The 57,671-nt window shown below is 36.6% G+C and carries 49 protein-coding genes and 3 pseudogenes (2 of these 52 only partly in view); 20 read left to right on the plus strand and 32 right to left on the minus strand.

All coding sequences use genetic code 11. From position 1 onward, the window contains the following. Positions 1–521, minus strand: partial view of a PucR family transcriptional regulator gene (locus ACYH0O_RS13185; protein WP_482629083.1) — the 5' end (the start) only. 1,189 nt of this gene lie to the left of the window's left edge; 521 of the gene's 1,710 nt are visible here — the first part of the coding sequence; it begins with the start codon at positions 519–521; its stop codon lies off the left edge, out of view. Positions 522–787: 266 nt separating this feature from the next. Continuing rightward, positions 788–1,792 carry a hydroxyectoine utilization dehydratase EutB gene (gene eutB / locus ACYH0O_RS13190; protein WP_482629084.1) on the minus strand — a complete coding sequence of 335 codons (1,005 nt, stop codon included), beginning with the start codon at positions 1,790–1,792 and terminating at the stop codon, positions 788–790. Positions 1,793–2,799: 1,007 nt separating this feature from the next. On the opposite strand from eutB, the gene ACYH0O_RS13195 reads away from it, so the two are divergent. Both ACYH0O_RS13195 and ACYH0O_RS13200 read left to right on the plus strand, forming a co-directional pair. Continuing rightward, on the plus strand, positions 2,800–4,302 hold the full coding sequence (locus ACYH0O_RS13195; RefSeq protein WP_482629085.1) for a peptidoglycan-binding protein: 1,503 nt from the start codon (positions 2,800–2,802) through the stop codon (positions 4,300–4,302). A 356-nt stretch (positions 4,303–4,658) separates the two neighbouring features. Next, entirely contained in the window at positions 4,659–5,018 is a 360-nt protein-coding gene (locus tag ACYH0O_RS13200) for a hypothetical protein (protein ID WP_482629086.1), read from the plus strand. Positions 5,019–5,215: 197 nt separating this feature from the next. On the opposite strand, the gene ACYH0O_RS13205 is transcribed toward ACYH0O_RS13200, so the two are convergent. The 5 genes from ACYH0O_RS13205 to ACYH0O_RS13225 form a co-directional block, all read right to left on the minus strand. Beyond that, positions 5,216–6,379 (minus strand): MFS transporter, encoded by a 1,164-nt coding sequence (locus ACYH0O_RS13205; protein WP_482632566.1) that lies wholly within the window; start codon positions 6,377–6,379, stop codon positions 5,216–5,218. A 796-nt stretch (positions 6,380–7,175) separates the two neighbouring features. Next, entirely contained in the window at positions 7,176–7,604 is a 429-nt protein-coding gene (locus ACYH0O_RS13210; RefSeq protein ID WP_482629087.1) for an organic hydroperoxide resistance protein, read from the minus strand. A 378-nt stretch (positions 7,605–7,982) separates the two neighbouring features. Then, complete coding sequence (locus ACYH0O_RS13215) at positions 7,983–8,546, minus strand: TetR/AcrR family transcriptional regulator (RefSeq protein ID WP_482629088.1); 564 nt, start codon at positions 8,544–8,546, stop codon at positions 7,983–7,985. A 66-nt stretch (positions 8,547–8,612) separates the two neighbouring features. Next, positions 8,613–9,524, minus strand: a complete 912-nt coding sequence (locus ACYH0O_RS13220; RefSeq protein WP_482629089.1) for a LysR family transcriptional regulator — start codon at positions 9,522–9,524, stop codon at positions 8,613–8,615. A 305-nt stretch (positions 9,525–9,829) separates the two neighbouring features. After that, positions 9,830–13,726, minus strand: a complete 3,897-nt coding sequence (locus ACYH0O_RS13225; protein ID WP_482629090.1) for a S8 family serine peptidase — start codon at positions 13,724–13,726, stop codon at positions 9,830–9,832. Positions 13,727–15,443: 1,717 nt separating this feature from the next. On the opposite strand from ACYH0O_RS13225, the gene ACYH0O_RS13230 reads away from it, so the two are divergent. Genes ACYH0O_RS13230 through ACYH0O_RS13240 form a run of 3 tightly spaced genes read left to right on the plus strand, consistent with a single transcriptional unit; the run spans position 15,444 to position 19,145 of the window. Further along, positions 15,444–16,958 carry a spore germination protein gene (locus ACYH0O_RS13230; protein ID WP_482629091.1) on the plus strand — a complete coding sequence of 505 codons (1,515 nt, stop codon included), beginning with the start codon at positions 15,444–15,446 and terminating at the stop codon, positions 16,956–16,958. Further along, on the plus strand, positions 16,948–18,018 hold the full coding sequence (locus tag ACYH0O_RS13235; RefSeq protein WP_482629092.1) for a Ger(x)C family spore germination protein: 1,071 nt from the start codon (positions 16,948–16,950) through the stop codon (positions 18,016–18,018). The genes ACYH0O_RS13230 and ACYH0O_RS13235 overlap by 11 nt, the downstream gene beginning before the upstream one ends. Beyond that, positions 18,018–19,145, plus strand: a complete 1,128-nt coding sequence (locus ACYH0O_RS13240) for a GerAB/ArcD/ProY family transporter (protein WP_482629093.1) — start codon at positions 18,018–18,020, stop codon at positions 19,143–19,145. Before ACYH0O_RS13235 ends, ACYH0O_RS13240 begins: the two co-directional genes overlap by 1 nt. A 190-nt stretch (positions 19,146–19,335) precedes the next feature. On the opposite strand, the gene ACYH0O_RS13245 is transcribed toward ACYH0O_RS13240, so the two are convergent. Both ACYH0O_RS13245 and ACYH0O_RS13250 read right to left on the minus strand, forming a co-directional pair. Next, positions 19,336–19,764, minus strand: a complete 429-nt coding sequence (locus tag ACYH0O_RS13245) for an organic hydroperoxide resistance protein (protein WP_149155907.1) — start codon at positions 19,762–19,764, stop codon at positions 19,336–19,338. 384 nt (positions 19,765–20,148) lie between these two features. Then, complete coding sequence (locus tag ACYH0O_RS13250) at positions 20,149–20,592, minus strand: carboxymuconolactone decarboxylase family protein (RefSeq protein ID WP_482629094.1); 444 nt, start codon at positions 20,590–20,592, stop codon at positions 20,149–20,151. 233 nt (positions 20,593–20,825) lie between these two features. Here ACYH0O_RS13250 and ACYH0O_RS13255 point away from each other — a divergent pair, with 233 nt between their 5' ends. Further along, complete coding sequence (locus ACYH0O_RS13255) at positions 20,826–21,320, plus strand: RrF2 family transcriptional regulator (RefSeq protein WP_482629095.1); 495 nt, start codon at positions 20,826–20,828, stop codon at positions 21,318–21,320. Positions 21,321–21,815: 495 nt separating this feature from the next. After that, positions 21,816–23,981, plus strand: a complete 2,166-nt coding sequence (locus ACYH0O_RS13260; RefSeq protein ID WP_482629096.1) for a YhgE/Pip domain-containing protein — start codon at positions 21,816–21,818, stop codon at positions 23,979–23,981. Positions 23,982–24,177: 196 nt separating this feature from the next. Here the strand turns inward: ACYH0O_RS13260 and ACYH0O_RS13265 are convergent, their stop codons facing one another. Both ACYH0O_RS13265 and ACYH0O_RS13270 read right to left on the minus strand, forming a co-directional pair. After that, on the minus strand, positions 24,178–24,423 hold the full coding sequence (locus ACYH0O_RS13265; protein ID WP_482629097.1) for a hypothetical protein: 246 nt from the start codon (positions 24,421–24,423) through the stop codon (positions 24,178–24,180). 6 nt (positions 24,424–24,429) lie between these two features. Continuing rightward, the gene (locus ACYH0O_RS13270; protein WP_482629098.1) at positions 24,430–24,567 is read right to left on the minus strand and encodes a hypothetical protein; all 138 of its coding nucleotides are present in this window, start codon (positions 24,565–24,567) and stop codon (positions 24,430–24,432) included. Here ACYH0O_RS13270 and ACYH0O_RS13275 point away from each other — a divergent pair. After that, positions 24,543–24,707 (plus strand): annotated as a pseudogene (locus ACYH0O_RS13275) (DNA-cytosine methyltransferase); the annotation flags it as partial. The gene ACYH0O_RS13270 and the pseudogene ACYH0O_RS13275 sit on opposite strands and share 25 nt — an antisense overlap. Before the next feature lie 587 nt (positions 24,708–25,294). Here ACYH0O_RS13275 and ACYH0O_RS13280 read toward each other — a convergent pair. Both ACYH0O_RS13280 and ACYH0O_RS13285 read right to left on the minus strand, forming a co-directional pair. After that, complete coding sequence (locus ACYH0O_RS13280; protein WP_482629099.1) at positions 25,295–25,942, minus strand: MOSC domain-containing protein; 648 nt, start codon at positions 25,940–25,942, stop codon at positions 25,295–25,297. Positions 25,943–26,783: 841 nt separating this feature from the next. After that, complete coding sequence (locus tag ACYH0O_RS13285) at positions 26,784–27,503, minus strand: DUF4386 domain-containing protein (RefSeq protein ID WP_482629100.1); 720 nt, start codon at positions 27,501–27,503, stop codon at positions 26,784–26,786. 271 nt (positions 27,504–27,774) lie between these two features. Here ACYH0O_RS13285 and ACYH0O_RS13290 point away from each other — a divergent pair, with 271 nt between their 5' ends. Next, positions 27,775–28,065, plus strand: a complete 291-nt coding sequence (locus ACYH0O_RS13290) for an NAD(P)-binding protein (protein WP_482629101.1) — start codon at positions 27,775–27,777, stop codon at positions 28,063–28,065. Between the two features lie 70 nt (positions 28,066–28,135). Here ACYH0O_RS13290 and ACYH0O_RS13295 read toward each other — a convergent pair whose 3' ends face one another. From ACYH0O_RS13295 to bioW, 5 genes and pseudogenes are all read right to left on the minus strand, one after another. Beyond that, the gene (locus tag ACYH0O_RS13295; protein ID WP_482629102.1) at positions 28,136–29,341 is read right to left on the minus strand and encodes a cytochrome P450; all 1,206 of its coding nucleotides are present in this window, start codon (positions 29,339–29,341) and stop codon (positions 28,136–28,138) included. Between the two features lie 150 nt (positions 29,342–29,491). Continuing rightward, entirely contained in the window at positions 29,492–29,695 is a 204-nt protein-coding gene (locus tag ACYH0O_RS13300; protein ID WP_482632567.1) for a hypothetical protein, read from the minus strand. A gap of 7 nt (positions 29,696–29,702) precedes the next feature. Beyond that, on the minus strand, positions 29,703–30,872 hold the full coding sequence (gene bioF, locus ACYH0O_RS13305; protein WP_482629103.1) for an 8-amino-7-oxononanoate synthase: 1,170 nt from the start codon (positions 30,870–30,872) through the stop codon (positions 29,703–29,705). A 10-nt stretch (positions 30,873–30,882) separates the two neighbouring features. After that, positions 30,883–31,131: pseudogene (locus ACYH0O_RS13310) on the minus strand (adenosylmethionine--8-amino-7-oxononanoate transaminase); the annotation flags it as partial. Then, positions 31,112–31,894: a 6-carboxyhexanoate--CoA ligase gene (bioW, locus tag ACYH0O_RS13315; protein WP_482629104.1), complete on the minus strand. Its 783-nt coding sequence runs from the start codon at positions 31,892–31,894 to the stop codon at positions 31,112–31,114. The gene bioW and the pseudogene ACYH0O_RS13310, both read right to left, overlap by 20 nt. A 357-nt stretch (positions 31,895–32,251) precedes the next feature. Here bioW and ACYH0O_RS13320 point away from each other — a divergent pair. After that, positions 32,252–32,595: pseudogene (locus tag ACYH0O_RS13320) on the plus strand (transposase); the annotation flags it as partial. A gap of 634 nt (positions 32,596–33,229) precedes the next feature. Here ACYH0O_RS13320 and ACYH0O_RS13325 read toward each other — a convergent pair. After that, positions 33,230–33,583, minus strand: coding sequence for a winged helix-turn-helix transcriptional regulator (locus ACYH0O_RS13325; RefSeq protein ID WP_482629105.1), 354 nt, complete (start codon positions 33,581–33,583; stop codon positions 33,230–33,232). Positions 33,584–33,697: 114 nt separating this feature from the next. Here ACYH0O_RS13325 and ACYH0O_RS13330 point away from each other — a divergent pair, with 114 nt between their 5' ends. Together ACYH0O_RS13330 and ACYH0O_RS13335 are read left to right on the plus strand one after the other, a co-directional pair. Then, complete coding sequence (locus tag ACYH0O_RS13330; RefSeq protein ID WP_482629106.1) at positions 33,698–34,492, plus strand: alpha/beta fold hydrolase; 795 nt, start codon at positions 33,698–33,700, stop codon at positions 34,490–34,492. A 53-nt stretch (positions 34,493–34,545) separates the two neighbouring features. Next, complete coding sequence (locus ACYH0O_RS13335) at positions 34,546–35,208, plus strand: NAD(P)H-dependent oxidoreductase (protein ID WP_482629107.1); 663 nt, start codon at positions 34,546–34,548, stop codon at positions 35,206–35,208. A 198-nt stretch (positions 35,209–35,406) separates the two neighbouring features. On the opposite strand, the gene ACYH0O_RS13340 is transcribed toward ACYH0O_RS13335, so the two are convergent. The 3 genes from ACYH0O_RS13340 to ACYH0O_RS13350 all read right to left on the minus strand — a co-directional run bounded on the left by ACYH0O_RS13340 (position 35,407) and on the right by ACYH0O_RS13350 (position 38,704). Continuing rightward, on the minus strand, positions 35,407–36,882 hold the full coding sequence (locus tag ACYH0O_RS13340) for an alkaline phosphatase family protein (RefSeq protein WP_482629108.1): 1,476 nt from the start codon (positions 36,880–36,882) through the stop codon (positions 35,407–35,409). Positions 36,883–37,481: 599 nt separating this feature from the next. Then, a complete protein-coding gene (locus ACYH0O_RS13345; RefSeq protein ID WP_482629109.1) occupies positions 37,482–37,919 on the minus strand; it encodes an SRPBCC domain-containing protein in 438 nt (145 codons plus the stop codon). Positions 37,920–38,296: 377 nt separating this feature from the next. Then, complete coding sequence (locus ACYH0O_RS13350) at positions 38,297–38,704, minus strand: GNAT family N-acetyltransferase (RefSeq protein ID WP_482629110.1); 408 nt, start codon at positions 38,702–38,704, stop codon at positions 38,297–38,299. A gap of 390 nt (positions 38,705–39,094) precedes the next feature. On the opposite strand from ACYH0O_RS13350, the gene ACYH0O_RS13355 reads away from it, so the two are divergent. The 4 genes from ACYH0O_RS13355 (at position 39,095) to ACYH0O_RS13370 (ending at position 42,170) form a co-directional block, all read left to right on the plus strand. Further along, positions 39,095–39,478, plus strand: coding sequence for a GntR family transcriptional regulator (locus ACYH0O_RS13355; RefSeq protein WP_482629111.1), 384 nt, complete (start codon positions 39,095–39,097; stop codon positions 39,476–39,478). Next, positions 39,468–40,343: an ATP-binding cassette domain-containing protein gene (locus ACYH0O_RS13360; RefSeq protein WP_482629112.1), complete on the plus strand. Its 876-nt coding sequence runs from the start codon at positions 39,468–39,470 to the stop codon at positions 40,341–40,343. The genes ACYH0O_RS13355 and ACYH0O_RS13360 overlap by 11 nt, the downstream gene beginning before the upstream one ends. Continuing rightward, a complete protein-coding gene (locus ACYH0O_RS13365; RefSeq protein WP_482629113.1) occupies positions 40,340–41,053 on the plus strand; it encodes a hypothetical protein in 714 nt (237 codons plus the stop codon). Before ACYH0O_RS13360 ends, ACYH0O_RS13365 begins: the two co-directional genes overlap by 4 nt. Positions 41,054–42,029: 976 nt before the next feature. Further along, positions 42,030–42,170, plus strand: a complete 141-nt coding sequence (locus ACYH0O_RS13370; RefSeq protein WP_482629114.1) for a hypothetical protein — start codon at positions 42,030–42,032, stop codon at positions 42,168–42,170. A 251-nt stretch (positions 42,171–42,421) separates the two neighbouring features. On the opposite strand, the gene ACYH0O_RS13375 is transcribed toward ACYH0O_RS13370, so the two are convergent. Then, positions 42,422–43,591, minus strand: coding sequence for a glycoside hydrolase family 18 protein (locus ACYH0O_RS13375; protein WP_482629115.1), 1,170 nt, complete (start codon positions 43,589–43,591; stop codon positions 42,422–42,424). Between the two features lie 180 nt (positions 43,592–43,771). Between ACYH0O_RS13375 and ACYH0O_RS13380 the strand changes: the two genes are divergently transcribed. From ACYH0O_RS13380 to ACYH0O_RS13390, 3 genes are all read left to right on the plus strand, one after another. Next, positions 43,772–44,092, plus strand: coding sequence for an antibiotic biosynthesis monooxygenase family protein (locus ACYH0O_RS13380; RefSeq protein WP_149155965.1), 321 nt, complete (start codon positions 43,772–43,774; stop codon positions 44,090–44,092). Between the two features lie 121 nt (positions 44,093–44,213). Continuing rightward, positions 44,214–44,363 (plus strand): hypothetical protein, encoded by a 150-nt coding sequence (locus ACYH0O_RS13385; RefSeq protein ID WP_482629116.1) that lies wholly within the window; start codon positions 44,214–44,216, stop codon positions 44,361–44,363. Positions 44,364–44,603: 240 nt separating this feature from the next. Beyond that, complete coding sequence (locus tag ACYH0O_RS13390; protein WP_482629117.1) at positions 44,604–45,353, plus strand: YqjF family protein; 750 nt, start codon at positions 44,604–44,606, stop codon at positions 45,351–45,353. Positions 45,354–45,387: 34 nt separating this feature from the next. Here ACYH0O_RS13390 and ACYH0O_RS13395 read toward each other — a convergent pair whose 3' ends face one another. From ACYH0O_RS13395 to ACYH0O_RS13410, 4 genes are all read right to left on the minus strand, one after another. Next, positions 45,388–46,776 carry an FMN-binding glutamate synthase family protein gene (locus ACYH0O_RS13395; RefSeq protein WP_482629118.1) on the minus strand — a complete coding sequence of 463 codons (1,389 nt, stop codon included), beginning with the start codon at positions 46,774–46,776 and terminating at the stop codon, positions 45,388–45,390. Positions 46,777–46,856: 80 nt separating this feature from the next. Continuing rightward, positions 46,857–48,026, minus strand: a complete 1,170-nt coding sequence (locus tag ACYH0O_RS13400; RefSeq protein WP_482629119.1) for a Ger(x)C family spore germination protein — start codon at positions 48,024–48,026, stop codon at positions 46,857–46,859. Between the two features lie 58 nt (positions 48,027–48,084). Then, positions 48,085–49,197, minus strand: a complete 1,113-nt coding sequence (locus tag ACYH0O_RS13405) for a GerAB/ArcD/ProY family transporter (RefSeq protein WP_482629120.1) — start codon at positions 49,195–49,197, stop codon at positions 48,085–48,087. A gap of 27 nt (positions 49,198–49,224) precedes the next feature. Next, complete coding sequence (locus ACYH0O_RS13410; protein ID WP_482629121.1) at positions 49,225–50,787, minus strand: spore germination protein; 1,563 nt, start codon at positions 50,785–50,787, stop codon at positions 49,225–49,227. 609 nt (positions 50,788–51,396) lie between these two features. Here ACYH0O_RS13410 and ACYH0O_RS13415 point away from each other — a divergent pair. Then, the gene (locus ACYH0O_RS13415) at positions 51,397–52,614 is read left to right on the plus strand and encodes an IS110 family RNA-guided transposase (RefSeq protein ID WP_482629122.1); all 1,218 of its coding nucleotides are present in this window, start codon (positions 51,397–51,399) and stop codon (positions 52,612–52,614) included. Between the two features lie 469 nt (positions 52,615–53,083). On the opposite strand, the gene menC is transcribed toward ACYH0O_RS13415, so the two are convergent. The 5 genes in view from menC to ACYH0O_RS13440 are tightly spaced (at most 24 nt apart) and all read right to left on the minus strand, a layout consistent with a single transcriptional unit that may run on beyond the window. Continuing rightward, complete coding sequence (gene menC, locus ACYH0O_RS13420; RefSeq protein WP_482629123.1) at positions 53,084–54,193, minus strand: o-succinylbenzoate synthase; 1,110 nt, start codon at positions 54,191–54,193, stop codon at positions 53,084–53,086. Then, the gene (locus ACYH0O_RS13425) at positions 54,168–55,004 is read right to left on the minus strand and encodes a GNAT family N-acetyltransferase (RefSeq protein WP_482629124.1); all 837 of its coding nucleotides are present in this window, start codon (positions 55,002–55,004) and stop codon (positions 54,168–54,170) included. The genes menC and ACYH0O_RS13425 overlap by 26 nt, the downstream gene beginning before the upstream one ends. A gap of 14 nt (positions 55,005–55,018) precedes the next feature. After that, on the minus strand, positions 55,019–56,137 hold the full coding sequence (locus ACYH0O_RS13430; RefSeq protein ID WP_482629125.1) for an amidohydrolase: 1,119 nt from the start codon (positions 56,135–56,137) through the stop codon (positions 55,019–55,021). Positions 56,138–56,154: 17 nt separating this feature from the next. After that, a complete protein-coding gene (locus ACYH0O_RS13435) occupies positions 56,155–57,534 on the minus strand; it encodes a YjiH family protein (protein ID WP_482629126.1) in 1,380 nt (459 codons plus the stop codon). 24 nt (positions 57,535–57,558) lie between these two features. After that, on the minus strand, positions 57,559–57,671 hold the end of the coding sequence (locus ACYH0O_RS13440) for a MurR/RpiR family transcriptional regulator (protein WP_482629127.1). The gene runs 745 nt beyond the window's last position; only the last 113 of its 858 coding nucleotides appear in the window; its start codon lies beyond the right edge, outside the window; it ends in the stop codon at positions 57,559–57,561.

Consider the following 57,671-nt stretch of genomic DNA (forward strand, 5'->3'; position numbering starts at 1 on the left):
CGGTCAGTAATAATGATTGAACAGCCAATATGTCGTTGAATAAATTTCGAGATATGGCTAAGGTCGGTTTCTTTTAAAATTAATTTCAAAAGCTCCTGCTGAACTTTCTCTGACTTCTCCCGTTCTTTGTACTGATTATCATTGATTTCCATCATTACTTCTTCAATAATACTTGCAAAACGTATTTCCCATGGGATAACAATAATCACGAAATCATGCTTTTTAGCTAATTCAACGACTTCACTTGGAATATCGAAAATATATCTTCCTAATGCGATCATAAGCGCTGCTGCTTCAGAGTCTATAATATCTTGTACAAACGTTTTTAATACTTCCACATCATTGTTGCATCCAATCGCTGTTGTTAATACAACCTCATCTTTACGAACAAAATTTTCTACCGGCATCTCCATCACGGATATCCATTGAACAAACCGTTCGTTCACAAGTTCTTTCCCTGTTATAATCTTAGCATTTTTCATAATCTCGTAATTTAAAATATCCTCTATTGTTAATACCATGTTGTCCCTCCCTGGCCTTAAAGAGTAAAGAATTTAAAAAAATAGCTTAATCCTATTATTTTCTCTCTTATAATATTAATTCTGATACTATAGAAACTACTGATTTAATATTACAAAATAGTTTGTTAGATCCATCTTTCAAAAAGAGAGGCCCCAGAACTCGTAATGTTTGAATTCCATAATATACTTCCCTCGGTACTTCCTTATATCCCAAGAAATCGATTTCAATCTTTACGTGATCAATACCGACGCCACTTGTCATAATGTCACTCTTTATGCTCAAAAGTATAGTTTTGTATTAATGAATGCAGTATAGAAAGATCCACATTGTGCCCGCTTATAATCACTGCAATATCACCATCTTGATGAGGGATTTTCTTCCCTAAAACGGCTGCAATTCCTGTTGCAGCTGCACCTTCCATTATGATTCGGTGTTTATCCATCATATATGCCATACTATATGCAATCTCTTCTTCTGGAATAAGTACTACATCATCCATATATTGTTGAACCATATTGAATGTGTATTGATTATCCAGTCCGATTCCACCTAGTAAACTATCCGCAAGGGTTTCGCTTTCCTCCAGCTTTACTGGTTTACCAGCTTTCAAACTTTCGTACATAACAGCAGAGTGTTCCATTGAAACGCCTGTTACTCTCAAATCCCGATCATTTGATTTCAATGCCAAGCCAATTCCAGAAAGGAGTCCTCCACCTGAAAGCGGAACGATAACATCTGTCAGATTGGGGAGATCTTCCAACAATTCCAAGCCAATCGTTCCTTGCCCCGCAATGACATGTGGATCATCGAATGGCTCAATTACTGTTATTCCCTTCTCCCTCTCCAACTCATAACAACGTACTCCTGCATCATCTTGACTATCACCAACGGTCTCAATTTGAGCTCCCAGCCTTTTTAATGAATCCACTTTTGCTTTTGGCACTCGATTCGAAATACAGACAACCGCATCAATTCCAAGCTTTTTGGCTACATAGGCGACAGCCATTCCATGGTTTCCTGTTGAATACGTTGCAACTCCTCGCCTTTTTTCCTCTTCACTCAAGCTCAGTATTTTATTTGCAGCCCCCCTTACCTTAAATGCTCCAACCTCATGAACATTCTCAAGCTTTAAATAAACATTACGACCGACCATTTCTGATAGAATGGAAGATTTGATCAATGGGGTTTTATATACAATAGAATCAATTCTTTTTCTAGCTTCCCAAATATTACGGATTGTCATGTCTTTTGTAAGGTTTGTAAATGTCATGTTCTCTCCTCCTTGGTCTTTGTATCCAAGATTATTTTAGTGAGCTTTGCAGGTTGGGGTTTTGTGCATGGAACAACTTCTGCCCGCTGTGCCAGGTAGAAATAAGTGTAACGTGACTGGCACAAACTAGAAAACCCAATCTGTATAAAATTATAAATATTATGAAAAAACGAATTCTTAAGATAATACTAATTCCTTCTTTAATATATATCAATTGTCAAAATTGCCTATAATGGAACATCCATTATAGGCAAACCATCCCAACAACCAATTAAAGCTAGTATGTTTAAACTATTTAGTTACTTTATCACTTTCTTTAGATGCAAATAGAATTCCTCTATGCTAATTGACTTGTGGTTGTTTGTTACTTTAAAACCAATTATTTCAAATTATTCACTTCTTTTTTCCAATACTGTATCCAGATGAAATTCCTAAGATGAAACTCTAAAGTAAAGTTGGGTCATAGTGTTTTGTGAAAATACTTATTAATAACCACGCTACAATTGAACCTAAAATTGCTAAAATGATCGATTTCAAAAACTTTACTCCCCTTTGCCTTATTCAAGAGAATTTCACCATTAAGTTTATACCGATTATTTCAAATGTATATTATTTAGGCAATCCCTTGTTACATTAAATGACCCTTTAATGGAACAACACATTGAATTACTATCTAGAGTTTATAGAGACCAACATTAAGTATAGAACAACAACATCTCGAATAAAGTGTTTAAGACTGTTTAAATTTAGAGACGCTCCATTATTCATAATATGGGGGTCGAGTAGTTGTGCTTGTTACTAATCTCCCCGATAAATCACACTTCTACGGCAAGGTAAATCTATTTGAAACTAACCTTCACTTAAGACAGCACTCATCCTACCCGTAAGTAAATAGAACTAACATAATTAGAGTCATAATTATTTATAGAATCATACTCGGTGATCAGACATATATTTTCATATGTCTATCTAATTTTGTAATTTGATTTAAAGGAGGGTCAGTAAGGATGGGTGTCGGTTATTTAACCGTTCATTCTCGTACGGCTGATGATGCGTTACCATTAGTAGGTGTACGAATTAGGATCAAGAGTCGAAACGGTATACTACTCTACCGAATGACTACGGATCAGAGTGGAGAAACCAAACAAGTAGCCTTAGAAGCAGTAGATAGAGAATTAACATTGGACCCAAACTATACAGGAAATCCATATTCTAATTATATTCTAGAGGCCAAAAAGGAAGGCTATAATTCCTTATATATTACTTACGTTCACATTTTTGACGGTGAGAAAGCTATTCAACCTGTAGTATTGATTCCGATGCAAGCTGGCCAAACCGTTCCTATTAAGCAGAAGCTTATTATTGGAAAGCATGCGGTCCAAATGACAGAACCCCGAAATCAAGTAGGACCAATCGTTGAACCTCGTGTACTTCGACAAGTCATAATTCCAAATCCAATTACTGTACACCTTGGTACCCCTAGCGAAGAAGCTTTGAACGTACAAGTACCCTTCATCGATTATGTTAAAAATGTTGCAAGTAGCGAAATTTATTCAACATGGCCATCAGCGTCACTAGAGGCAAATATTTATGCCATTATCACATTTGCGTTGAATAGGGTGTTTACACAATGGTACAGAAGCCGTGGATTTAATTTTGAAATCACAAACAGTACCTCCTATGACCAAAATTTTGTATATGGGCGTACCATTTATGAATCAATTAACCAAATTGTAGATAAAATATATAACCAATACGTTCGGAGACAGGACCAAATTGCGCCATTTTTCACGGCTTTTTGCAATGGTACGACCGTAACTTGCAAGGGACTATCCCAATGGGGTACGGTGTCATTGGCCGATCAAGGCATGTCAACAATGCAGATATTGCTTTATTTCTATCCAGATGATATTGAAATATCGCAAACCAATATCATTACCGGTATTGTTGAAGGATTTCCAGGCACTAATCTTCAATTAGGCAACACAGGACTAGGTGTGCAGGTCATACAAAACCATTTGAACAGGATTAGGCAAAACTACCCTGCTATTCCACGTATTACTGATGAAACTGGTATATTTGGAGATAGTACTAAGGCAGCGGTCATGAAATTCCAAAGTGTTTTTAATTTAACTTCAGATGGTATTGTTGGAAATGCAACCTGGTTTAAAATTTCTTATATTTACGTTGCCGTAGCAAAGCTTGCCAGTCTAGAAAGCGAAGGTACGAACTTGGGCATAGGAACGGTCCCACCCTGTTCAGTTCTTCAGATGGGCTCGATCGGTGTTGATGTTATCACACTACAATATATTTTAAGTACGATTAGTGGGTTTTACCCCACTGTTCCCGATATGGCACAGGACGGTCATTTTGAAAGCGAAACAGCTAATGCTGTAATAGCCTTTCAAAAGACGGTGGGATTGACAGCGAACGGGATTGTTAATGGAGCAACCTGGAATGCATTATATAATTCGTACTGGGGTATCAGAAATACTGTTCCGATAATATAAACCGTTCAGTCAGGGGATACACTGTAGTCCGTGTTACGGAAGTTTAATACCTCCGTTGATGCAATCAAGACGATGAATAACCTGAGGTAGTGATCTTTTTATGGTAGGCCAGACGTTGTTAATCAAGAAATAAGATACTCGGGTCAGACCCCAATCCGAAATAGAACGAGGACTTACTGAGGTCTCAAAGGAAACCATTCATTTATTAAGTGAACGATTAGGTATTGATATGGAAAAGGAACTAGAAAATTATAAGAGTCTTGATTCACTTCTGAAAAGAATGGCATGAATCAATCATTAAGAAGCTGGAGACCAAAGCAGATTCCATAAAGAATCGATTGGATGGGATTCATTTATTGCAAATCCAGGATTTCTATCGGACTTATACCCTGATTCTCGCTCGATATTATTTATTTTCAGGCGAAAATAAACTTACAAAACGACTAATTTCAGAGATGCTCATGTTGCTGCAACTTGAACAATCCGATGATTCCAATGTGAAAAACAAGGAATACCAAAGATTAATCAACATGGCAGAAGACTACGAACTAGAGCACCAACGAGCACTTATTCACCATAACTACGCATACCATCTGCTCAGACAAGGACAATTTAAATTTGCCAGCGATTTCTACAAAAAATCATACAACATCCGAAAACCCCATGACCCCAACTACCTGGGCTCACTTGAAGGCTACATAAACGCACTGACTTAAAGTTGAAGATACAAACGTTCCCATGTCACACTCGGCAAAGATGCAAAAGACGGTTATGTGCTAGCATTTACTATGGACATCTCAATTAACTTTCGTAGAAACTTGATTTGCATTACTCTCTACTGTTACCACAGTTCGAGCTTCTAAGCTTAATGATCAAGAAATAGAAGCCGCTGTTGGGTATTTGGAGCGAAGAATCATTCACTTCCCAAAAAAGTACGATTAAATTTGACGGAATAAATCAATACATAAACAACAATGAGTGCCGCAAACAAATTTAGCACGATGAGAGAAAGGTTCAAATTGAAAAATTGAGTAAGAGCTCCGACTCCAATAACCGGAACGATAAATCCAGAGTAAGCGCAAAAATAAAAAGCCGAAATGACTCGTGGCCGCGCTTCTGGTTTAGGTAACTGTCCGGCAAATCGTAACGCGATTTGAAAAGTCCATCCGCCGCCGATAGCCTGGATGACAATGCCTGTCCAGAGTAATGGCAAACTTGATGATAAACCAGAAGAAACAATAACCCATGACCCAATCGCAAGTAGCAGGATGCCGAATCTGATACGTGTAACTGGATGACTCGGCCAAGGTATGAGCTGAGCAAAAGCAGCACCACTTAGAAGCACGAAAATGATTAATCCAGAAACGGAGAGGTTAGTCGTTTGAATGACATTTTTGACGAAATTAGGGATAAGGGCAAATGCTATTCCTTGAATTGCGAAAACTGTGAAGATTGGCAAACCGACCATTGACCAGAATTGAGAGCGAATATTGCTTGGTACACCAAATGATACCTTAGCTTTTACTCGCTTTTGGTCAAATGAAACAACATCTTTAGGAATTGTTTCAAGTAAAATTAAAGAGATGATGAGCAATACGAGCAAAATCCAAAATGGCAAACGGAGTGGCTGAAGATGTATATATTGCAAGATTAAACCTGCGATAGCCGGTCCCAGACCAAAACCAACGAGAATCGTGACTCCTGATAACTTGAGAGCTGCGCTTACTTTATTTGGAGGAGTTTGCTTCATTAGAAAAGCAACAGCTGTACCTGTAAAGGCTCCGTACGCGATTCCTTCCAATAACCTCGCGACATAGAGCATCCAGGCATTTTGGCTTCCCAGGAAAAACAAGGTAGATGTGATGGATATCCATATGCTGATACGAACCACCCTTTTTAATCCCCAAGTGCTACCTTTGTCTCCAGTAATAAATAAAGTTGGTAAAAGGAAAGCAGCATAAATGGCAAACAGGATCGTGATTTGCAAACTGTTCAGTTGATAAGTCTCACTATACAAAGGAAATAATGGAGTTATAAAGGTAGCCCCACTTGACATCAATAGAGAAACCAATAGCATTCTTTTCACTACGACAACCCCAGCTTTCTATAATTAATTTTCCAAAAATATTTTATATAAGTGAATAGTAATACTAATAAATAGTAGTTAACATTTTAATTTCTATTAATAATTTAAACCAAGGTTATAGGCTAAGAATTCAATTCTTTATGCTCGCGATAAATCATCTAACACAAAACTAAACTTACTTACTAAAAGGTAATTTACGCTTAAAAAAACCGTTCTTATGGATTTTTTAAGAAACGGTTAAATTGCTTTAGTACTTCGGCTAATACATCGTCACCAAGAACACGTCTGTATAATAAATGCTCCCTTAACACTTGTTATTTCTTTCATTACCGTGAGTTCCAGTCTGCTGACTTCCTCAATCCTTTGTTACTCCAAGTTGTTTAGAGATGTCATCATAGCTAAAGGCCACATACTCTTTTTTGTTGTATCAATTTTATTTTGCTAAGTCTAGAATTTGTTTTTTCTATTTTCCATGTCCTTAAATTAACTTACTAATAGGTAAGTGTCGAGGTGAAAGGTCCTGAGGCGAAATTAAAATATCTCTCTTCAGAATTGTTGTACTATCAGCCACTAAATCGATTATTTATCATGACAAACACGACTGTGCTAACGATCCCGCCGGAGCAGCCAGGCAGAAGTTACAGCCCATGTATTCCCGACAAGCATGCCATAATCACAATCGTGTCATAATGTGTAAAGAGACTTTATCCTTCCCGCTTAATCAACTATTTTGCTTATTACTTCATCTTATTGGTAAGATACTGACGATACTCGAACTGTGTGCTGATTAACCAACAACGTTCGATATTACTTCGATATTGCCACGAGTTGCTTTAGCATAAGGGCAAACCTTATGAGCTTCTGCAACGATTTCCTCAGCCATGCTAGTTTCTACACCTTTAATAGTGATGTCCATTGTAATTGCTAGCACATAGCCGTCGTCCGCATCCTTGCCGAGCGTAACATGAGAAGCAATTGTTATGCCTTCTGCTTTGATATTCTTTTTTCTAAGAACCGTACCCATCGCTCCTTCGAAGCATGCGGCAAATCCTGCAGCGAACAACTGCTCCGGATTGGTTCCAGATCCGTTACCACCTAATTCCTTGGGATATCTCAAATCCACATTAAGATTCTCATCGCTGGAAACCGCTTTACCATCTCTTCCGCCTTGAACGTTTACAGTAGCTGTGTACAACTTCTTTTCAATTTTAATCATTTTTGGAACTCTCCTCCTTTTAATACTGGATTATTATATACTCTTTGTGCACTAATTAACCAATAACTTTCGATATTACTTCGATATTGCCACGAGTTGCTTTAGCATAAGGGCAAACCTTATGAGCTTCCGCAACGATTTCCTTGTTGCTACGCCATTAATATTGATGTCCATTGTAATTGCCAGTACTTATCCCTCGTCCACATCCTTTCCGAGCCTAACATGAGAAGCAATTCTCATCTTTATTTTTTAATCTTTCAATAAAATTTCATTTAATTCATTAGAGATACTGATAAGCACCTTAAAGGAGATCGTAAAAATTAAGTTCGAACTACTTACTTACTAGAAGGTAAGATTTTTTTTAAAAATAAACCGTTCTCATAATTTTCTTAAGAAACGGTTTAACTGGTTTAGTACATCGACTAATACATCCTCGCCTAGAACACGTCGATATAATAATGCTCCCTTAATGCTGGATAATATAGTTACAGCTAAAAACTGAAGGTTTTCAGAATCATTTTCGCTTTTTTCATTTTGCGCCTCTGCAACAATTTCTTTGAGAATTGATAGTTCTAATTTACTGACTTCCTTAATTTTATTTTGAACAATATATGGCAGAGATTCATAATCCGTCTGCAAAGATGAAATCGGGCATATTTCAGTAAACTCGAACCGTTCAGCCTGTTGTTGAATGAATTGTTTTAACTTCTCTTCTGCTGAAACCGAAGAATCTTTAATTGACAACAAAGAGTTTTGCAATCTATTTGTAATCCGTTCGGTAATGGCAACCCCTAAGTCCTCCTTTTTTTCAAAATGATAATGGATACTTGCCTTGGTCACGCCTAGTTGTTTAGATATGTCATCATAGCTAAATCCTACATACCCTTTTTGTTGTACTAACTTTATTGCTAAATCTATAATTTGTTTTTTTCTGTTTTCCATGTCCACATATTAACTTACTAATAGGTAAGTGTCAAGTTGAAAGTTCACAGGTATTACAATTTATCATTATTTAATACTTAATAATTCATTAAAGACACCCACATTGCTTCTATTCACATGTGAAATCAATAATTCAATAAAACCTTTTGCGGCTGTCCCAATGTATTTTTGTTTATGGTGCACAATGGTGACTTCCCTAATAATAGCTGGATTTTTAATCTTTATTGCCTTCAATACCCCTTCATTTTCCAGAGAAAAAAGTGTACTGGATATAATAGTAGCCCCTATCCCTTTCTTAACTAGATTCAATATTGACTTTGAATCAGTTGATTCAATAATTGGCTGGATTTGAATTCCTTCAGCACTGCACGCAGCATCAAGTGATTGCCTAAAACAGTGACCTTTAGGATTTAATATTAAGGGTATGCGCTGAATCTCTTTAAAATCTATGGCATTTCTATCTGACCAAACATGATCCTTTGGTACAGCTAAGAAAAATTCTTCTTCGTATAATGAAATATTTGTTAACCTTTCATCTTTTCCTGGCATAAGCGTCAAGGCTAAATTAATTTCATTCTGTATAACCTTTTCAACCACATCATCTAAAGAGAAAATCTGTATTTGTACATCTGGATATATGGAATGAAATTCTAACAATACTGTGGATGCAATATGATTTAAATCACCTGACAAGACTCCGATTACTAGTTTTCCTCTTTTGACATTTTGAAGCTCTTCTATTTGTTCTTTAGCACTTTCTAAATTAGCGAATATCTTTTTGCAGTGTTCAAGGAGAATTTTTCCGGCTTCTGTAATTGCTATTTTCTTCCCTAAACGATCAAATAAACGAACACCAAGTTCGTCTTCTAAGGCTTTCATTTGGTAGCTTAAAGTAGGTTGCCCAATTCTTAGTTTCTCAGCAGTCTTTGTAAATTGCATTTCTTCACAAAGAGCCATAAAATGTTCTAATTGTCTCAATTCCAATATTCCCCACACACCCCTTAGATATCTGTAAATCCATTTTAAAGTTAAACACATATAATATACTATTCGAAATATTTTATAAAATTTCTATTAAATTCTTTTTATTCCATATCAAGGATTTAATGAGCTTACGAACTTCATTGATAGTAAAGTAGATAATAGAAAAGTTCAAACAGTCTAAAACTAACAATCTGATTTCTAATTAAAGAGACAGTTCACCTATCCTTAAATATGTGAACTGTCCCAAATCAAACTATAACTTTCCCTTTGACTTAATAAACTTCAAACTGCACAACAATCTATTTGACTTGAACGTGAAGCTTTTTTCTCTCTGTGTTGCCTGCTCTATCAGTCGCAAGTACGATAATTGAATTGTCCCCTTTTTTCATTACAACTCGATGATGGAAAGCTCCTTTTGAATCCACTTCTGCTTCTTTTCCATTAATAAGCACGTTATCTAAGTAATCATCTTTTGCCAAGCCCCGAACGGTGACCTCATGATCTTTTTCTACCATACCTTTAATATCGTAGATAGTTATCTTAGGATTCTTCTGATCTAAAATTATGTTGACTGGAGAAGATGGATCTGTACTTCCTTCTTTCGTCATGGTTGTGGCGGTTAACGTATTCAATCCATTCTTCAATTTAATCGAGATGTTAAAGGTACCGTCCTGTTTGCTGGTGCCGGATCCTACATTTTTGCCATTACTTTGAATCGTAACAGTGCTTGCAGGGATCGCTGTCCCCTTTACTAGAACCTTATCTTGATTCGTATACGTATTATCCTGCGGTGTTTCAATGACAGGTGCTGAGATCGCATTGTTCATGACCGCGCGAATCATTACGTTTCCTTCTTCTGGTGTCGTAACATGCTCCCAGGTTCCATTAACCCGCAACCAAAGCCTGTCATGGATAGGGCTATTTTTATCACTATAGAGACTTGGTGATCTAGTAGAGTCATAGGGTTGTACATAGACCAAATAGAAATCTCCAGTGACAAAAATGTTTTTATCGGTTAAATCAACATGAGTCCACTCCCCATCAGTCCGCGCATCAGCTTCAAATGGACCCGCAATTCTTTTACCAGGAGCTCCGTTAAGACCTGTTGAATCATATACTGCTACTTGAAATCTAGTTGATCCCAGAGTAGGGAATTCAGTATTAACTTTAAAGAGTCCACCTGTCAGCCAAGATTTCGTGACTCCTTCTTCCAATGACATTCTAATCGCAAAGCCATTGTTAGCACCGTAAAAAAACCGTGACTCTTCTGATGTTCCATCATCATAAGCGATTTCTCCAGGAAACCCGATAAACCTTTCCAATTCGACATTCTGTTTGGTATTCTTTTTCGACCGGAGTGTAATCAAGTATTCTTTATAGTCATATTCTTTATTGAACACATGTAACGTATAGTTACCTTCATAGGCTGTGAGCGTAAATCTTCCTTTACTATCCGTTTTCACAGGTGTAACGGCGGCATCCTCTACTAAAGAAATGATCGCATCTGATATTGGTTTCCCTGTCGTTTGATCCTTGACTACCCCTTCTACTGTTCCTTTCCCTAAAGGTTTAAGATTAAAGTTTGCTTCGACGGTCCCGTCTTTTGGAATCGAAACAGCTTGGTCTTTGGAATGAAAACCATAGGCTTCAGCGCGAAGAGTAAATTCCCCTGCCTTATGTGTCATAGAGAATCTTCCATCAGCTGGATTAGCTGTAGCTGAGAATCCAGAATCTACTAGAGTTACCTGTGCACCGATCGGTAAGACGTTTGGCTGACTAGAAGTATCTTGAACGAATGTTGCAGTTGAAGCTAACTCACTGTTCTTAGACTTCTTTTTGATATGGATTTCATTTGTTGTATTTTTCTTAAAATTTTCTTGTTTCCTGTCTTCCGTAATAGGTTTATCAGTTAATACTATGTCATCCAAGTACCAGCCATCATAAATTTCAGTTTCTGATTCAAGGTTTGTTTTATATGCATACATATAGAAGCTGATATAAATCCGCTTTCCAGCGTAAGCAGAAAGGTCCACTTCCGCATCAACCCAATTATCTGTATAGTACTTTGAAGGTTGTCCGAACTCATCAAATTCAGTAGCTTCCGTTTTAGTAACTATTTCCCAGTTTTGGCGGTCGGTAGAGATTAGGACCGCACCGAAATCGGTTGAACCACCGAATCCATCTGGACTAAAGTCATACCACTGCTTATACTGCAGGTATGAATTACCGTTTTCAGGTATGTCGATAGGAGGCATATTGAGATAAGAAATCGTATCTGGGGCATGTGGACCCTCTAAATTGGTTCCATATACGTTTTGTCCTGAATAAGCTTGTCCAGGTCCCGCTGCTGGGCTGCCCCATTCCCAATCGTTATTCACCCCTTCTGAATACCAACCTTCAAGAGCGGTTTCTAAATCGTGGAAATAACCAATCGTGATTGCAGGCTTAACTTCTACATCATATGTGGAAGAAGTTACTTGATTTTGACCATAATCAACGAAATTCCATTTGTACATAAATGTACCTTTCCTTATATCCGACCCTGGAACTACAGCTTGATAGGTCCCGTTTCTAAAGTCTCCGGCAGTTCTAGTTGCTTTTACAGTCTTCCATTGTTGATCAACTAAATACTGAATTTCTACTTTATCTACACTGATGTTATCTTGTACTTCCACTGTTAATGGCAATACTTCCTGGTCGTATACAAAACCAATAGAGGTATGCTGGTAGGTGGGGTTGGTTGTGTCTTTCCCGTCATGGACAACAATACCTTTAACCATGCCATTTCCTTTATTTAATGTTTTTATAGCGTTATAAGCATTAACAAACCCATGCCCATAACCATAATTAGGTGAGGATGAAAATTCAGAGTCTGTCAATGGTATGGATGTACTTGTCAGAATTTCCTCTATTTGGTCTATCGTCAAGGATGCATTTGCTTGCTTTAACAACGCTACGACTCCTGTAATATGAGGTGATGCCATTGATGTACCACTCATCAGTTCATAATCATTCGTAGGTACGGCTGAGCGGATATCGACACCTGGTGCTGAAACATCTGGTTTCATTTCTTCATATGGCCCTGGTCCACGGGAAGAGAACCACGCTAAGGCATTGCGATCATCCGTTGCCGCAACCGCAAAAGATTCTGGATAGTTCGCTGGTGAGGAAACCCATCCTTCCCCATTAGAACCGGCATTGCCAGCTGCAAATACAGGGAAGATATTGGCAGCCCGCCAATTTTGAACCATAGGGCGATACCATTCATCTAGTCCAGGACCACCACCCCAGGAGTTGTTTACTACATCTGGAGCTAACTCGGGATGAGGATTACCTTCAGCATCTTTCGGAGCCAATATCCACTCTCCAGCTTCGAGCAAATCGACATCCTGACCACCCTTTTTATCGAATGCTTTAACCGCAATCCATTTTGCACCTGGTGCAACACCAATTTGGTTACTTCCATCAGGCTCTGAGCCAACCATGGTCCCAACCGTATGCGTACCATGTTTATTATCATCATACGGTGTTTCTTTTCCTCCGACGGCATCAAACCAGTTTAATTGATGATCTGCCTGATTTGGATTCGCTGGATTGTATCCACGGTATTTTTCCATTAAAGCAGGATGTTCCCACTGAACACCTGTATCAATACTTGCTACCACAATTCCTGCACCATCGATTCCCATATCCCATACTTGAGGGGCTCCGACTTTTTCAACTCCCCATTCAACCGTTGATGAATTTAGATTGGTCGTATTTACTTTAGGTTGGATCGGTGTGATTATTTGCCGCGTTTCATTCGGAAGAATTTTTGCTACCTCTGGAAATGCTGCCAAATTGTCCATCACATCTTTTGTTGCTGTCACCGCTATCGCATTCACAACATAGAAGGATTGAACGCTTTTCACTTCCCCTTTCTCCTTTGCTTTCTCAAGATAGTCCATTACTTCCGTTTGATTTTCCATCGCAGTATTTCGTAATGTTGAAACAACGGCAGAACGGACCTGTAGTTTTGTACTTGCAGCTGTTTGTTTCTGTTTCTTCGCTTTTTCTGTTGCTTCGATCGCTACCCGATAAGTATCAACTTGCTCTTGGAACTTTAATATGAATGTAACCTGATTTTGATCCTTAAATTGTTTGATTAGTTTAGAATCTACTTTATTGGTAACCAAAGTTTTCTTACCAATAGACACTGGCTTTCTCTCTTCGGGATTTCCTTGTGCTATTGTGTTAATTGGGACGAAAAGGTTGATTAAGAGAATGAAAGATATTAGTAAACTTAATGGAAAATGATAAACGCTATACTTATTGGCCAAGATGGTTTGAACTCCTCACAATTTTAAATTTGTTAAATCTACTAAATAGTTTATAACTTGATTAAAATCCCTCCTTTAAAATTTATAAACTACTAGACACAATAGTATTAGTATTCTGAATTGTTAACAATACAACTTTTTTGATCGTATCAATCAAGAATATAAATGGATAATAAAGGATGAGCGGTCCATAGAAGAAATTATCTTTTTACTATTACTAACGATTTGCCTTTCTTATCCCTTAACAGAGTTATTAAACAACTTTATTTGTAATGGAACATCTTATGTGATTCAACAGCAGCTGACATCAGACCTTCCACAATCAAAAGAGCAGTTCTCACTGCTCTTGTTTGCTGTTTATAATCTGTATTATGAAAACTAAATGATAAGTAATAGTTGAACAACTGAGGGCAGAGATAGAGCAAAATCGATAGGTAAACACACGGTTCGTCCTTCACAACCGAGAAGGAATATAGAAGAAGCCTTACGACTATACAAAAGTAGAAACACGAATGGATGAAATGTGAAAGACATTGTGACACCCTAAATTGTGATTGTGCCCGATTGTTGAAGATTGGGAAATGCGAAAAGCTGTAAAAATAGGCACTTTTTCTAAAGGACCCCATAGTTTGAGTCAGATAAAAAAGAGCTGCCCTCAGCAGCTCTCGCATAGATCTTTTTGAAGTTCATTATAGTAAAAAGATAGTTGAGTCATTCATGATGTGCAACAATTATTCTAGGTTGTTTGTGCACGTTTCTTTCTAATTTCCACATATAAAGTAGCTTTAGGCACACTAGTGACGAATCACTAACTTCCCGAAAAATCGCGATTAAATCTGACGGATTACATCAACACATAAACAACAATGAGTGCCGCAAAAAAGTTTAGCACGATCAGCGAAAAGATCAAATTTGAAAAATTGAGTAAGCGCAAAAATAAAAAGCCGAAATGACTCGTGGCCGCGCTTCTGGTTCAGATAACTGTCCGGCAAATCGTAACGCAATTTGAAAAGTCCATCCGCCGCCCATAGCCTGGATGACAATGGCAGTCCAGAGTAATGACAAACTTGATGTAAAACCAGAAGAAACAATAACCCATGACCCGATCCCAAGAAGCAGGGTGCCCAATCGGATACGTGTAACTTTTTGACTCGGCCAAGGTATGAACTGAGCTAAAGCCGCTCCACTGAGAAGCAAGAAATGATCAATCCAGAAACAGAGAGATAAGACGTTGAAAACAGTGAAGAAAGGCAATCCTACCATTGACCAAAAATGAGAAGGAACAGCCAATGAAATTGTTTTTTTGCATCAAATGAGAAACACAAATATGCTTGGCGAGGCTGAGCTTAATAATTATACTCTTACACCCCCTACAAGCTGTCCAAAATCCCAATGTCTCAAACAAGTAGAATGAAACTTAAATATCCCCTTCCCACTTTTTAAACCATCTATCGTTTACTTCTCTAATCCACATGATGCTGACAATACTACTTTGTCAACATCAATAATAAAAACGATAAAGTGAATACAATTTTAGATAGTAATAATAATAAGCATTAAGACATTAAGTCCATATTAGGGAGTCCATTTGTTTATGATAAAGAAAAAAAATGATCAGAATTCTACAGAAAGTCAAACACCTACTGAAATAGTGAATAGAGCTAAAAAATCATCTGATTTTAAAGAGATTAAAAAAAATGTTTCAGGAGTCCAGATATACATTCTATACTTCACTACACTTATTGATCACAAGACGATGGAACGAGTATTTCTTCCATATATTAATGATTGTGAAAAAAAGATAGACCCATCTCTAGATATTATTCATTTTAAAAACAGCCTTCCTCTCGAAGATGTAATTAGAACTCAGGATGCAAAAGAAATCGAAGAAAAAATTTATCAAGGATACGTACTAATTAAATTTGAAAATACCTCTGAAGATTGTCTTTTAGTGAACATAAGCAATTTATCTAAAGGGATTAGAGAATCTAATGAAACTGAGAATGAGTTTAATGTAATCGGACCAAAATTAGGCTTTGTTGAAAGCCTTGATACCAATATTCTTTTACTTCGAACTAAGATAAAATCTCCTTTATTAACTACTGAAGAATTGGTACTTGGCACAATGTCAAAAACAAGAGTTACCATTGTTTATTTAGATGGGATAACAAATGAAAAACATATAGAAACAGTAAAAAACAGACTCTCTAAAATAGATTTTGATATTATTTGGGATACTTCTGTAATAGACCAAATAATTAAAGATAATTCTCGTACCCCTTTTCCACTTTACATGACTACGGAGAGGCTAGATAGACTTACTTATACACTCACTTCGGGCCAAGTAGTTATATTTAGTGATGGTTCACCATACGCAATATCTGGTCCTGCTACCCTACTCGATTTTTTTCTATCCTCGGAAGATTATTATTATAACTGGATTATTGGGTCATTCTTTCGTTTCACACGAATATTTGCGATCATCTTTTCAATCTTTTCTTCCTCTATTTATGTTGCGATTGTGACGTTTCACTATGAGGTTATTCCCGCAGATTTACTAGGTCCGCTAATAGAGTCCAGAGCAAATGTTCCATTTCCACCGTTATTGGAAGTTCTTTTTTTAGAAATGACAATTGAATTATTAAGAGAGGCAGGAGCTCGATTGCCTACTAAGGTAGGACAAACGTTGGGTATTGTTGGAGGTATTGTTATTGGACAGGCCGCAGTTATGGCAGCACTGACGAGTAATATATTATTAATTATTGTCGCTTTATCAGCCTTAGCTTCTTTCACTACACCAACTATGGTTATGTCCAACACAATTAGAATATTAAGATTTCCCTTTATCATTATGTCATCCTTACTAGGCGGGTTAGGTATTATGATTGGTTTTGCTGTGTTACTTTGTCATTTGTTTAGATTAAAATCGTTTGAAACTCCTTATATGGTTCCTTTGCATCCGTTTCGTGGTAATAGTCTTGCGGATAGTATTATAAGGTCCCCTTATAATAAATTAAACAAAAGGCCCGATTATTTGAGACCTATAGAAAAAATTAAATATTCACCAATAAAGGGAAACAAAAAGAAGGAAGATATTAATGACGAATAACGCATTTGTTAAAATTATTATTGTTGCTTTATCTCTAAACCTGGCTGGATGTGTACCTCACAATATTATAAATGAAGTCTCTTTGATGCATAATGTAGGATATGATAAAGAAGAAGATATGTTAAAAGCAAGTGTTGTCTATCCAAATTATGCCGAGAATAAAAATCCTGCTTTAATCACTGCAGTTGCTAAAAATCCATCTAGCCTACAGGAAGAACTTGGCCATCAGTCTCAATTCCCCTTTGAAATAGGTCAAGTAAGGTTAATGATATTTGGGGATAAACTAAGCAGAGATGGTTTAGCAGACGTATTAGACACCATCTGCAAAGATCCAAAAATTGGTGTTATAAGAATTGTTACTACAAATGGGTCTCCAGATCTAATACTAAGTAAAACCCTGAATAAGAGTCCGCTATTCTTAATGAATTTAATTGATAAAAGTATTGAAAATGAAGGAATTCCCGAATCTGATCTCCATGTGATGTATGACCAGTATTTCGGAAGTGGAATTGATATGTCTTTACCTAATCTTATAGTTGATTCTAAAGGAAATATTAAAGTAGATGGAATGGGAATCTTTAAAGGTGATAAATTAGTACTAAGAATTTCAGATAAAGAAACATTCCTATTAAAATTAATGACGGATAGAAATAAAAGGGGGGTATACAGTTTTAACCTTAATATGAATGGCCATAAAGCTAATATTGGGGTCAGAACTACCAATGGAAAACATAAGGTCAAGGTGAATCTCAGGGAACAAGTAAAAGTGAGCCTAAATTTAGATATAGAACTCGATGCTATGCCTGAGTGGATCAACTTGGAAAAGGAAAAGGATCTTAAATTTTTTAAAAACGCATTACAAAAATCAATATCAAATGACGTTGAGATACTTCTTAAAGATTTTCAATCAAAGGGGGTAGATCCTTTAGGTATAGGAAGAATGTATAAAGTCAATCACAGAAATTTTTCTAAGCAGAGTTTTTACGATAGGATTTATCCTAACATGACCTATGATGTAAGTACTAAAATTGTAATCAGACAAACTGGGGTGGGAAAATAGTGAACGTAGAAGTAAAAAAAAATTTTCAAGTTTCGGCTTTTTTCACTTTTTTTCTCATCCACTCTTCACAAACCGGCATTGGCATTTTAAATTTTCAAAGTCAAGTAATTAAAGGTGCTGAACAGGATGCTTGGATTTCTGTAATAATAACTGGTGTAACAACCCATATAATACTCTTTATCATTTTTAAGCTACTAGGTGGGGGGACCAATGATTTAGTAGCTGTTCATCACTATTGCTTTGGACAAACGATGGGTAACATTTTGTCTCTCTTAGCATTGGTTTATTTTTGGTTGGCATCATTGACGGTTCTTCGCGCCTATATTGAGGTAATACAGATTTGGGTGTACCCTACAATAAATACATGGCAACTTTGTTTAGTATTCGGACTTACGTTTTATTATGTAATATCAAGTGGATTCCGTACTTTAACTGGCTTTAGTTTTTGGGGAGTTATTTTACCTTCTTTTCTCTTCTTTTTAATATATTTCCCAATGAAACATACGAATATTATTTATTTACTCCCAGCCTTCAGCCATTCCCTCAGTGAGCTATTTGTATCTTCTAAAGCTTATTCCCTGCTTTTTCTTGGTTTCGAATGGATACTGATGTATTTTCCTTTCATTAGGGGATCAAATAATAAAACGATTTCTAAATGGGCGTATCTGGGGAATCTGTATACAATCATTGTATATCTAATAATAACTTTAATTTCATTCTTGTACTTCAATCAAGACGTATTAAGACATTTACCTTGGCCAACTCTTATGATGGTGAAAATTGTTAAATTTTCCTTCTTGGAAAGATTCGAATATGTATTCATATTTATATGGTTGTTAGTGGTAATATCCCCTATATGTATTTCTATGTGGGCATGTACAAGAATCGTAAAAAGATCTTTTTCAATTCCTCCAAAAGTGACTTTAATACTCTTACTTATTGCAGAGATGATTGCTTCCATAAGCTTTAAAGATTTTAAAAGTATTGATCATCTTACCAATTTTACTGCTAATGTAGGAATTGGTTTTGTTTATGTGTATCTGCCACTCCTTCTTATAATAAAAATGCTTAAGAATAATTTTATAAAAAAAGGTCAAACAAAATCTAGTGAGATTCACAAGCATTGATTTCGAAAAATTCCCATAGATAATGATATAAATGTTTTACTAAAATAGAGCGCATAACTTGTTAAAGATATGCGCCCGTTCCTAATATAAAGTTAGCCAAGATTCTCTTTGCCCTTTTACTTTTTGGTCTTATGATAGCGAATTCAAAGGTAGAACGTAATCACCCGTAATGTGATGTTCTGTGACCTGATTAACCAACTACGTTCGCAATTACTTCGATATTCCCACGAGTTGCTTTCGCATAAGGGCAAACCTTATGAGCTTCTGCAACGATTTCTTCAGCCACGCTAGTTTCTAAGCCTCTAATAGTAATATCCATAGTAATTGCCAGTACATAGCCGTCGTTCCCATCCTTGCCGAGCGTAACATGAGAATCAATTGTTATACCTTCTGCTTTAATATTTTTCTTTCTAAGAATAGTGCCCATCGCACCTTGGAAGCATGCGGCAAATCCTGCAGCGAACAGTTGCTCTGGATTTGTTCCAGCTCCGTTGCCTCCTAATTCCTTGGGATATCTCAAGTCCACATTAAGATTCTCATCGCTGGAAACAGCTTTTCCATCTCTTCCACCTTGAACGTTTACAGTAGCCGTGTACAATTTCTTTTCCATTTTAATCATTTTTGGAACTCCCCTATTCATATTGGATTATTATTTTACACTCTAGCCGTACTGGTGACTGCTTTTGCTTACCGAATGGGCGTTGAACGTTCGTTCAGGAATAAATAATAAATGATTAACCATCATAACCCTTTTACTGCTGATACACGAAATATTTTTAAGAGCAAATTGAATTAGATTTATTTAAAGATATTTGCAAAGAAATAATATTAAATTTTAGTAATCCCCCCTTTCGAAAATATAATTACTAAAATTCGAATCATGTTTTGAAATTCTAAAAGTATATTTACTTACTAATAGGTAAGTTAAATTCTAAAAAAAATTCCTGAGATAAGTTATTGGGATTGCCGGTTGCTATATCAACGCCCCAAAACTCAGGAATAATTATTTTTCAGTTGCTATATTCCCCATCGCAATAGAAATTCTATTCCAGCTGTTGATTTGATTAATTATTAGAACAAGGTCAATATATTGCCTCTCGTCATAATGTTTCCGTACTCGTTGATAAAGCTCATCCGGCACACGCTTTGTCGGGATCAAAGTCACGTACTCTGTTAACTCAAGAGCTATTTTTTCTGATTCAGTGTAAAATGTGCACTCTCTCCAAGCACTAATACAATACAGTCGTTGTTCCGTTTCTCCCATTTTTCTAGCATCAGTTGTATGCATGTTAATGCAATACGCACAACCATTTATTTGAGAAGCCCTAATTTTTATAAGTTCACGAAGTTTACGGTCTATACCTGTAGTTTTCGTATACTTCTCCATTTCCATCATTATTTTAATTGCTTCTGGTGCCAGCTTGTAATAATCAATTCTTTGGTCCAATATTAATTCCTCCTTTAAAAACTTATTCTATACATATTTGAACCTTAGGTAGAACTAAAGTGACAATTACGGATAGAACCAATCGTCGATTGATATTATCCATAATAAGGTTTATAGTTTATTATGTCAAACCTCTTTTAATGTTAATTAATACCAAATGCATATGTTTGACACGGTAATAAAAAATTTCTAAGATTAACTATAAAATCTCATTTATGAAGAAGGTGTTTTTAATGCAGTATAGTATTGGAGTTGAGTATGCACTTCACTGCCTTGTCTATTTAATTGATAATCCAGAGGATTCACCCATTGGCATAAAGGATCTTTCCCATTTTCAAGGGATCTCTGAAACATACCTATCAAAGATATTTAGTAAATTATCTAAGGACGGAATTGTAACTTCAGTGCCTGGAGTTAAGGGTGGTTATAAACTTGCTAAATCTCCAGAAGAGATTTCCTTTTGGGATGTAATTGAAGCAGTTGAAGGTACTAAGCCAATTTTTCAATGTAAAAACATTAAAGATAATGGTTATCTGTATAGAGATAAAATCTGCTCTTCAGGCACCTCCTCTTGCACTATCAATTTAGTTATGCTCTCTGCGGAAGAAACTATGCGTGAGTTCTTGCGTGGCAAAACACTTTCATGGTTAAAAGATGAGCTGGAGCGTGTCTTACCTAAACAAATACGTGAAGAAACTCGGAATTATTTTTCGAAGAGAAAATTATAAGGGATTGTTAAAGACGATGGAGAAAAGTGGAGAAATAAATGCAGATTTGTTAATTTGTTAAATATAAGTGAAAAAACATACCGATCTCACCTTAAGAAATGGGATGTAAGTGCAATTAAATCGATTGATAATATTAACCAAACCTCTGCCATTGTGTAGTGTTTGTCCAATGAATGAATAACCATTTAAACATCTCTGGTCATCTATATTTTTAAGACTATGTATCTCTATATCTTCATGTACCTCTCTACTCTACTCTTACGATTTCCCAAATTTCTTTCATCACAGTAAACTAACTTCCAAATGCGTTTGTCTCAATGGGATCCCCAATGGCGCTTAAATTCAACCCCTTTTGTCACATAACATCTTCTAAATCTATCTTTTCACAGTAAAATCTTCCTTTAAATATTTCCTGTTGTTTTTGGACAGTGCTATACTTATATCTTGATTTCAAAAAATCAAAAATTAAAACTAGAAGTTTAGGATGAATAATATATGTGGAATATTTTTAAAAAGGATATTAAAAACATTTTCACCAATTGGGTTGCTGCTATATTAATTGGAGGCTTGACGTTATTACCCTCTTTATATGCCTGGTTTAACATTGAAGCGTCTTGGGACCCCTATAGTCAAACGGATCAGCTTCCAGTCGGGATTGTGAATGAAGATACAGGGGCTACGATTCGTGATAAGGAAATTCATATCGGGGATGATATTGTCAAAGAACTGAAGAAGAATGATGATATGGATTGGCAATTTGTTGAGCGTAAAGAAGCAATGGAAAAGGTGGAATATGGAGATTATTTTGCCGTCATCGTAATTCCAGAAAAATTCTCTAAGAAGTTAGGAACCGTTATTAAAGATCACCCTGAAAAGGCGGAAGTTGAGTATTATGTGAATGAAAAAATCAATGCTATAGCGCCTAAAATCACAGAATCTGGTGCAGGCGGGATTGTCGATAAAATTACGAGTAACTTTATCTCAACTGTAAACGGTACTATTTTTAATAAGTTTAATGAATTAGGCCTAGAGATTGAAAAGGATCTTCCTGATATCAAGCGATTTGAAGAATATGTATTTCAAATGGAAGAAAAGCTACCTGAGATTCATGCCTTATTAAATGAATCTTTGTCAGATGCGGAAAATGCCAGAAGAATTATTGATAAGGCACAAGGACTTGTTCCCAATGCAAAACGTGTAACTAACGATGGATTGCAAACGATAGATGAATCCAGCGAGATTTTGATGAAGGCTGAGAATCAACTAAATGCAATTGCTCCTCAGGTTCGAAAGGATCTAGAGAAAGTACATAGTATGACGACAAAAGTGAACGATTTTATCAGTACTGTGCAATCTTCTGATATTAACCTGAACCAAGGAAAGCAAATAAGTGATCAGATCAATGAGCAGATAGCTAATTCAGTTAAGAATATAGCAGTAGTAGAGGCATCACTAAAGCAACTTCAAGAGCAGAACAATAATAATGATCAAGGTACAAGTCAGAATCGAGAACAAATCAATCAGGCTCTTGAACAATTAGCTTTTTTGAAGAAGGAACTACAGACAATCCAAGAAAGCGGCCAAAAGATCAATACATTTCTTTCTGACAAACAACAAGAAGTGGATGGTTTGATCGCTCAACTTCAGGAAAGATCAGCTACTACGGCAAATGAAATTGATGCATTTGTTAAAGAATATATTGAAAACATCGAACCAACTGTCATACAGGAAGTTGCCAATGCTAAGAAAACGTTGAAGGATGCCAGGGAGATCATAATTGAAATCCAATCTACACTGCCAGAAATAGAAAAAATCCTCGCAAATACAGAAGGAAACTTGGGTGAAGGAGAAGAAACGCTTAAGAATATAGTAGGGGAATATCCATATATCAACGATAAGGTAAAACAATTAGCAGATCGGATCCGAGAAATCCAAGGGGAAACAGACATTAATGAAATCATTGAGTTACTGCAAAATGATCCTGTAGCAGAGAAGGGATTCTTTGAGGAACCTGTTCAACTCTATAAAAACAGCTTATTTCCAATCGCAAACTATGGAACAGGCATGACTCCCTTTTATACCGTGCTTGCGATATGGGTAGGTGCCCTATTGTTAATTTCCCTATTAGCTACAGGTGTCCATAATTCAGATGAATTTACCGAAAAACAAATCTATTTTGGTAAACTTTTCACTTTTATAAGCATCGGTTTTGTTCAAACACTTGTAGTGACATCAGGAGATATTTTCATTATGGGAGTGGATATCGCAGAGCCAGTGTGGTTTATCCTATTTGGATTGGTGTGTAGTTTAGTATTTATCCTAGTGGTCTATACATTAGTTTCGGTATTTGGGGATATTGGTAAGGCAATGGCTATTGTGCTACTTGTGCTGCAAATTGCTGGTGCAGGAGGAACGTACCCTGTAGCATTACTCCCTGAATTCTTTCAAACCATTCACCCGTTCTTACCATTCTCATATGCGATTGATTTGATGAGAGAAGCCGTTGGAGGCATTGTTTGGGAGAGAGTTTATAGAGATCTAATGTCTCTAACGCTATTTGGGTTCATTGCTTTGTTAATTGGAACCTTCCTTAAAGGTCCGTTAAGTAAGAAGACAAAAGCCTTGATGAAGAAATCGAAAGAGTCCGGGTTATTTCATTAGAGCATAAGTAAAGGGGCCTTGTAGAGAAATCTCTACAGGGCTTTTTTAAATTTTCAAAACGCTGATAAAGGTAGAAAAATCATTTATTTCTTCTACCTTTATCCCCATTACTTTAACAAGGAATCTTCAATTGATGACTACCCCTCCGATCAGGCTTCCTAAACTAACCCCAAATACTGTGATTACGGGAGGAAGGCTATGCCGAAAAGCGTGCAACTACATTTAAAGTCGTTAATACAGGATCTCCAGGAGCCAGCCGGCGGACATTTACATCCTGCAAGCTTTTACGCTCCATATTCATCGTCAAAGATTGAAATGAGGTGTTACCTTGTACATACATGTTGGAGAAGATGTCATGGTACGTACAGATGAAATCATCGCTATTATTGATCGAGACACCGTTCAATCTTGCAAAGGGTTCATATAAATCTCTTGTAATCACGTCTAATCAGTTGTATCTTTCACCACTTGCATCAAGTGGACTGACCTTGGCCATTCCACAGTCTGCCAGGATACCCGCTAAAGCCAGCTGGTTCACCTGACCAGGGTTCATGCCTAACTGATCGCATACTTGCAGAAATCTCACCGACGCCTAAACCTGGAATCCAGCGTTACAAAGGTCTTGGAGAGATGAACCCTGAGCAACTTTGGGAAACAACAATGGATCCGGAATCAAGAACCCTGCTGCAAGTAAGTCTCCAAGATGCGATCGAGGCAGACGAAACAATTAATTCCATCTTCCCCACTCCAACTCACAGCAAGCTAAGGTGCAATTGTTATGTTTTCTTCGTCTAATTTCACTAACGTTTCTGTAACCCCTGCTCTTAAAGGAACATAACTTGAATCAACATGTGGATCAAAGTGAGTTAGTAGAGAAGTTATATAGAGAAAATTGACATGCTTACTTCTTCTTTATCACTCTTTATATTCTCTGTGCACGCTGTTATAAAGACAGCAATAACCAATAAGACAACTCCCCTTTTCACATGCTTCGTTAGCACGTTCTAAAGGAAAAGTTTCAATCATTGGTCGTATATCAGTGAGAGCACGAACTTAACGGCATCTTGGATTTCCTTTGTTTGTCCAGTAAATGACCTCTAACCGTATGTGGTCCTGTTAAGAAGTCCATTGCTGATAAATCCAATTGCTCACCAGAACCAGCTTCAATAATTAGTTCACTGTCTGAATCAAGCCCATTAATCAGAGAAGAAATAGCTTTGGCATTCGGAGCGGTAGATTAATATAAACTCAATTAATAGTAAATATATTCGAAAAATAAACGAGCCCGCTTCATGAATAAATTACTATATATTTTAATTTGTATGAACTTGATTATAAAGCTTCATCATGCGATTTTTCCATTCAAGAGAAAGTTCATCGATAGAGAGTATCTTTTCGATTTCCGAAAGATCTTTATAATGAAAGTACGTATGGTGAATGTCCGCTATCGACATCCGTTTAGGATGCTTTTCTAGAAGTTTTATTTCAGATTGAATAGTGATTGTTCCTTCTTCTAAAACACGAAAGAAATACCCAGTGTATCCCGTTTCCACAACATTCTTTAATAAAGTGTTGATGGATGTATGTTTATTGATGGTTGAGCAGGGAAAGCGTCCCTGTGAAACCTGTAAAATGGTATTTCCTATTTTATAAATATCACCAATACATACATTAGTTTCTGGCATACCTGTAACAGTTAGATTTTCACCGAACGCAGCTTTTGGAAGTGTTGTACTATAGATTTTTTCAAAATATGTATAGTGTTCATAAGGGTATACACAAATGACTCTTTCAGATCCACCATGAAACTCATGATTTTCAATATCATCATCTAACACACGTTCGAAAGTTACCTTTAACCTTTCAACCTGGTCTTTAGAAATCCCAGAACGATATTCTCCTCCTCTATGTAAGAGTGTTTTTGGTTTTCCTTTGCTTAGCCAAATAATTTGTGCGGTCATCCGTTTTTCACAACCTTTTTAAATTATGATACCAATGTTCACAGGTTCTTTTAAACTTTACATCATATTCATTAAAGATGTTCTATATGCTCTGAATTTGTCAATCAAGTTGATATATATTCTTAGGCAATAACCTTATCTTATAGAAATCAATAACTTCATTACATTTCCACATTATGTAAAACAACTATATGATTTTATTCAAATAATAAATTTATTTCTTCGGTCAGCTCACAGGTCAAGTACCATCTTTATCAACAGTTCACTTTTTTAAAGAATTATGATTGAATTCAAATAGAACAATTAATCAGAGGGGTACCGTTATGTTACATCTATTCATTTTGAGTATACAAGTATAGACTAACAATGCATTTACAATCGATAGATGGATTGGCTTATGATGAAAGCATAAGGAGATATCTCAACTGTTTATATCTAAGTTACTCTCAATTTAGCAATCGGTCATTCATTATTATCGAGTTTTTTTTACATTGTCAAAGTCTCAGAAGTTTTGTCATACATCTTTCAAATAACTCTAAACTCAATCATAATGATTCATGAGGTGATAATTTGATAGATGATTTTGAACTTTTTCTATTTATAAAACATTTATGTGAATTATTTGAAGAATATATTTCATTTGAATCACCTATCTTAAGAGAAGTCATCCTAAATGAAATTCAATTATTTGTTGAAATTATTAATACTTGAATCTGTTTTATCTCCCAAAAATAGGAATAAGATATTTATTCACACTATGGGTCAAAAGAGACCTATTGTCATTCAACAATCCAGCCTTATCGTATATAAGGTAGCTGAAGACAGTTAATTACGTTTTGGCTTACCTTTCTTCCTGATAAGCCCCAATTGTTAAAGAATTCAGTACCGTTGTGTTGAATCCTTTAACGATTAGCCATATAGCCAAAACCAATTGTTGAAAAGCTATCGGAATGTTCAACATCATATAGGTTGTATCTAGACCGATGAAGTGAATCATAAATAATAAGCTTGCAAATATGGACAATGTTGATCCGATAATCCCCCAGACTGACAACAAACGTGGTACTAGTTTTGTTTGGTAAAATATGCAGTTAAACAAGAGCATTGCCAAAACAAATGCCAGTGTCGTTGCCACATGGTTCACCAAATCACGTCCTGTCTGTAACAATCCACCTAAGGACTGAAAATAAGATACATCAACCGTTCCGACTTTTGTAAATTCTTGACTTAGTGTCAATAGCAACAGCAGAATGATTACACCAATAATAATGAACACACCCGCAATAATTCCGAAAGCAACAGATCCAAGAGCTAAACCTTTATTATGCCTACTTAAAATCGGATACATCAAAATAGGAATACCCACATATGCAACAACCATTAACAACTGGAAAAAAGCTCCTATTAGTACCTGGTTTTCATATGTAAAAGCCTTGGCTATGTAGTCTGCTCCATCTATAACAGGAACAACACTAAATATACCTGCAACCATCCCAGCTAATAATAACACCCCAGTAATTACTGCAGACCTTTTACCTGAATTTGTACTCTTCCTCAACATATCCCCTCCTAGAATACCTACCTTTTATAAATATAAAATCGAAAAAGGTAAGATAAAGCAGATACTTTAGTATGATTAGGCCACTGTCCAGAAAGTCGACACTATCATAAATATTATGGACCTTCCTTAAAATTTCTTATGATTTTCCTTATGAATTGTTATGCTCTATGTTTCGGACTTATTCCAGAATCTTGTACTTTAACTTAAACCAATTTTTTTCAAAACCCTTTATCGTCTTGATTTGTTAATGAATAATGAGGGGGTTATGTCGATGACTCCAAAATGGGATGTTGTCATTGTTGGTGGTGGATTAGCTGGTTACTTTACAGCAAATTTTATAGTTAAAACTAATTTGAAAGTATTAATATTAGAAAAAGCAAATAAGGTTGGAGGACGGATACTACTAGGCGTACCTATCCCCTTGGCTCTCCCGGAGAACTTGAACTCGCAAAAGATGTGGCGTGGAATTTCTAGAGCTATGCAAACATGGCGGATTCGCAGAGAATTTCCATGCAGGATTAAGAGATTTTGCTCATACATGGACGTCTATCTAGTGTGTTGATCTACCTAGCTGGGAAACTGAGTTAGATAAGACTCAATAGAGGTAAGATGGTTTCCGCATAATGATTTGATTAATATTTTGATTGATCATCAAAATGTACGTGCATTTCTTTCATAGCTCTAAAGCCTACCAGTTTTCTCCATTCGACCTCTTTGGTTTCTAGATGGATGTTTACTTCGTTTTGTAAAAGCGTCTGTATCGCAATTTGAGCTTCTAACCTCGCTAAAGCAGAACCTAAACAGAAATGAATACCTGACCCAAATGCAAGGTGAGGGTTTGGGTTTCTTGTTATATCAAAGACATCCGCGTTTGAGAATTGTTTAGTATCTCGATTAGCTGCTCCAATAAGGACGTACACATGATCACCTTTTCTAATCTGAACCTTGTTAAGTTCAACATCCTCTGATGCGATCCTAGCCATCATTTGAGTAGGACTTTCATATCGTAAGCATTCCTCTATTGCTGATTCAATAAGAAGAGGATTTTCAATCAACTTATGGCATTCTTTTGAGTATTTTAATAAACAATAGAGTGAATTACTTATTAAATTGACGGTTGTTTCATGTCCAGCAATCACAAGTAACACAGAAGTTGCTAAAAGTTCTTCTTCCGTTAGTTTCCTATCTTTTTCTTGTTGTAATAATTCGCTAATTAGATCATCCTGAGGAGATTTCCTCCTTTCTTTAATCAGATCTTTAAAAAATGATAGCATCTCCAATGTTGTATTGTTTCCGTCAACAATGGATCGTCTTGAACGTGTAAAGTCGATTGATTGAATCAAATTCAATGCCCATTCACGAAAAATATCTTTATCATCATCTGGTATCCCTATTATTTTTGCAATCACAAGACTGGCAAAAGGAAATGCAAAATCGGAAATCACATCTATTTTCTTCTTATTCTTTAGGCTATTCCATAAATTTATTGCTATTTTTTCTATAAATGGACGACACTTTTCAATTTTAGCAGGAGTAAATTTGTGGCTGACAAGCATACGTAATCTTCCATGATCAGGTGGACTTTTAAAAAGCATCATATGGCTTTGGATATTTTTTAAGGCTTCATACTTTTTCGTTGTCTCGGGAAGTGGAATTCGAGTTTGAAAACGGTTATCTTTAAGGATGGTTAATGCTTCTTGATATCCAGTTACGTACCATCCAGGATATTTTAAAAAACTCCCTTTATACACCGGATGTATTGAGCGAATTTCCTCATAAAAAGAATACGGGCTTTTAGTTATTTCAAATGTAAATCTATTCGTACTTTGATTAATCATGTTCTACCTCCTAAACTTACTTTGTATTGAGTTAGAAAAACTTGGCTTATCACCATGTCCTAATGGCGAAAGCCTTAGGTTTTTCTTATACTTTAATCCTTTAAAAGGTTTAACCTTAAAGTAAAAAAAGGATGGGCTTTTCTTCATCTGTTATTTTCCTGTAGCTATTTTCGCCTTCATTTCTTCAACACTATCAACCTCAATCCCTAAGTCTAATAGCATCTCATGGACTTCCGCCCGCAGTGATTTACAGGAATCAAATCTGCATCTAACCTTTTTAACCTTAAGTACAGCGGCAATTCCACTTGTTATAACTGTTTTTCCTACATCTGTGTCTGTACCAGTGATAAAAATTCCTTCATTAAATAATCTTCAACTCTCTTCCAATATCTTTAAATGATGTAAGCAAATGCTCAACTTGTGAATCATTATGAGTAGCAGTAACAGTTAGTCGGATACGACTTTCTCCTTTAGGAACAGTTGGAGGTCGAATCGCAGGTGCATAGATTCCATGTTCCTGGAGCTTTTTTGAAAATATAACCGACTTTTCTGTATCACCAATAATCACAGGGATGATTGGTGTATTCTGTCCATATACTGTGAACCCCATTGCTTCTAGTGTTCTTTTTATTATTTTTATCTGTCTAAGTAACCTTTCCCTTAATTCCTTGCTTTTCTCTATGATATCTAATGCGGTGTAGGCTGCTCCACAACTTACCGGAGGGAGAGATGTTTGAAAAATAAAAGTTCTAGTATGATTTATCAAGAAATCAATCAAAACTCTAGAACCCGTTACAAAACCTCCTTCAACTCCTACTGCTTTACTTAAAGTTCCAACGACTACATCCGGAGAAACTCCAAAAAGTTCACTTGTTCCTCTTCCTCTTTCTCCTAAAACACCTGTAGCATGTGCATCATCTACAATGACATAAGCATCATATCGTTTAGATAGTTTCATAATTTCATCTAATGGAGCAATAGTTCCGTCCATACTAAAAACACCATCTGTGACAATAAATCTACGAGTATAAGTTTGTGTTTCTTTTAATTTTTTCTCTAGATTACCCATGTCAGAATGCTTGTAAATTACAGTTTCAGCTTTTGATAGTCGGCAACCATCGATGATACTTGCATGATTAAGTTGGTCGCTTAACAACACATCCCCTTTTTCCGGCAAGGATGAAAGAACACCAATGTTAGCTAAATACCCACTTGAGAATAAAAGAGCAGCCTCCATCCTTTTAAAACTGGCAATCCTTTGCTCTAGCTTTTCATGCCATTCCGTATTTCCAGTTGTTAACCTAGATCCGCTGCTCCCAATTCCAAATTCCTGTAACGTTTTTAATGCCTCTTCAATTAGAATTGGATCATTCGCTAAGCCTAAATAGTTATTTGATGAAAAAACAATCTTTTGTGTACCATTAACTAACATTTTTGGCTGGGGTGCAGTGCTCATTGTCCTTAATTCTCGATATAAGCCAGCCTGTTTGGTCTTTTCTATTCTTTGGCTTAACCATTGATTAATGCTCACTACACGTAACCAATAATTTAGAGTGGGCGACTTTCTCAAATTGCTTTTTGTTGATCGCATCATCTAATTCCATTTTCCTGTGCCCATGGGCATTAAGCCATACAGACGAAAATTCATCGGAATACTCCTTGCCATTAAGGTCTTTCACTTTTATACCTTCACCGCTTTCAATGACTAAAGGATTTTCATCATAATCCTTCATTTGTGTAAAGGGTAACCATAAATATTTTCTGCTATTTTCAATCAACCTTTGTATCATGAACTCCCTCCCATTGAACTATAATTGGTTGCTCTTCTAAATAAGACATGTATGTATTGATATTAGATAACCTATCAACAAAAAAGATGCGGCATCCTCTCTCATCACCATAGTGTTTAAGTTGCGTTATACGTTGATAACCTATGTTTTTACTAGCTACATATCCTGTAATGTAATTTGGGTCATCTGACCAACATAATTCTGCAATGGTTAATTTGTGATTACACACTTTAGTAGCAAGTGCAAGCGCTTCCTTTAACCTCGGGTTAGTAGGAACTGCTTTTGATTTAGCCCACTTTTCAAAATTTTCCGTTTGCCAATCCATTTTAGAGACACGAACACCTTTATCTGTTCTCCCATCTATCCGCTCCCCCGTTTGAATATCAATTAGGATTGCTCCTCTAACTGCATATTCAGGGATTTGCTTATAGGCTTTTTCAATAATGTCTTTAGAGACACCAGTTTTCTTAAGAAGATATCTAGCTAGCTCTTGCCCTTCTTTAACTGTAGTTACTTCATTTGTTTGGACTGTCAAAGGATTCACTAGTTTAATAGGTTGATTTACAATTTCACATTGAATTTGAAAAAAATCTGGTTTTCCTCTTGGGTGATTTAATGCTTTTTCCAGTAATGTGTTTACTGACATCCGTAAATCATTATAGTTAGAGAGTAGTTCACCACCGGAAATATGCTTCCCTCCATTTTCATGTGATTCCATTTCTGAAGCTCGCATCCTTACACTATATATTCTACCCTGATCCATACATCTCTCTCCTAAATTTAGTTATAACTAGAAAAATTTTAATTCATGATTGCATTCACAAAGTGTGTGTGGTCAAATTATTGTAAACTAAATACAAATTTTAGTTTACAATAAATTAACTAAATTGTTAACCTTAATTTAAAAATAGTTAACATATACATTCGTCGTGCTTGTCATGTTTTATGGATTGGTCAAGCAGCTTGGAAATGAATATGACTTCCAAATGAATCATTGGACAGCGAATGAAAAGGATAAATCAAAGGTAGGCTAAGGAAATTACCTGTCCCATATAAGGGGTTCCATTTTTGGAGAGAAAACCTTAAATCACACCTTGTATTCAGTGGTGTCATTACTGACGAGGAATATCCTTATTCAGAGGATATTTTAAAGGCTGACGAGGAAGAGCTTTCTGGGAAGATAGCTGAGTTTTGTAAGTCTCGATCTAAAGCATAGGCGAAGGAAAAAGTAATTGAATCGAAAGAGGAGTCAGTACGTAATCCAATTCAAGAAACACTTTATCATAGCCATATCTTGAGCATGAATATGTATATTCATATGCTTCTTCAGTATAAAGAGCATCTATCATAGTTGGCAGCCGATGTAGTCACCCTAAAAAGCTAGTAGCCTTCGCAGGAATTGATCCAAGTGTCTTTGAATCTGGCAAATTCAGAGCCACAATCAATCGCATAACCTAAAGAGGTTAAAGCCGTCTTCTCCAGGCATTATTTATGGCGGTTAAGTGTGCAATGCGTGACTTGGTATTCCTAAATTTAGAGTAACATGATTATTTTGATTTTTTCATTGAAAAATGTTGACAAACTATTAGCTGGTTTAATTGAATAAAGGCCAGTGTTTAACATCCTTAGCTTTCAGACAGCTAGAATGTCATCCGTTTTGTCGTTAATGGGAATTTTCTGGGTAACGTGCGATATAATGAAAAAATGCCAAGGTTCCTTTTATAACAAGAGTCCTTGGCGTTACGTTTTTCATATTATTTAGTTAGTTGCGTTAATTTGTATTTCACGCAGACCTTCCATTCTCCCGAAAATTACTATTTATCTTTAGTTAATTTTTTATCGCTATCCTCTTTAATGCTTTTTCTACTTTTCCTTATTCCAATTTAGGTATGTACAATTGTCAGTTTTTTTGCATCAGAATATTCGATAATGAAAGTGGCAATGGCTGGACCTATCACGCGGCAGGACATTCATATTATTTGCTCTCTTTGAAAATTGTTTTCTGTATTTATGGCAATGGCATCGTTGGAATGAACTTCATTTTCGTCTTCATGAACAAGATATTTCTATTACATTTCTTCTTATTTGCCGGTCTCTATCATTCTTCTGTCGTATTGGATCCGAAGTTCATGCCCCATTCCTGCAAGTATTGGACAACTGGTCTCAAACCTTCACCAAGATCAGTTAACTCGTATTCAACTTTGGGTGGTATAACGGGATAAACCTCTCTGTGGACAATTCCTGCTTCCTCCAGTTCCCGCAATTGTTCTGCGAGCATTTTATGGGTAACCCCGACGATGTTTCTATGAAGCTCCCCATATCGCTTTTTTCCTTCGAGAAGTTGGCAAATAATTGTGGTTTTCCATTTCCCTGAAAATATAGAGACCGAAAGTTCTATGGGGCATTGAAATTGTTTTCCGTTTATTTCATACATTTCCTGATATACCGTCATAACCATTACTTCCTTTCTAGTAAGTATTAAACGAAAAAGTGCGTACTTACTTTTAACTAGTTTATTAGGTAACATTTGGTTTGTAAAATAAAAAAACGTTTCAAGGAGGTATATATGGATAAATTTGTTAGGTTAGGTAATGTGGAAGTAGCCTACTCCGTTGATGGAAACGGACCAGGATTGCTGTTGGTCCATGGGACAGGTGGCACATATGAGAATACTTGGGGAGATATGATCAAGGCCCTATCTGAAAATTATAAAGTTATTTCTCCCAATTACAAGGGTTCCAGTGACACAATGGATCAAACGGGAAAATTGCAAATGGATGATTTGATTGAACAGCAGATACAAGCGGTTCAGCAAGAAGGTATCGGGCAATTCCATGTAGTTGGATATTCTCTTGGGGCAGAGATTGCTGCAGGAATAGCTGCTAAATATCCGGACAGGGTGAAATCAGTCACACTGATAGCCGGATGGGTAGAGAGCAATTTATCATCCACCTTTCAATTTGACCTATGGCAAAAACTATATCTTTTGGATCGTGCGCTGTTTGCTCAATTTTTGATTCATACCGGATTTAGTCCGGATTTTTATCATCGATTCAGCAGTATCGAGGAATTGCATCAAATGGCACACCAATTTGGAGGGATTCTGTCCACGGGAACAGAAAACCACTCAGAACTTGATAAACGGATAAATATTCGTCCCCTGCTTACCAGTATTACTGCACCGGTCTTAGTAATTGGTTTAACATACGATCGCATGGTCCCTGTTGAAAAAACGAAAGAACTTGCCTCGTTAATAAAGGGAGCTCATTATAGGGAAATTGCCTCAGGGCATTTGGTTCCTTGGGAGAAAGGTGAAGCTCTTATTAAAGAAGTATCGAGTTTTCTTTATTCAAGCTCCTGATATTATGGGTATCTCAATTCAATCAAAATTAGAACATAAGGAGTGAAGATAAAATGCATAAGGAAGTCGTATTGAATGCATTTAACTATAGACACGCATGCAAGGAATTTGAAGCTACCCAAAAGATTGCTAAGGAAGACTTTGACTTTATTCTCGAAACTGCAAGATTAACTCCGAGTTCATTTGGTTTCGAACCGTGGAAATTTATCCTGTTACAAAATTCACATATACGAGAAAAGTTGAGTCCGGTCACCTGGGGAGGGCAAAAACAGCTCAAAACAGCAAGCCATTTCGTCATCATACTGGCACGGACAAAAAATGATATGTCTGCTGACTCAGATTATATAATAGACATCATGCGTCATACGCACAAATTACCTGAAAATATTATCAAACAAAGAAGTTCTGCTTATGAGAAATTTCTTCATACTGATTTTAATATATTTAATAATGAAAGAGCTATGTTTGAATGGTCATGCAGACAAACATATCTTGCAGCAGGTAATATGATGACTTCAGCCGCATTAATCGGTATCGATTCCTGTCCTATAGAAGGTTTCAATAAAGTTGAGGCAGAGAATATCCTCGTAAACGAAGGCCTTTTGGATAAGGATCACTTTGGTATAGCTTGTATGGTTGCTTTTGGTTTTCGCTTAAATCGGCCTCGAGAAAAAACAAGACAAACAATTGAAGAAATTGTTCAGTGGGTACAATAATACTGAATGCTAATTTACCTAATATAAAAGTCTAGTTTCACATACAATAGGATTTTTTATCAAACGTTTTTACAATGATTAAACTTTTTTATAAAACTTATTAATGATTCAATGGATTAAAAAAATTATTCCAAAAGGAAAAAATAATGGTGCCTTTCCCAACTCGTAACTGGGCTTGGCACCAAAATTAAATAAAGTCTATGATGTAAGCAGTTCAAGAATCCAATCTTTCATTTCTAAAATCCGCATATGCCTTGGTGTTGTTTCCGTTCCATTCACAATCATTGATACGTAAGAATCTTGCTTATGTAATCCACCGTGACTCGCACCACCAATATGTGTTGGAGAGCCTTCCCCTTTAAATTCATGACCCGGTTTAGCACAAACAATTAAGTATTCTCCATCATGTGAGAAAAAGGAAGAATAAAGCCTTGATAAAGCATCGGGATAGTCCCCATATTTGATTGCATTATTTGTTATTGTAAGATCTAATATGCCAGTATTCCCTTCAATAAACCATGTTTGATTATACTCATCTACATGTTTTCCATTAGGATGAAAGTGAAGCTGTCCACTATGTACACCGGATGTTACGATTACGGTATTGTCTTTTATGATGGCAATTACATCAATTCGATTATCTTTTTGGAGGATGCTTGCAATTTCCTCTAAAGGAGCTTTTTGATTATTTAGCGTATAAATAAAAGACATTCTTTCATTCACACAAAGAACAATTTCGTCATGCTCCGTTACGCCCTTTCTTAATTTCACAATTTGATACGAGTTTAATACTTTTCTAAGATCAATTAATGCAGCTTTTCGATTTTGATCAATCCATGCTTGTCCATTATCACCAAGAACAATCCAAATTGTGTCCTTTAATGCGTCATCCCAGGAAGGGTATTCATCTAAAATATTGCAAAGTTGCTGATCTACTTTCTCAATCCCTTTAATATCCGTTCTCCCATGTTTATGAACACTTTGGTCTAAATCCGGAAAATAAACAATCGTAAAATCAGGTAATTCATTTCGTTTTATTAGATACCTTAATTCATTTGCTGAAAATTTATCGTTAAATCCATATCTTTGCCAAAAGAATGAGTTCTCTTTTAAGGCGCTAAGTTTATGCATTGAACCATATGAGAAAGTATTCGGTGCATACGAATCAAGCTGTCTTTTTAACCCCGTTATAAATGAAATTAAAAACGGAATTTTTATTTGAGTAGGGTAATCCCCCCTATATAATAGTGCATTTATAGATGCACTTTGCATTCCCTTCTCTTTTAAAATTTCATGAATCGTTTTGTGCTGTTTACTTAAGTGTTGATGATTTAAACCATAAAAAATGTCGACCATCGCTTGCTTTATTCCTAGTTTAAAAAGCTCATGAACATGACCACCATAGTCAATGATTCTTTTTTCTTGTTGACTGTACCAAAGCAAACCAGGAACTTTATGTTCATCACTATAAACGCCTGTTAATAATGTACTGTCAACATTGACAGACATCGTTGGAAATGGACTAACCAGATTCGAAAAATATCGACCATTGTTTATAAAAAAGTTTAAGGCAGAAGCTTTCCCACTTTTAATTGCAGCTTGAATAGACGGGTCCATTAAAGAATCAATCACAAGCATAATCACTCTTTTTTTCTGAGGTTGATCTGATGTCATAACGTATCTCCTCTCAAAACATACTTTATTCTATTATGGAATGTTTTCCCTATAATTATTTATATAACTACAGAATAAAGTGACCTTTTTGGTAGAAGCCTTTGTATTATCACGTTTTAACGGTTTAACAACTTCATCTTTATTAAGTTGACCTATAGTTATTCTGAATTTTTGCTATACACCATTATTAATTATTGGAAAGATCTAATACTGCAATTTTAAATTCTTCCTTTTTTATCTATTAAATAGACTTTTCACAAAGTTTAAAATATAGCTTTCATCCAAAATCCTGCTTCCATTATTTCAATATGAAAAAGGGCAATCCGCAGAATTGCCCCCGTTAGACTAGGATCGCTCATTCTTAAAGAATCCGTCCTTCCCACCATAAGGAAGTACTAACTACTCACTTTCCCGCTCCTACATCAATTTTAAGTTTATTTTTTCAGAAATTATTGTAGACCCTTATTCGACAATCCAGCCTCTTTAACTCAATACCAATTTTTTCAAAAATCCTCTAATTTAGAAAATCCCTCCAATAAAAAAAGGAGCATTTCTTCTTATAGAAATGCGCCCTTATCTTGAATAAATTAACTCAATAGTTACAGACTTTCTGCAAGTTCCTTAATCGTTGTTTTTGCATTATCGGCAAATTCTATTGATGCATCGTAATACATTTGGCCATCTTTAATTAGAGAGAAATCACCAATATATATTTGTAATAAGGTCTTGTCCCCTTTAGCTTGGAGATTGAAATAATAGGCAACGTCTCCTTCATTAGGTTTGGTTTCCCATCCGGTACCGTAGAGCGCAATTACTAATTCTTTCTCTTCATCAGCTTTAATCAATGTTGTTATGGACTGCTCTCCATTTGGAAGATCCCATACCACTTTACTTCCGGCTGTCATCCGCTCTTGGGGGTAATCCTCAGGGAGTTCATCCCACTTAGCTACGTACTTAGGATTAACAAGAATCTCCCATACATTAGCAGTTGGCGCATCAATTAAAATTTCGGTACGGACTGTAAGTTCTTTAGTCAATTTTAAAACCTCCATTATCAATGTAATGTTTTTAGACATCCCTACAAATCATAACACAAAACCGAACGTATGTACTAGTTGTGGCCTATACAGTCAAAAGAAACTGTTTCTAACAAATATAGTCTTCAATTTAAATGCATCGGTAATTTAAACGTTCATGAATTCCTTTGCAAATCACTGCTGCTTTCTTCAACAATCTGGCCCAATACACGAAAAACGCATAATTCGAAAAACGCATCTGATTGCTGAAGATCGATATTAATAGAATAATTACTAAAATTATTTAAGGATTTTCCGATTGTAACCTCCATAATATTCTAAAAATGTCAAATAGCAATTTAGAGTAACAACTTCTATATAAGTGAAGCCCAAGGTATTTATCGTTTTAAATTTCTTGACATTCCAATTGAAAATTTCTTAAATCCTAAAGATTCATAATAGGACCCCAAATTTTCTTCACACATAAGTTGAGGAATAATTCGATTTTGCTCACAATGTTGAATTATTCGATTCAATATTTCTTTGCCGATACCCTTAGATTGATATTTAGGCAGCACACCGACTCCACAAATAATTCCAGTAACTACCCCATCCGATATAATACGTCCCATACCCACTAATTCTTGTTTATCAAAAGCATATATTGCATACCAACTTTGATTGCACATTTGTTTTAAATCATTAACTGTTAATCCAAGTGAATTCCATCCTAATGACTCGTATAAGGTCAATAATTGCTTAAATTTTTCTGGGGGCTCAATTGTATAACATATAGTGTTTTCCATATATAGCACTTCCTTTATGTTTTTACCCATATATCTATATTCTACATACCTTCGTCTACAATCCTGCATCTTAATTGAAGAAAGATAAAACTGAAAATCACCTGACTGATCATCAGCTTTTGCGCTCAATACAAAAGAAAACCTCAATCTTTATCTGATATGTATTTTTAAGTTTTAATAGGTAGTCCCTCAAATGCCCGTTTTTTGAGTGTTTCTTTTTAATTCTTAGTTTGTACAATAACCTCTGGTACTTTTGTGATAATTGAGGTCCTATTAATCTTCATTGATATTTTCAAGTGGATTTTCGATCTAATGGACATTTGCTCTTGCAATTATACGGTTATATAGTCTACTATATAACCATATAACAAATGATAAGGTGTTGATGAAATGACTCAACATTTCCAATCTGAAAAACCAATTTTTATACAGATTCGAGAAAAGGTAGAAGATCAAATAGTTCGAGGTTCTCTAAAAGAAGGAGACCAAGCTCCTTCCACAACTCAACTGGTGAATTTCTATAAAGTGAACCACGTTACTGTTGCCAAAGGTATGAATCAATTAGTCGAAGCAGAAATCCTTTATAAGAAACGGGGAATTGGCATGTTTGTCGCAGAAGGAGCACAACAGAAGTTGCTCCAAAATAGAAAGGAAAATTTTGCTTCTGTTTACTTAAAATCGATGATATTAGAAGCTGAAAAACTGAAATTTTCAGAGGCGGAATTAATTGATTTAATCAAGAAAACCAAGGAGGAGCTTCATATTGAGGAATAAACTTGAAATCAAAAATATCTCTTTAATGCTTGGAAAGCAACACACAGTTAGAAATGTCACTACTGTATTGGAATCCGGAAAAATCTACGGCCTAATTGGAAGGAATGGGGCCGGAAAAACATCATTGTTATCCATGATCGCTTCTTACCGCCTTCCTACATCTGGAACCATTACTTATGATGGTGAAGAGCTATTTGAACATCCTGATCACACGAAAAATATTCACTTTGGTTATGACCGTGTTTATAAAGATGAAGTAGTTGAAAAAGCAAATAAATATCTTAAATTGGTTAAATTACATCGCCCTCACTTTGATGCATGCTATGCTGATGAACTTGTAAAAAAATTCAAAATCGATTTAAACAAACCACTAAGTAAATATTCGAAGGGAATGGTTGCCGCCTTCCACATCATGCTTGGTCTGGCAAATCGCACACCAATTACAATTTTTGATGAAGTTTATTTAGGGCTCGATGCACCAACAAGAGAAATGTTTTATCAGGAACTATTAGAAGATCACAATAGAAATGACAGAATGTTTATTCTTTCCACACATTTAGTCTCTGAAATGGAACATCTTTTTGACCATGTTCTCATTCTTAATCAAGGTAAACTAATTGTTGATGAAGACTTTGAAACATTCACACGTCGAGGAGTCAAACTTATTGGAGATTGCAATACAGTCAATGAATTCACTGCAAACAAGCACATTTTGCATGAAGAAAGGCTCGGTGGAACAAAGGCAATAACAATCTATGGGGAATTCACTGAGGAAGACTGGACACGTGCTATATCGAAAGATCTTGAAGTTGGTTCCATCTCCCTTCAACATTTATTCACATATCTTACGAAGGAGGAAGCATGATGCGTCAACATTTTAATAAAACCGTTATTAGGGAGCTCTATAAAGAATGGATGAAATGGTCCATATGGTTTTTTGCCGTAGTAATCACCATTCGTATAATACATTGGTTTGTGGAATATCTTGGTGAAGAAGGACCAGTTATAGATCACTTTATTTATTTTATGAATGATTCTAGTCGTATTTTTATGCTCGTTGTTGGGATCATGACAGTATTCACTTTTCTTTGCTATTATACAGAACATGGGCTAACACGCAGAACTTATTTTTTAGGAGGAACTATCTCTTCTTTTCTTATCACTTTAACAATTGGGCTCATTAGTTTCCTTCTTCCTTTACTAGAAAGAGTTGTGCTGTCACTATTAAATATAAATTTTCCAGAATCTATACAATCCCAAAGTTTCGGATATTGGATTAGCTTCTTTCTATTATTTATGATTACTTCCTGGCTTTATTATATTATTGGTTGGTTTATCGGTCATGTTTTCTACCGATATAACTGGTGGAAAGGAATCATTGCTAGTGGATTCGCCTTTATTCTAGTGATGAGTGCAAACATTTTGACTGGCGAAACAGTGACAGTGTATGGTATTACTCTAGAAGGTCATTCACTTCCAATTTTCACTACTATTGCCGTCTTGCTCCTGCTAAGTGTAGGAATGTTAGTGGTAAACCATCGATTAGTAAAAGATATTCAAGTAAAATTGAAATAACTGAAAAATCTGGGTCGGTTCTCATGATTATTTCTTTATATGATCCTTGCTCTGAATTAAGAAAGTGAAATAAAATGTCTTTCCTTACAGCAAATTTATTTGGATTAGTGACCAACACTCTAGTCAGATGTCACTTTCCTAAACAAAAAAAGACTACTCCCTTTATAATGGGCAGTTGTCTTTTTTGTTTGGCTCTTTCGTAAATATTGTTGTTACTAATCCCTAGAAATTGTCTTGTTCAAAAGCCTCGACAATGTAAAGCGATAGAAAACGGAAGCGGAAACTAATCATCTCTATTCGTTTTGATTCTATCAACGAGAACTTGTGTTAAGACAATGGATCTAAGAATAGGAGAAGCAAAAATTGCAATTCTCCATTTAGATAAAGATCAACCCTTAAGATCTTTTAAGTTTTCCATAATCCTGACCTTTAACGGGATAATATTCCGTTTGAAGATGAACCATCTATGTCCTTTGTTCATCCTAAAAAATGGAGTCTCACAGAAAAGATAATCTTTTTCCATCAAAAGGTACCACTTCTATTAATACCATTCAAAAGCACTATCTACAGACATCCGTTCTTTTAGGCTCTTCACCATATTTACCCAGCAAATTCGCTTATTTTTTTAAATTTTCCTTTCCATCATCAAACAAATGAATATTTACTTACTCCTTTCTGATAAAAACGCATAGGAAATGTGAGCTCTGCCCAAGCGTATTGGACAAAGTAGCATAGTATATAGTAAGTCGGGGTTTTACCTAGACAACTTTCTAGAAGTTAGGGGGATTTATGATGTGGTTCCCATTTTCCAATCGGTGCGAAAGAGATAGAAGAGATGATTTTCATTGTTGCCGTTTTTGGGACAACTTGATGTTCATCCACTGTTCATGCGATGATGACCATGATGTTTGCGACAAGCCAAGAAGAAGAGAATTCGATGAAAAAGAAATAAAATGTTTTAAAATAGAGGATAAACATGATTGTAACTGTCATAAAAAAGATCACCATCATCGTGATTGCGGATGCTTTAAGAAGCATGAACACCATTGTGGCTGCCATAAAAAGAAACATCAACATAAGTGTAATTGTCATCGATGCAAACACGATTACTAATTAATCAATCTGTAATGCTGGACCCACCCTGGTTGGGATGGGCTCTTTTTTTATTCTCTATTCCATTACTTTTTCAAACAACCCATATAAAATTGAAGAAAGAAGAATTATATTTTACATAAATTCAGATTCAACTTACTCCTTTTCCCCACTTAAAAAAACCTCTTTTTCAGTATAGACTTATACTGAAAAAGAGGTTTTTATAGAATATGAGAGTATGTTGTTTACCATGCTCTTTGTTTTTAAGCAGGATATTTATTCAGTATGTTTTACCGAATAATACTTAACGGGGTTTGTTTGGGAGTTTTTAATAACCTGAGAGATTGCTCCTGTAAGACTGTATGACCCTTTTGCATCCAGGCCTACCTCCCAGATCATCATTCCTCCAAATCCGTTGTTTAATGCCAGGCTTGTTTTCTTTTGCATCGTTGCTTCACCATTATAATAGTAAGTTGTGCCGTTCATGCTGATAATGTCCTTGTCGTCAATTTCCGGATTATGGTTAATAATAGCTTCATATGATACTGGCTTAATTGAGGGGTCTTCAGGCTGTCCATAGAAAGGAACTCCTAGAACCAGCTTATTCCTTGGAATGCTATGTGAATCAAATAGGCTCCCCCAATAGTTTACGATTTTCTCAGTAAAAAGATAAGGTGCCATATTGGCCGCATTATAGCCACCATCCCACTGTCCGTCGTATGCCATGATGTTTACATAATCAACATGCTGAAACATGGAAGCATCGTAATTTACAAAGTCAGTCTCCGTGCCAGTAACACTATGAATCTTTGCATGGACAGCAACCGACAGCTCCTTATTCACAGCATGGAGCTTTTTACTTAGATCATTGATGAAAGCGGCAAGATATTGCGCATCCTTCTTTGAACGAGGATGCTCAAAATCAATATCGATGCCATCTAGATTTTCCCTGTTAGCGGTGCCAACAAGTTCATTCGCCAACTTTTCCCTAGAAGAAGGGCTTGCTATCGCTGATTTAAAGTAGTCATAGGATTCCCCGCCTTTTATATGGAACCATCCGCCTACTGCCAGGATTGCTTTTGCATCATGTTTATGTGCGTTAGAAACCGTACGGCGCAGATTATTCATAGCAGTATCACCATTAAAAGAAAGGCGTCCATCTTTTTCAGGGTGTGCGAACGAAAATATTACATGTGTTAAATTCGAATAATCAATAGCGGATGGGTCACGATAATCCTGCACATAACCAATCAACACCTTAGAAGGTGCATCCGATATCGTTTTAGGTGAACTTTTTAGAACTGGATTTTTAGTAGATTGTTCTGCTGTCTTTGCTAGTTTTGTGGACACCTGGTGAACACTATTTTGTGTGAAAAATGTCCCTGCAGTAAAACCGATAGCAAAGATGGTCGCAATTATAATTAGAATCTGAACTTTTTTAATCATAAACACTAACCTCCGTATTGAAACCCTTTAAAGTGTAACAAAAAAGGGGGAGGTCAGGTTATGGTAATATATTGCTTGCATTCCTTAACTGTTAATAATCTGTGTATTTCCGATTGCCCATTTATATTCTGTTTGTTATTTCTCCATTAAATGGTATCATATTACCCAAAAGGAGGTGGAATGATGTCATCATCTGTTTTTATGGCACTTTATCGTCCCAAACCAGGAAAAGAAAGAGAATTAAAGGAAATTCTTAAAGTGCATATCCCTACTCTTCGAGAAGAAGGATTGATTACAAATCGAGAATTATTAACGCTTCAAGCGGAAGATGGGACCATTATTGAAATTGCTGAGTGGAAATCTAATGAGGCAATAGAAATGGCACATCAATCAAAAAATGTGATGTCCATTTGGGATAAAATCGGTTCAGTTGCTGAACTTACCAACCTATCCACGCTTAACGAGTCAAAGGAACCTTTTCCTAATTTCAAACCTTTATAACCTTGCATCTTGACTCTACATATTTCTGTTACTGATATATAAATCAAATATATTTACAACACCTCTCTTGGTATAGTTTCATTCCTTTTTTGAGACAATAGTAAATGGAGGTGGATAAAAAATGTCAAGTCATCGCAAAGATTTTACATCATTTAAATATAGTATATGGAATACACGAACAGAAGAAAATCTCCATGGTTTTAAAGAAAAAGAGCTGACAGAATCAATTGAAAAAGACAACAACCATTCAATTAACGAAAAACAGAAATAACTATGTACAGCAACCATAACCGGTTGCTTTTTGTTAATGATTTAACTTAATAAAAGGTATTCATATAAAATCCTTCTTCGTTATATTTATTTATATTTCTACTGCTTTATATTCAAATAGAATAAATAACCAGGAATCTGCAAAATTTAATAAACATAAAGTAGTTCGAAATCCAAATGAATATTTCACACAATGCTCATGTTATATAATCGAATCTTATAACAAGTAAGGATGGATATTATGCAATCATTGGGTCATACAATACATCGCCCCTTCCCACCACCTGAAAAAAAATGGATCATGCAACAAACATGGTCGAATCTTTTGTTTGTTCATTTTCCAGTATCAATAAACTCATTAAAAGAAGTTGTCCCAAGATCATTATCCATAGATACTTATAAAGAAGTAGCTTGGGTAAGCCTTGTACTATTTACCATCGAAAATATATCTTTTAAAAACTTTCGAATGTTTACTCTGATACCATCATTTGCTGAAATGAACATTAGAACGTATGTAACCTATAAAGGTAAACCAGGTGTATATTTCATCAGCTGTGATGCAGGGAATCGATTCGTCTGTAACGTCGTCAAACGTTGGTATTCTATCAATTTCTATTTTGCAAAAAATATACTGATAAGGATAAATCATAATAATCAACTATTCTTTAAAAGTAGCCGCATGGATAAGAACATGAATGATCAAAACATCGAAGCTCTATATCAACCAACATCATCCGTAATTTCTCACGCTAAGAAAGACACACTTGACTACTTTCTAACAGAACGTTATTGCCTTTTCAGCTGTAATATTAAGAATGACCTTTTCATTGGAAATATTCATCATGACCAATGGCCACTTCAGCCTGCATATGCGGAACTTAATACCCCGGAAATACAAATATCCAATGACGTTTATATTCCTATTTCTCTAACTAAGCTTCACTATGTTAAAAGGATGGATGCCCTATTTTGGAACATAGAAAAACTATAGATATTCACTTCATCCCACTTTGTGATGCTATTCCCTAATCATTATAGGTATTAAATGAATAGGGAATACCTAAATATTTTGCTGTTTTTTCATCATAAGAAACGATGTCAGTTGAAGATAATTGTTTTAAAGATGTTTTCCCCATCGCTCTCAATGCCACTTTCATTTCTTCTGTACATGCTGTTAAGAATTTATGCCCTGCTTCTGCCCCCTTCTCAACGTCGAAACGATCTTCATATTTACCTCCATACCACACAAGCTGTGTTGGCGGCTCCCAAGGCATGGATTTGTTTAGTTGACTATGAGAAATCGCATATAGCATGGATGATCCTAAATAAACCGCATCTGCGCCCATTGCAATCACTTTTAAGAAATCACCAGGAGTCGTCAAACCTCCCGATACAATCAAACTTATTTTCTCTTTCACTCCTCTAGCTTTTAAATAATTGGATGCACGAACGACGGCATGTAAAGTGGGGATTCCAAAATCATCTTGAATGATCGTAGGAGAATCGTGAGTAGAAGCTTGTCCTCCGTCAACTGCAATAAAGTCAATGTCCAATTCAATTATTCGATTGAGGTCTTCCTCTAATTTCCCACCTGCCCCTATTTTGACCCCTATTGGGACCCCTTTTGAAAATTTCCGCAGATCTTCTACCAACTCCTTAAAATCCTCTAAGGTTTGATTTTCGAAGAAATGCTCATGGATGATCGCATCTTCTCCGTCTTTTATATTCATAATCTCTCTTGCTCTTCCTTTAAGCTTTTCAGGTGGGATCCTTGCTCCCATACCACCAAGGGCACCTTGGCCCAGCTTGATTTCAATCATCTTCGCTTTACTAATTTCATTCTCATCTTTTCCCCAAGATGTTTTTGAAAACTGAAGAATGAAGTTTTCAGCTGCTTCTACTTCCTCCGGCAAAATTCCTCCTTCACCTGAATTAATAGCCGTGCCTGCTTTTGTAGCCGCTTGTGCCAATGCTATTTTTGATTTTTCACTTAATCCAACTCCATACCCCATCCCACTAATAAGCAAGGGAATTTTTAAATGAAGTGGTTTCTTAGCTTTTGGCCCGATAGTAATTGAGACATCGATATCAGTTTCATTACTAGTAGGAAATGGAAAAGTCTGTGCAGGGATAAATGTAATCGTTTCAAAGTTCGGCCAATTGCGTGGTGATCCCATTGGCCGATGAAGGACGTTTCCTCCTTCAGCTCGCAAGCTATTTTCAATGATGGTCAATAGTCCAAATCGCTTCGTTCCTGGAAATAACTCTGCTACATTTTCGTCATAGGCATCGGATAAAATTCTTTTCATCAACATGTGATATATGATCGAAACAAGCCTTTTCCAATTCAAGAGGATAATAAAAAAGATGACATTCGATAGAATGAGAATGGCTAAAAGAATTTCAGTAACCATGGTCCCTACTTCCCTCCTTTCATGAAATGAAATATCCCTAAATATGAAGTTTTTCTGGTTACTATAATAAAAAAAAGAGTTTATTCTTGTTTATTAATCTTTCTACCCTGTGTTTGAAACTGTCGAATATGTACATTCACTTTAGTATCGATTGCTGTATCAACAAACCGTTCTTCCCAGTCTTCTTTTAATTTCTTCCACATTTTCGGGTGATGGATACGTAAACTATCTCCGAAGCCGGCGACATCAACCCTCAAGTCTTGTTGCGTTTTCATTAATCCGGATTTTATCATCCGTTTTATTTCTTTTTTTATTTGTTCTTCTGCTTTTTGAATAAACTTTTCATCAAATGCATCGCTGCTTTCAATCCAATCTTCTGATAATCGTCCTTCCGTGTCGATGTTTACATTAAATGAAATATCTTCACCTTTCACCTTTGGAACAATTCTGCTCCTCAGGTTGTCAATTTCATAAGTAATGATTTGATCTGTTCTATCATCATACCCTGTAATGGCACCCGCTTTCGCTTCTCCAGTCACGAGATTTATTCCAAAGGTTTCCTCATCATTTAACTCACCTATCATTTTATGGGTGTGACCTTTAATAATAGCTGAACCGATTACCTGAACTCCTCCTTTAATTGCTTTTACTTTTTGTATCATAACACTGGAATTCGAAGACATTTTTTCAGAGAGATCCCCCAAGGTCGAGACAGGAGGCATTTTTCCTGTTTTAGTTTCCATATGTTCTGAAATAGAATACAAAGTTAATGCAGGGATAGGTTCAATCCCTCCCTTAATATCTAAGATTTCACTTGCATCTTCTTCAGAGATTAATACATGAACGGTTCTTCTAATTTCATGGTCGCGAAAAAAAAAGTTCAATAATTGAAGCAAATTAATGGATTGAGCAGATTTTTTACTGATAACCAAAACTTTCAAATGGGCATAATTAGGACTGCGGCTTGTGAGTGTCGAATGTGTTCTACCACCTTCAAACAAAGAAGATTCCTGGACCGATACGTTATGGAATGGCAATTCCTGGCCTCCACCCTTTTCACCAGCCAATACGCTGGGTACAACGTACTGTAATGTGAATTGGGGAGTGTGACGTTCATCATCCATGTAATCAAGAGCTACGCCAATTACCAGCCCGGTGTCTTCAATTTCAACGCGATCCCAACACCCTGTCGTGAACAGAAGAGAGAGGCAACAACAAGAAACCAATAAACCTTTTTTTACTCTTATCATGTCGCACCCTCCTTTTTTCATCTGGTAATAAATCAGGATAATGAGAAAGTCATCTTTATTAAGATTCCTCTGAAATTGCTTTTCTACTTTTCTTCTTCACTAATGTTATCAACCATAAGGATAGTGGGAAGATCCCGCTGACTAAAATTCCAAAGTAACCAACATAATCACCATATTTAAATACGCTATTAATATCCTGTGGATACATCGCTGCTAAATAAATGACAGGTATTAAGACATACGTAATGGTTGAACTCTTCTTATTAAAGGTTTGTTGCCAACCTAAAGAGGCAATGTACATAGAAATAGTGAAAGTTGTGAAGGTAGTGATCACCCACATAATAATAAAGAATGTTTCAAACCTTTCCAGGAAAAACCCTTTAAGTTCAATCGATTTTACCAGTTCCATTGTAGGGAAGGTAAGGAGCCGCACCTCTTCTACAGTTAGTGCCCCGATAACCAGGACCAACATGATCAAATAGATGACCATGGTTAATCCAATACCCATAAATGTTGTGTAGAGGGCCTTTTGTGGCTTGTCCATATAGGCTGTTAAAATAAACATGATTTCAAAACCGAAATACGAAAGTGCTGTCGGTTTAATTCCTTGAATGATAGGCCTTATCCCGTCACCTAAGACAGGTCTGACATTATCTACTTCAAAGTTGGTAAAACTTAAGATAAACATAAATAGAAAAAAAACAAGAATGATGGGAAAATAAAGTTCGAATAGTTTAACAATCGGCTTTATCCCTCCAACCACTAAATACACACCTACACTGATAAAGATGGACATTGTCACTTCAATCGGTGTTTGGTCCAATAAATAACCACGAATGACCTCTGCCATTGCACGCACTTCATATCCAGATAATGTTATGAAATAACTTGCGATGGTCAAGTTAAGCAGGAAGCCAATTGGCTTTCCAGTGATATGATGGCTATATTGGTAAAACGTTTGCCTTGGGAACTTCCTGCTGAGACTGACGACGAAAAATGCAAAAATCATTGCAATAAATCCTGATATGATCACACTTAACCAAATATCGGGTGTTTTAACAGCTTCTGCACTTACCATTGGGAGTGATATGACTCCTACACCCATAATCGTCATAAACACTGCAACCGAAGCTTGAACATTTGTAATCTTATTTTGTGAATTCGGAATCATTCATCTCTCCTCCAACTATTACAACGGTTAGTCCATGCGTTTGGAGTCTTTTGGTTTAAACATATCTGGTCTTTGGGTCAAAGACTTTGTTGGAAAACGAACGATGGCATCTTTCCAATCGCTGAATGAATATGGAACGAGAGGAGAGGTGTAATCCACACCAAAGCTTTTTAATTTCACAAGATGGATAGATATGACCATGGCAAACATGATAATGCCGTACAATCCAAGTATGGCAGCAGTTAACATCATACCAAATCGTAGTATTCGGATTGCAATTCCAACTCCATATTGTGGCAATGCGAAGGAAGAGACAGCTGTAAGAGCTACAACAATAACCATCATTGGACTTACTAAACCTGCTGATACAGCTGCCTCACCGATGACCAGTCCACCCACAATTCCTACGGTTTGCCCAATTGGTTTTGGCAATCTTACCCCTGCTTCGCGTAGGATTTCAATTGTCACTTCCATCATTAAAGCTTCCGCAATGGACGGAAACGGGACCCCTTCACGGCTTCCTGCAATGGAGATCACCAAGTCGGTTGGAATAAGACCGGGATGATAAGATACAAGGGCCACATATAAAGAAGGAGCAAACAATGAAACGATCACTGCGCCAAATCTCATTAATCTTAGGAGTGTTCCCACGAACCATCTTTCATAGTAGTCTTCAGGTCCCTGAAGAATGGATTTAATGGTTATTGGTAGTAGCAGAACAAACGGAGTTCCGTCTATTACAATCGCTATGCGTCCTTCTAATAGACTAGTCGCCACTTTATCTGGCCGTTCAGTTGTCAAAATCTGTGGAAATGGTGAATAGATATCATCTTCAATTAACTGCTCAATGATTCCTGATTCAGGAACTTGATCAATGTCTATTTGATCTAAGCGTTTTTTTACCTCTTCGATCAGCGTTTCATTAGTAATATCTTTCATATATGTAAGAATAACTGTTGTTTTACTTCTTCTACCAATGGTATATTTCTCAAACATTAAATTCGCATCTTTAATTCGCCTTCTAATTAAAGATATGTTTACCAGAAAATTCTCTACAAATCCTTCTCTAGAACCCCTGACCGTAGCTTCAGTAATGGGTTCTTCTATTTGTCTTGAAGGCCACTGTTTCGTTCCCAACACAAGAGCAGTATCACACCCGTCAATGAATAAAGCTGTATCTCCACTTAAAATGTCCATAAGGCCATCTTCAATTTCTTTAACTTCCTTGACATCGGTTAAGGTAACGACATGTTTATTTATTTCATTTATTATGGAACCGCTATTCCATTCTTTATTATCATTGTTCCCATGCTTTTCAAGATCTAACATGATGGATTTTAAAATTTGCTCATATATTTGCTCTTTATCGACAAGCCCTTTAATAAATACAATGGCAGCATTGACGTTAAAAACATCAATATAAAATTTCCGAATGGCGAAATCAGGATTATTCCCTAAAATCATTTGTAATTGTTCGAGATTAGAATTCAGGCTCGATGAAAAGAACTCTTCACTTGATACCATATTCGTTTGTTGTTGAGAAAAATGAATCTGTCTTTTCTTCTTTTGTGACCAAACCCATTTATTCATCCCCTTCACCACCTTCTATAAATCATAATTAGATTCGAAAGGGTTACAAGCCCGTAAAATTACATCCTAACTTACATTTCCCTCTTTTTTACTTGAGTTCCGTAACCACCTTGATATCCTCGAAATCGTAAATGGAATAATAAACGCAATAAAAGCCCCTACTATATGATCCCATTGTGGGAGATAAGCCAATACTTTTTCCATAACTGCATCACCTACTGCTTATATTTCCCAATCTATCCTTATTCATTCAGTTCAATAATCGTTTAATAGCCTCTTATCTTTTTGTAACGGATCAATAGATCTTCTCCTAAGCTGATTTTAAAATTTTCCATGCCTATGAAAAAAGAAACATACTAAGATTAGTGGGTAAAGTCATCGACGGATGTCTTTACCCACTATTTTTCTTTTTAGAGTTATAGTGAGAAGTGAAAGAAAGCTCGACCAAAGCCTCAAGGATTTCGAATCCGTATCAAAAACCGAGCCTCTTCACTTTCATTTTTGAATCAGGTTTAAGTATGTTGGGGCCATGAGCTCGTGTATAGGAAATTAGAATCAAAATGAATAAGTGAAGGTCTTTCAAAAGGACAACGAAGAGAGGGAAAATATTTGGAATTAGTAATTGCTTTAGATATTTCTATGGGGAAAAGCTACAAAGTGATTTACGATGGTCAAACCTGTCTTTCGGAAGGGGAATTTCTTCATAATAAGTTTGGTTTTCAAACGCTGCTTGATGAGATCGGAAACCTTTCTGAAGAACCTATTCTTGTTTTTGAATCAACAGGTATTTATTCAAAACCAGTTGAAACCTTTTGTCAAAAGAACCAATTGCACTACTCTTTATTAAACCCTCTTGAGGCAAAAAAACAACTAGAACAAGGGACTCTAAGAAGCTGGAAAACGGACAAGCATGATGCTCACAAATTAGCACAAGTTCATCAACAAAATTGCCGAGTAGAAAAAATCCAACAACCAGAAATATATAGTCGACTCCGGGATCTTTCTCGCTTTTATCAGGAAATAGAGGAAGAAAAAAAACGTATGCGAATGTACTTGCATAATGCACTACAATTAAGTTTTCCAGAGCTTGAACACTTTTTCTCGAGTAAAATGACACCCTACTCCTTAACATTGATGGACCTATTTCCTCATCCAGACTTTGTCTTAGAAAAGAGCCAAACAAAAATCAAGAACCTTTTGAAAAAAAGTACCACGAAAAGAATTTCAGAAAATCGTGCTAAACAGAAGGCAAGTCAAATAATAGAATACGCCAAGGAATCCTATCCAGCTATTTCTTCAGCGAGTATTCAAACATCAAAAGTTCAATACTATGCAAAACAACTCCTCCGTTTATTAGAGGAAAAAGAACACGTTTCTAACCAGTTGATTAACGAGGCAAAAAAGCTTCCTGAGTTTGAAGTACTTATCAGTCTCCCTGGGGTGGGTGACATTAGCGCAGGACTTTTTATCGGTGAGTTTGGTGACCTCTCTCGCTTTTCTAATCATAAAAAAGTCAACGCATTTGTGGGTATTGATATTCGAAGATATCAGTCTGGAAAATACGCAGGACAAGATCATATTAATAAACGAGGAAATCCTAAAGGACGAAAAATTTTATATCTCATTGTTCGGAACATGATCCGCCAACAAAAAGCAGGATCAAATCATATCGTTGATTATTATTACAAATTAAAAAAGCAACCTATCTCCAAAAAGGATAAGGTTGCCACTGTAGCTTGCATGAATAAGCTACTAAAATGTATATATTCCATGGTCAGGAACAATACAAAGTACGATTACTCGCACGCGGTCTCTATGGACCAATAATATGTAGTTTAGTATACCATGAATATCCTCAGTTTAAAATTATGAATAGCTGAGGTTTATTTCCTATGCACAAATAATAGTGAATAATCCTACAACTTATGATTTAGTACTTGACTAATCGTAGGAAAAGAGGCTGGGACAAAACTAAAAAACCACGATAAAAAGACGAACAATAGAAGTGTAGGTTCTTCATACCGCTAATGATTTCCGTGCAAGACTACGCTTTCCGCGGGTAGCCCGTGAGCCTCCTCGGCAAGCCTGCGGGGTCTCACATAAGCTACTTTCCCGCAGGAGTCTTCGTCTTGCACTCCAATCAACCGCTGGAAACAGCTAAAATCAAATGATTCGAAAATAAATAATAAACCCGAACAAATCTGCACACCAAGAAGCAGGTTTGTTCGGGTTTGACTTAGGATAAAAAACTTTTGTCTCAGCCTCTTTCTTCTAATCACCCATTCTATTAAGGAATCTAAAAATGATAAACCCTACTAAACAAAGTCAAAGCCTCAATCTGATTGAAATCCGGCTCATAACCGATTCCTGGCGTTTCAGGTACAGCAATGTATCCGTCTTTCATGGTTACCTCCGGCTTAATGATATCCCGCTTCCAATAATGTGATGAAGGAGCGGTATCTCCTGGAAGAATAAAGTTACTTAGTGAGGTAATGGCGAGATTATGAGCTCTTCCAATCCCTGCTTCAAGCATTCCACCGCACCACATCGGAATATGATTCTCGACACATAAGTCGTGAATTCTCTTTGATTCCGTAAGCCCGCCTACCCGACCGATTTTTAGATTCATGATTCTACAGCTTCCAAGTTCAATCGCCTTTCTCGCATCCTCATAGCTGTGGATGCTTTCGTCCAAGCAGATGGGCGTTTTAAGCTGAGACTGCAGCTTGGCGTGGTCAATGATATCATCATGATCCAATGGCTGTTCAATCATCATTAAATCGAATTCATCCAGAGCTTTGAGGGTTTCAATGTCATTTAGAGAATAAGCGCAGTTTGCATCGGCCATGAGTGGGATATTCGGAAATTCCTGTCGAATCGCTCTAATGATCCCGGTATCCCATCCTGGTTGAATTTTCACCTTGATCCGCTTATAGCCTTCTTTCAAATAATCTTCAATTTGCTTTAACATAAGGGTCTCGGATTGCTGAATACCCACACTTACTCCTACTTCGATTCTGTCTTTCGTCCCCCCCAGAGCTTTTGCTAACGAGAGGTTGTTCTCCTTTGCATATAGGTCCCAAATCGCACATTCAATGGCCGCTTTGGCATTATAATTGCCTCTGATTTTCTTAAATCTGCTGGACGCCTCATCAGGAAGTTGGACCGCTTCCCTCTGAAGAAGAGGAATCAAGTGGTCGCTCATCATATGCCAGTTGGTTTCCACCGTTTCTTCGTTATAGATCGGCTGGGTAATCGCAACCGACTCCCCCCATCCTGATAAACCTGATGCTGATTTCACTTCAACAAGAATAATCGTTTTATCTGTTTCCGTCCCTACACTCGTCGTAAAAGGATGCAGTAAATCCATCTTGATCTGTCTAAGAATGATTCGTTTGATTTCCATATTGATGTTCACCTTTCTCCATGAGGTATAGGTATTGCCCGTGATGTTCTTTATCTTCGACGAGGTCTGTCACGATCCAACCATGATTTAAGTAGTGAGAAAAGACTTCTCTTGTTTTTTTTCGCCAATCAATAGCAAGGGAAAGATTGGTCTTTTTGATCTCCTGAAAATGTCCTGGAACTGAAACGGAAATGTGATTTTGGCTTATGGTTAAATCCACCTTATCTACAAGCCACCCATGTTCACATTCCTTTAAATCAATAGCAGAATGAAGGTCATTCCCTGTCACACTATTACTCTTCGATTGACTTATCCACCATTCTACAAGAAACCGGTCCGTCGCTATTCCTGCATTTAATTGATCGGACATTTCTCCATATATATTGGGGATATACGTACGCACAATAGCACCAAGTTTATGTAAGTTCAGGTTACCGTTCACAGTTTCTAACGGATCATACGTCCAGGTGATGACATCATATCCCATCTCGCCGGCTGTATTTTTTTGTGCTCGTTTCAACTTTTCTCCAATCCCAAATCTCCTGAAATCGGGATGTATCCCTAAACTATGGGATACAAGATACACCTTTTTTCCATCAAAACCGGGAAAACTATATTGAAAGCCGATTAGCTTCTCCTGATAATAGGCTCCAAGAATAAACCCGCCGTTCTTCACCACAGCTACACTCTGATTAACCGGTACAGAATCTTCAAAACTCCACACAAGTGACTCCAATTTTCTGACATCCTCTATATCCTCTACAGAGTGCAGCATCCGGATCTTCAATGATGATTGTTCTTCACATTTCACGATTTCTCCCCCCTTTACCAGTCTTGACGATCTGCTATTAATAACATCTGAATTAATATCTTTGTTCCATAAACCAGAGATTCTTGATTAAACCGCATGGAAGGATGATGCAAACCTGGTGAGAGACCACATCCAAGTCCAATCATAGTAGAAGATAAACCAGGATGATTGATCGAATAAAAATGAAAGTCTTCTGCTCCAGGAGAAATACATTCTAATACCATATTTTTCTCTCCAAGAACCGATGAAATTGCTTCACGAGCTAGCTCGATTGCCCGTGGATCCTTTACAGCCGCCGGTAGATACTCTTCCACTCGATAGGTGATGCCGGTATCCGTCTCCAGTTGTATACCTGAAATCACCTGTTCTGTCTTTTCCAATAATGCTGTCATGGTGTCATTCGATTCAGCTCTTAAATCGAAGGTGAAATGTGCATTTTCCGGAATGGAGTTGGATGATTCGCCTCCGTGCAGCTCCGTGATCTTAATGGAATAACGATTTTTGACATTCAATCTGATCTGCTTGACCGCTTGAATCAATAATGACGCTGTCTCCAGGGGATTGTTCCCTTGTTCCGGCCTTGCTGCATGTGCAGGTATTCCTTTAATCGTTCCCTTTAGCGATGCAGTAGAGCTATGAACGATGATAGGAGCAGCCATTTCATAAGGGACCTCCATTTCTGGTCGAAGATGAATTCCGCCAAGAAACTTTACATCATCGAGAACATTCTCTTCTATCATTTTCAGTGCCCCCGCTGCCTTTTCTTCAGCTGGCTGAAAGATGAAGCGAACCGTATGATTCAATTTTCTTTTCGCTAGTGCAAGAGCTGTATACAAAACCATGGTACTATGGGCATCATGACCACAAGAATGATTCGGTTTAACCACTCCATCCACTTCTTGAAGCAATGCATCCATATCGGCACGAAGAGCAATTACATTTGACTGCTCACCCTTTAATTCTGCAATAAATCCGAAATGCCCTTCGTACGTTTTAACAGAAAAGCCGGCTTCTAAAAGTTTAGTTTTTAAATAGCTGGATGTCTTTTCTTCCAACCAGCTCGGTTCAGCCAGTTGATGCAGCTCCTGATAGGTTTTTAGAATCTCATCACGATGTTCATTTACAAAGTTCATAGTGTTTCTTCCTCCTATCAAAAAATCATATGTGCAATCACTACGACAATAGGTAGAGTAATGCATGTCCGGATTAAAAAGATCAAGATCAAATCTACGATACTGACAGGCAGCTTCGAACCAAGAAGCAATCCACCCATTTCAGACATATAGATTAATTGTGTAACAGATACACATGCAATGACAAACCGGGTAAGTTCACTTTCAATTCCACTACCGATGACCGCGGGAAGGAACATATCGGCAAACCCTACTACCATGGTCTGGGCCGCTTCACTTGCTTCAGGAACCTGCATGATGGTAAGGATAGGTTCGAAAGGTTTCCCAAGATAGGTGAAGAGAGGTGTATACTCTGCTATCACTAGTGCGACTGTCCCTATCGCCATAACGATCGGTAAGACCCCCAGCCACATATCCAATACGTTCTGAACGCCTTCTTTTACGACAGAAACAGGTCCATTATTCTTTTTAGCCTTTGTTACAGCTTGATGAAAACCCCATTTAACAACGGAAAAATCGGATGGAATCCCTTTTTCGTTCTTTAATTCCGTTCTTTCATAACCAGTATTCGGTTTTCTTGACAATGGTGGTATACGTGGCATGATCAATGCCGCTACAAGCCCGGCAAAGATGATCGTTGCGTAATAGTGCAGGAAATATTGCTCTAAATTCAAATAAGAAATGACTACAATCGTAAACGTAATTGAAACAACCGAAAAGGTAGTGGCAATCACAGCCGCTTCACGTTTGGTGTAATACCCTTCTTCATATTGCTTGGTCGTCAGAAGAACGCCTATTGTGCCATCTCCCACCCACGATGCCAGACAGTCTAGTGAAGAACGGCCAGGTAATGTAAAAATAGGTCTCATCACTTTCAACAACAAGGCACCAAAGAACTCTAATAATCCAAAATTAAGAAGGAGCGGAAGCAGTAGACCTGCCAGTAGAAAAGTAGAAAATAGTATAGGAATCAGATCATAGATTAAGAGTCCACCAGTGTTTTCTGAGAAAACCATCACTGGTCCCAATTGATAAATCGTCATCACGGCAAACAATGTGCCGAGGACACGTGCAACAAGCCAAAACGGACTAATGATTAAAAGAGTGCTCAAATATCGACTATTTGTAATAAAAGCTGGTTTGATCGTTATCGCTATGAGTGACCCTATGACAGAGAGCGCCATAATCAACGCGGTTATTGCAGGGATAACTTCACCAAGATACACATTTATTTGTCCAGCTAAATAAGCGACAGGAATCGTAATGCCATCTTCTGTTGTAATCGGTACAATAAATAATAGGATTCCAATTAATGATGGAATCAGGAATTTCCATACGTCACTGGTAGTAAATGCTTTCGCTTCTATTTTTTGATTCGTTTGTGATGCCCCGTTCATAAATTCTCCACCCCTCTATTTGTCTTATTCAATAAATAATCCCTCATTTGTATATAATTGCTCTAGCTTCCTTTGCCGAATACTTATGTTGTCTTGATCTCGATGCTGAAGACCTATTAAAATGAGTTCAACTAAAC

This window comes from Rossellomorea sp. H136, assembly GCF_056838065.1.

Bases quoted from the DNA above. Each gene is read 5' to 3' on its own strand.
- eutB (WP_482629084.1), bottom strand. From the start codon at position 1,792: ATGACATTTACAAACCTTACAAAAGACATGACAATCCGTAATATTTGG.
- ACYH0O_RS13195 (WP_482629085.1), top strand. From the start codon at position 2,800: ATGGGTGTCGGTTATTTAACCGTTCATTCTCGTACGGCTGATGATGCG.
- ACYH0O_RS13205 (WP_482632566.1), bottom strand. From the start codon at position 6,379: ATGCTATTGGTTTCTCTATTGATGTCAAGTGGGGCTACCTTTATAACT.
- ACYH0O_RS13210 (WP_482629087.1), bottom strand. From the start codon at position 7,604: ATGATTAAAATTGAAAAGAAGTTGTACACAGCTACTGTAAACGTTCAA.
- ACYH0O_RS13215 (WP_482629088.1), bottom strand. From the start codon at position 8,546: ATGGAAAACAGAAAAAAACAAATTATAGATTTAGCAATAAAGTTAGTA.
- ACYH0O_RS13230 (WP_482629091.1), top strand. From the start codon at position 15,444: ATGATAAAGAAAAAAAATGATCAGAATTCTACAGAAAGTCAAACACCT.
- ACYH0O_RS13235 (WP_482629092.1), top strand. From the start codon at position 16,948: ATGACGAATAACGCATTTGTTAAAATTATTATTGTTGCTTTATCTCTA.
- ACYH0O_RS13245 (WP_149155907.1), bottom strand. From the start codon at position 19,764: ATGATTAAAATGGAAAAGAAATTGTACACGGCTACTGTAAACGTTCAA.
- ACYH0O_RS13255 (WP_482629095.1), top strand. From the start codon at position 20,826: ATGCAGTATAGTATTGGAGTTGAGTATGCACTTCACTGCCTTGTCTAT.
- ACYH0O_RS13260 (WP_482629096.1), top strand. From the start codon at position 21,816: ATGTGGAATATTTTTAAAAAGGATATTAAAAACATTTTCACCAATTGG.
- ACYH0O_RS13280 (WP_482629099.1), bottom strand. From the start codon at position 25,942: ATGACCGCACAAATTATTTGGCTAAGCAAAGGAAAACCAAAAACACTC.
- ACYH0O_RS13285 (WP_482629100.1), bottom strand. From the start codon at position 27,503: ATGTTGAGGAAGAGTACAAATTCAGGTAAAAGGTCTGCAGTAATTACT.
- ACYH0O_RS13290 (WP_482629101.1), top strand. From the start codon at position 27,775: ATGACTCCAAAATGGGATGTTGTCATTGTTGGTGGTGGATTAGCTGGT.
- ACYH0O_RS13295 (WP_482629102.1), bottom strand. From the start codon at position 29,341: ATGATTAATCAAAGTACGAATAGATTTACATTTGAAATAACTAAAAGC.
- bioW (WP_482629104.1), bottom strand. From the start codon at position 31,894: ATGGATCAGGGTAGAATATATAGTGTAAGGATGCGAGCTTCAGAAATG.
- ACYH0O_RS13325 (WP_482629105.1), bottom strand. From the start codon at position 33,583: ATGACGGTATATCAGGAAATGTATGAAATAAACGGAAAACAATTTCAA.
- ACYH0O_RS13330 (WP_482629106.1), top strand. From the start codon at position 33,698: ATGGATAAATTTGTTAGGTTAGGTAATGTGGAAGTAGCCTACTCCGTT.
- ACYH0O_RS13335 (WP_482629107.1), top strand. From the start codon at position 34,546: ATGCATAAGGAAGTCGTATTGAATGCATTTAACTATAGACACGCATGC.
- ACYH0O_RS13340 (WP_482629108.1), bottom strand. From the start codon at position 36,882: ATGACATCAGATCAACCTCAGAAAAAAAGAGTGATTATGCTTGTGATT.
- ACYH0O_RS13350 (WP_482629110.1), bottom strand. From the start codon at position 38,704: ATGGAAAACACTATATGTTATACAATTGAGCCCCCAGAAAAATTTAAG.
- ACYH0O_RS13355 (WP_482629111.1), top strand. From the start codon at position 39,095: ATGACTCAACATTTCCAATCTGAAAAACCAATTTTTATACAGATTCGA.
- ACYH0O_RS13365 (WP_482629113.1), top strand. From the start codon at position 40,340: ATGATGCGTCAACATTTTAATAAAACCGTTATTAGGGAGCTCTATAAA.
- ACYH0O_RS13370 (WP_482629114.1), top strand. From the start codon at position 42,030: ATGATTGTAACTGTCATAAAAAAGATCACCATCATCGTGATTGCGGAT.
- ACYH0O_RS13375 (WP_482629115.1), bottom strand. From the start codon at position 43,591: ATGATTAAAAAAGTTCAGATTCTAATTATAATTGCGACCATCTTTGCT.
- ACYH0O_RS13380 (WP_149155965.1), top strand. From the start codon at position 43,772: ATGATGTCATCATCTGTTTTTATGGCACTTTATCGTCCCAAACCAGGA.
- ACYH0O_RS13385 (WP_482629116.1), top strand. From the start codon at position 44,214: ATGTCAAGTCATCGCAAAGATTTTACATCATTTAAATATAGTATATGG.
- ACYH0O_RS13390 (WP_482629117.1), top strand. From the start codon at position 44,604: ATGCAATCATTGGGTCATACAATACATCGCCCCTTCCCACCACCTGAA.
- ACYH0O_RS13395 (WP_482629118.1), bottom strand. From the start codon at position 46,776: ATGGTTACTGAAATTCTTTTAGCCATTCTCATTCTATCGAATGTCATC.
- ACYH0O_RS13400 (WP_482629119.1), bottom strand. From the start codon at position 48,026: ATGATAAGAGTAAAAAAAGGTTTATTGGTTTCTTGTTGTTGCCTCTCT.
- ACYH0O_RS13405 (WP_482629120.1), bottom strand. From the start codon at position 49,197: ATGATTCCGAATTCACAAAATAAGATTACAAATGTTCAAGCTTCGGTT.
- ACYH0O_RS13410 (WP_482629121.1), bottom strand. From the start codon at position 50,787: ATGAATAAATGGGTTTGGTCACAAAAGAAGAAAAGACAGATTCATTTT.
- menC (WP_482629123.1), bottom strand. From the start codon at position 54,193: ATGGAAATCAAACGAATCATTCTTAGACAGATCAAGATGGATTTACTG.
- ACYH0O_RS13430 (WP_482629125.1), bottom strand. From the start codon at position 56,137: ATGAACTTTGTAAATGAACATCGTGATGAGATTCTAAAAACCTATCAG.
- ACYH0O_RS13435 (WP_482629126.1), bottom strand. From the start codon at position 57,534: ATGAACGGGGCATCACAAACGAATCAAAAAATAGAAGCGAAAGCATTT.